Here is a 57,671-nt window from a genome sequence, read left to right as displayed (position 1 = left end):
ATTGAACAGCAGCGCCGCCGCGACGATGCCTTATTCAACGCTTCCGAGCAGCAGCGCAACAATGCCGAAGCTGCGCGCAACAATGTGGAGACCGTCCGCAGGATGCGCTGCAACCGTGAAGCAGAGCGGGCGCGCCAACGCGGGGAGCGGCCACAATGGTGCCGTTGATCTCCCGGCGACGCTTCGGCAAAGCAATCTGCGCGCTTGCTGTTATGGCGGGCACGCAGAAAACTGGTTCGGCGGCAGAAGACAAGGCGAACGTTCCTTCACCGCATCCTGATGCCAAACCGATCGTTTATCCCCAGACAAGGCGCAAAGCAGTCGTTGAGACGCAGTTCGGTGTGTCGGTGCCCGATCCTTATCGGTGGCTCGAGGGTGATCCTCGCTCCGACACGGATGTCGCTTCCTGGATCGACGCGCAGCGGCGCTTCACGACGCAACATCTTTCCCACCTTCCTGCACGCGACGTGTTCCGCCGATCGCTCGTCTCGACCTTTGACTATGAACGCGTCGGCATCCCACAGAGGAGCGGGGGCCGCTATTTCTTTACGCGGAGAGCCGGGGGCCAGAACCAGCCCCTACTGGTCATGCGTGATGATGCCGGCCAAGAGCGCATTTTGCTTGATCCCGCGACATGGTCGACGGATGGCACCGTCACGTTCGCGGAATGGAGAGCATCACGAGATGGGGCATATGTGGCCTATGCCGTTCAGGACGGTGGCAGCGACTGGCGCACCATCCGCGTCCTCGATGTGGCAAACGGCAAGGAGACGAGCGACGTTGTGCAGTGGGCTCGCATGACACAGATAGCATGGGCGAATGACGGATCGGGATTTTATTACTCGCGATACCCGGAGCCAAAGCCCGAAGTTTCGGACACCACCGGCCTTATCAACCATGCGATCTACTTCCATCGGATCGGTGCGCCCCAGGCGGACGATACGCTGTTCTTCGCAACGCCGTCGAAGCCGGGGCGGGTCAATTCCGCTGGGCTCACTCCTGACGGCCGTTACATGATCATCTATTCGACCGACGACCTGGTTCACGCGGACGTCTCGGTGGTCGACCTGGAGCAGAGGGGCCAATCACCTCGAACTCTAATCGAAAATTCGACTGATCGGTGGTCTGTCATCGGCAATGTCGGGACAAAACTTCTGCTGGCGGCCACCAAGGGTCCGGAAAGATCGAAGATCGTCAGCGTTGATCTCGCCAGTTCGGAGCCCGTCTTCATCGACGTCGTGCCTGAGCAGGATGCTCACCTGACGGGCGCATACATCGCTGGCGATCGGATACTGGCGATCTATTTCGTCGATGTAAAATTTGAGATGCGCCGGTTCCGGCTCGATGGAAATCCCGACGGTGTCGTGAAACTGCCCGGCATGGGTAGCGTGCACGCTGTTTTTGGCGAACCGGGCAATCGAGAAGCCTTCATCCTCTATGGCAGCTTTAACCAAGCCGAGACGGTCTACAAATACGACGTTGAGAGCGGACAGCTGGTTGCCTGGGTAGAGCCCGCGATCAGCGCGGATCTGGCATTGGTCACTGTCGAACAGCGCTTCTTCCGTTCAAAGGATGGCACGCGCGTGCCGATGTTCATTGCGCGCCGGAAGGACACGGTCGGCCCGGTCCCGACCCTTCTGACCGGGTACGGCGCATTTGGGCTCATGATGCCACCGGCTTATTCCGCGATGCTGACGCCATGGATATTGCAGGGCGGCGCGGTCGCTTTCGCCAACATACGTGGCGGCGGCGAATACGGCACGACGTGGCACGAGGCAGGACGCGGCCTGAAGAAACAAAACGGCTTTGACGATATGATCGCCGCAGCCGAATATCTGCACGCGAGCAAGATAGCGCCGCCAAATGGGATTGCGATCTACGGCGATTCCGCCGGCGGCTTGATGGTCGGTGCGGTCGTCAACCAGCGTCCGGACCTGTTTGGGGCGGCTCTGCCAAGCGTCGGCGTCATGGACATGCTGCGCTTCGACAAGTTCACCGGCGGTGCATTATGGCTTGGCGAATACGGCAATCCTGCCCGCGAGGAGGACTTCCGCAATCTGCTGTCGTACTCGCCGTATCACAACGTCAAGCCGGGCAGGCACTATCCGGCGATCCTGGTAACGACGGGTGAAGCGGATAATCGCGTGGTGCCGGCCCATAGCTTCAAATATATCGCCGCGCTGCAGGCCCTTGATCTCGGGCCGCGCCCACGGCTGCTGCGGGTCGACACCGGGGCGGGCCACGGCATGGGCAAGCCGACGACCAAGGTAATCGAGGAGGCGGCTGACATGCTGGCGTTTGCAGCTCATTGGACGGGTCTCAAATAAGAAGGTAAGGACTGGCCCTAATACAGCATTGATGTGTTCGCACTTACGCGCCCCGGGGTAGAGCAATCAGCTCAAGCACGGCAGCACGAGGTGGGTGTTCCTTCCTGCATCGTGTGCAAGCTGATGAGAGACCTGCGGTCCCTCGACATTTGCTTCGGGAACACGGCGGCTGACCAATTTCCGCTGACGGTCCGATACGGCTAGCGCTCAAAAGCGCTAAGTCTACTTGCCCTCAACTGCTTCCGCCGCTTGCGACCAATGCAATTTCAAACGACGGGATTTTAGCTATCAGATTCTTGCCCCGAAGGGCCCCCAGGCAATCACGCTTGGGGGCTTCCAGATCCTAAACCTGCGCTGCGCCACCGTCAGCAAAGACTTCGCCGCCTGTCATAAAGCTACTATCTTCTGAGGCCAGAAAGAGGGCGACAGCCGCAATCTCTTCGGGATTTGCGACCCGACCGAGCGGAATCTGTGCCGCTAGACCTTGAAGCAGCGCAGACTCCTCTGCAGGTGTTACCAGACCCTTCAGACCAGGTGTCTCCGTGGCGCCGGGCGATAGTACGTTGACCCGGATACCCGACCCCTTAAGATCTAAGGCCCAGCTGCGGGCAAAGTTGCGGATTGCTGCCTTTGTGGCGCTATAGACGCTGAACGCTGCAGTTCCCATGGAGCCGGTTGTCGATCCGGTTAAGATGATCGATCCGCCCCTCTGCATAAGCGGAAGTGCTTTCTGCACGGTGAACAACGTACCTTTGACGTTGACGTTGAATGTCTGATCGAAAGACGCCTCGTCAATCGCGCCGAGCGGGGCGAACGTGCCTAAACCCGCATTAGCGAAGAGGATGTCAATTCGCCCGCTCTTCTCCCGCACCGTTTCAAACAACCGATCGAGATCGTCCAGCCGCGACACATCGCCCTGTACCGCCGTCACTCTAGCGCCAATAGACTCTACCGCCCTGTCAAGTTCCTCCTGACGGCGGCCGGTGATGAAGATTTCTGCGCCCTCCGCAACGAACCGCTTCGCTGTCGCCAGACCGATCCCACTGTTTCCGCCTGTGATGACGGCAATTTTGCCTTGAAGTCTGCCCATCATAGTTACCTTTCAGAATGTCATGCGAGATCAACATAGAAACCGACTTTCTTCTTTGCTAGTATGCACCTTTTGGTAAGTAGAGGGTGCTCATGATGGCTACGTCCAATTTCGTCTGCGGGCTCGACGCCTCACTCGCTGTCATTGGCGGAAAATGGAAGCCGTTGATCCTGTTTCACCTCGCTTACGAAGCTCGACGTTACGGCGACCTCAGGCGTGCTGTCGGTAACGTCAGCGACAAGATGCTCATCCAGCAGCTTAAAGAACTAGAGGCCGACGGGATTGTCGATCGGCATGACTTCAAGGAAATCCCGCCGAAAGTGGAATACTCACTCACGCCGTTCGGCGAGACGCTTGCCGAGGCGCTGAAGCCACTTTGTGCTTGGGGAACGCAGCATATGACCGAGGTTGGAAAACTGATGTCGCGGCGAACCTGAGGTGTCGAAGACCGTCTGATGCCATTAGCCAAGCGACCAATGCGGCGCAGTTGCATTAATGACCACTATCTGCAGTTATGATTATGTAGACGGTTTTTCGGTCCCATCCCCAATCAGTCGTGCGGTGAAACCAAGCTCTTGGTTGGCAGACGAACCTCGAACTGAGAAATTTTCGTAATGACGGTGTCGCCAGTTCGATTCCGCTCACATCAGGTTTTTTGTCAACGGTTCATTTTGCTGTCGTCGCAAAGCGTCCTTTTTTAGCGGATCCATGGTCTGAGCCAATCGCTTTACCGGCTTGCTATCGAGCCTGTACAACCTCACATACGGTCGCCGCTCCAGACGGCAGCACCATTTCCCGCTTTCGCGGGCGCGGGCTCAGGAGAACGGGACCAATCTCAAGACCGGCTCTTAGCCACACGGAATCCCGGTCCGTTCACCTGGATCCGTCAGGGCTGATCACACCCCGAGGATTTGAATTCTCGTATCACGGGTACTTCCCGCCTCAGGGAGTTTTCATGATTGCACCTTCGATCACGACGCCGGAGCTCACGTATTTCCACAGTGCAACGAGCAGCTTGCGAGCCAGTGCCACAATCATCGGCTTTTTCAAACGGCCGCCGTTTTGTGCGATACGCTTCTTAAACCAGCAAGATAGCGTTGAGGTCGGCTGGTGCCGTAACCACAGTCCTGCGAGCGCGACCATGGTTGCTCTTAGACGTGGATTTCCGGCTTTTGACACGCCCTGCTCGCGATTGACGTTACCGCTTTGCCAGGGAGAGGGGCAAGGCCTGCATACGATGCGATTGGGCGCCGCCGTTTTGCTTTCTGGCGAAGCGCAGCGCAGCATTCGAACAGGCCAATTAACTCACCTCCGCCACGGTGTGGCGAGACATCTTCCCGCTACAAGGCGACAGGCTATCACCAGCCGGGTCGACTTGCTTAATTCCAGGGAGATGAAAATTGCGCCGGGCAGCAAGGCTTAACGGCGTCGACGTCATATCCCACCGGGAGCCTGAATACGCGATCCGTCGAAAAATCGCGAATATCGGTAAGGATTGGGATCGGAGATCGGTACATCGCCCGTGATGATGTCAGCCGCCAAATGGCCAGCCGCGGGCCCGAGACCGAAACCATGCCCACTCAGACCAGCCGCTATGAAGAAACCAGGCAAGGAGGGCGCTTGAGAAATCACCGGCATCGCATCGGGCATCGTGTCGATCCAGGCACCCCAAGCCTGCGTGACTTCGACATTCCCAAGCGCTGGATAAATCGCCTTTGCTTTTTCGAGGGTCAAACTGACCATCTTTTTGTTGGGGGCAGGGTCCAACACGCGTACACGTTCGAACGGGGAGATTGAATCAAAGTTCCAGCGCATCAGCGCTTCCGGGCCCTCAAAGAATGAACGGCCCAGCCGAACACGAAGGGCTTTCATATGTTTTCGGAACATGGGAACAAACTGCGTTGCATAGCGGAGGCCCTGCGGCGTGATTTCAACCGTTCCGCGTCCGCTGAGCGCCATGGTGTAACTTCCATCCAAGCGGCGTGTCAGGGTGACTTCGGGGTTGTAAAAGCCGCCCTTGACGACGTCCGCGGTGGGTTTGGTTCGAAGCGTCGTCTGGCGGACGCCAGCCTGGGGCAGGTCTATGCCGTGCCGCCGGCAGAACATTGAAGCCCAGGCGCCACCGGCACACAGGACCATGTCGGCGCGGATCAGACCTTTTTCCGTAATAACCCCCGATACTCTCCCGCCGCTGATATCAAGGCCACGTGCGGCGCAGTCTTGAAGGATAACCGCGCCATTCTTGCGAGCGCCGTGTGCCAGGATCGGGGCGGCGCGGGAGGGCTCCGCTTTGCCATCGGTCGGCGAATAAACGCCGCCAATCCAATCCCTGGTGCTGCCGGGGGTCATTTCTTTTGCCTGTTTCGCTGTAAGCATATGGGTTTCGAAGTCGAACTGGCGCGCCACGTCCCGCCATCGCTCCCATTGCTCAACGTCGGCAGAGCGGGTTGACGCATAGATCAGCCCGTTACGCCGAAAGCCCAGATCCTCGCCAATCTCTTCACCAAGACGGTCCCAAAGCTGCATCCCTTTCATCGCAAGCGGAAGCTCACGGGCGTCGCGGTTCTGTTGTCTGCACCAGCCCCAGTTGCGGCCGGACTGCTCACCACCGATCCAGCCTTTTTCGACCAGCGCAACCCTGTAGTTCCGTTTGGACAGGAAGTAGGCGGCTGCACTTCCGACAATGCCGCCGCCAATCACGACGATATCGACCCTTTCGGGAAGCTTTTCGTCACTTTGGATCCGATGGACGATAGGGCTCATGCTTGAATTCTCCAACTCATTCTCAGGTCAGGCGACATTGAGGTCTCTAGCGTCGGGACGGGCGTCCGTGGCAGTCGCGCCATTTCATTCTCCGTCTCGCTGTCGCAGCGTCCCCTGACACTCCGTTCCGACATGCCAGGCAAAAGTAGTTCAACAAAGATGTGAGGCCGGATTGCAGCCACCAGATCCTGAATGAAACAGGGCAGGGGATTTGGGCGTCGGTTACGGCTTTCATATGCCTACACTAGCGAGCTTAGCGTTCAGATGCTATTTAACGGCTTTGTATATTGCGTTAAGTTGTCCCTTCATGATTACATCAACCGACCTCGAATTTTTTCGCATCGTCAGTACCGCACCGTCACTGGCAGCAGCGGCCAGGGCGCTTGACGTGACGCCGTCTGCGGTAACGCAGCGATTACAACAACTCGAACAGCGGCTGGGCGTTCGGCTGTTGGAGCGCACCAGTCGCCGGCTGCACCTCACCGCAGAAGGTCAACTCCTTGCGCGACGCGGCGTTGAAATCCTGACTAACATAGAGATAATGACAGAGGAGCTGCTGGAGCGCCGACAGGTTGTAACGGGGAATTTGCGGGTGGCCGCGCCCTTCGGGTTTGGCAGGCTCTATATTGCACCCGCGATGGCGGCGCTGCGGCAGCAGCATCCTGAGGTAAAGCTCACCCTGTCGCTGTTCGAAGATCCGGTAAGCCTGCGCAGCGATGCCTGGAATGTGCTAATTCATGTGGGCCCTCTGACGGACTCCAGCCTTATCGTTCATCGCCTTGCCCCGAACCGCCGCATCCTTTGTGCCGCGCCATCCTATCTCGAACGTAATGGAGTGCCCGAGCGGCCTGAAGCATTGAGCAACCATGCATGCGCCGTCATTCGGGAAGATCACGCCGACGTCACCTTGTGGCGCTTCAGCCACCGAGACCAACCGCCCCTGACGCTGCGTATTCAGCCGGCGATGAGCAGTAATGACGGCGCGGTTATCAAGCACTGGGGTCTGGCCGGGCTTGGAATCATCATCCGTTCAGAATGGGACGTCGCCGACGATTTTCGCGCCGGCCGTCTCGTTCCGCTCCTGACGGACTGGCAGTTGCCGGATGCCGATGTCGTCGCCCTGCTCGATAGCCGTGACGGGCGGGTCGCGCGCACGGCCCGGTTCCTGGAAATTTTGAAGCAGCAGTTTCAACCTGTGCCCTGGCGGACTTCGCATAACGGCGCGCCCGCCAACTTGCCCGGTGACGAAGAATGACCTGACGGGTCAATGCGCCGAGGCGAAACGTCGGACACCGCGCGGCGGAAGTACCGCGCGGTGTCCGACAAGTGATTGACTTGATTTCAAAGACATCGGCGCAAATTACAGGGCCAATCAATCAAGTGATAGGGTGGGGGTGAGTGTGTAGTAGTTCAGCGGGTGGGTTCTATAGTTTTTAATCTTCGGATTGTAGGCGTCGTAGGCGGTCTCGTTAACAAGGAACACCGTCACGGCCTCGTCTTGAATGGTCTGTGCGACCTCGCGGTAGAGCGCCGCACGCGCAGATGGATCTGCCAATCTGTACATTTCTTTCAATTTGGCATCCGTCGCAGGCGAGCAATAGTGAGACATGTTGAAGCTGCCGTCACAGCTGTAGTCTGCGTTCAGGTAACTCGCCGGTTCCGCTGCATCGACAAGGTAACCGCGGGACAGGAGCATCATATCGTAATTGCCGGAAAGTACATCGCGCTCGACCGCGTTATATTCGGCGGCCTTTATTCTGATCTGAATTCCAAGAGCGCCCAGTTGCTCCTGAATAACTGCCGCGACATCCTTGAACTCGGTACGGCTGGTGTAGGCGATGAGTTCGAGCTTGAGTGTCTCAGGTTTGACGCCGGCCTCTTCAAAAAGCGCCTTGGCTTTTTCCAGGTCGTAAGGAAGACTGGTTTCTTTCAACGCCCACGGGTCGCTTGGCACGAATGGTCCGATGGCGGGTTTCACAGCACCTTCGTAAATGGCGTCGGCGATGCCCGCCGTATCGATGGCTGCCTGGATTGCCTGACGGACCTTGAGGTTGTCAAAGGGAGCCCTCTTGTTGTTCATCAACATCATGGTAATGCGCGGTGCGTTCAACGCTTCGATCTTGATGCCGGGCGTATCCTTCAGACTGCCGACAACAAGCGGTGGAACAAGACGGATAAGGTCTGCCTCACCGGTTCTGATTTGTAGTGCGCGACTGTTTGCATCGGGGATGAACTTGATTTCTGCACCATCGAGTTTGGGTTTTCCGCCCCAGTAGTCATCGTTGCGCTTGACGATCATTCCCTGCCTCGGATCGACCTCGGTGATGATAAAGGGACCGGTGCAAGTGCCCATCGGATTTACTTTGCCGTCTTTGTAACCGGCCGGCGAAAGGATCGATGTCGCCGCGCTTGCCATTTGCAAGGGAACCATCACTGACGGTTCGTGCGTTGTCACGCGAACGACATTGTCACTGACCGGTTCTACCGATTTGATCTGCTTGGGCGAAAACGCGCGAGCGGGAACGGAGGCGGTCAAGAGATTGTTGAGGGCGTTGGCCACGTTCGCAGCATTGAGCGGCTGGCCGTCCTGAAATTTGACGTTCGCTCGCAACGTAAAATCCCAGGATGTGGGGGTCGTCTGCGCCCAGGATGTCGAAAGCGACGGCTGCAACTTGTTTTCATAGTCTGTACTGGTCAGCCCCTCAAAGCAACCCGCGCGCGTGCCAAGATTGGAATCGTCGGAGGACATCAGCCAGTCCGTCCGGACATTCCAGTAATCCACGATACGGATTGTATTGGGATCGGCGCTGTTCGCGGTTCCGCCCAATGTTGTCGCTCCAAAAAGGGCGATGGCCAAGATATTGATGTACTTGTTTCGAGTTCTCATTATTTCGTTCCCTTTTTTCATTATGCTGGTGAATTCACGCGTGCGTACGAAAATGGCCGGAGCTGCACTTGCAGATCTCTGATCCGGAATGTCCCTGCGGCAGGGCAGAAAATGGATTGCGTCTGGCAATAATGTCTCGATGAGTAATCGAGAGACTTCAAACTATCTCGTCCGTCATTAAGTCGCTATTTAGCAGGGTTGCACCTTGCATTAAGCCTGATCTGGATGATCATGCCTTTGTTTTGGCTGGAGCTTTTCAATTAAGGTACTTAATGATGGCATCATGAGGCGTGTGCGCGTGCGCGACGGGTTGAAGAGTTGCTACCGCGATCGAGCGACGGGCCGGGAAAATCTGGAATGGCTATACAATCACGACAGGTCGAGGCGTTTCGCGCTGTTATGCTAACGGGCAGCATGACCGCTGCAGCCGAGATGCTCGGCATCACGCAGCCGGCCATAAGCCGCCTGATCCGGGATTTCGAAGTCCAGTTAGCGTTGCGTCTCTTTGAAAGAAAAGGATATCAGTCCGTCCCGACGCCCGATGCCATCACCCTGTTTGAAGAGGTCAAGCGGTCATTTGTCGGTCTAGCGCGCATTTCGGATATGGCCCGGGCCATAAAAGCGAATTTGGCCGGCACTCTACGTATAGCCGCCATGCCCGTGCTGATGAGCGGCGCTCTGCCGCGTTTCGTGGCCGGCTTCATGCGCGACAGGCCAAACCTTCACATTTCGCTTGCAGGTCCGCCGTCACATCTTGTGCTTGAAGCAGTAACTTCCGGACAGGCCGATCTCGGCTATGCAGAGGGTCCGTTTGATCAGCCCGGTTTTGATATCGAAATCCTGAAGGTCGGGGCGGTCGTGATTATGCCAGCGCACCACCGGCTGGCCAGCCGGACCGTGGTTGACGCAGTCGATCTTGCCGGCGAGCCCATCGTCGGCACGGGCATGCACACTCTTTATCGGTCATGGGTTGATGCCGCTCTCGCCAATGTCCCACATCGGATTGTCGTCGAGGCGTCGCTATCCCAGATCGCCTGTCTGCTTGTCAGCGAGGGGGTCGGCCTCAGCGTTGTCAGTCCTTATGCTGCAGAGGAATTTCTCGGCCGTGGTCTGGTTGCGAAGACGTTTACACCCCGCATTGAGGCCGGCTTCATCTCGGTCCGTTCCCGACAACTTCCGATGTCCGCCCTCGCCAGCGCCTTCCATGCGGAGTTTTTAGCATATGCCCGTCGATGGGGCTCCTAAGCGCCGAATTTGGACCGCAGAAATATAACACCTTGTCATAAATGCATGTGGATTCGAGCGTTGACGTTATGACTCTGGAGTGGGAGCTTCCAAGCCTTGTCGTAGCCTGGATCAGAAAATGCGTGAGCCGGATGTCTTAGTCATTGGGGGCGGCCTTGTCGGGGCATGTATCGCCTGGGGTTTGGCCAGAAGAGGCTTGCGTGTCACGGTTCTGGATGAGGGCGATATTGCCTTTCGCGCAGCACGGGCAAACTTCGGCCATGTCTGGGTTCACGGCAAAGGCATCGGCAAGCCGGAATATTCAAACTGGACCCAAGCCTCGGCTCTACTATGGCCGGAACTCTCTGACGAATTGAAGCGCGAAACGGGCGTGGATCCGGGCTTTACCCGGCCAGGAGGCTTTTACCTTTGCCTGTCGCAAACCGAATTGCAGCGTCGGGTCAATGCAATGACGATGCTACAGGAACAGCCGGGTATCGAGCTCTATCCCTACGAGATACTGGATCATCGACAAACAGAGGCTCAACTGCCCGGCATTGGGGGCGATGTGGTGGGGTCAAGCTATTGCTCTCTGGATGGCCATACCAATCCACTGCGCCTTTATCGTGCCCTGCACACAGCTTTTCGCAATCTCGGTGGGACGTATCTGCCCAATTGTCACGTTGATCGGATCATCTGCGAGAAAAATGCATTCACGGTCGTCGGTCCCTGGGGATCAATAAGCGCAGGGCGCGTCGTTCTTGCTGCCGGCCTTGGCAACACCCGCCTGGCGCCCATGGTCGCCCTTAGCGTCCCGCTTGTACCAAGCCGCGGCCAGATCATCGTGACAGAGAAAACCATTCCTTTTCTCCACTATCCGGTCGCCAATATCCGCCAAACCGATGAAGGCGGTGTGATCATCGGCGAAAGCAAGGAAGCGACCATGGATCATTTACAGCCCCGCACTGCCATCAGCGCCGTGCTGGCGGAAAGAGCGACGAGGATGTTTCCCATACTCGGCGAACTTGATGTCGTGAGAGTATGGGCAGCATTCAGGGTTATCACATCAGACGGTTTCCCGATCTATGAACAGTCGAGCCGATATCCCGGCGCCTTTGCGGTGTCATGTCATTCCGGCGTAACACTCGCCGCCGGACACGCCTATACCCTCGCGGGCCACATTGCCCTTGGCGCATTTCCCTCCGCACTCACCCTTTTTTCCTCGGAGCGCTTCGATGTTTCGGCGACTGCCTGATCAGGAAGGTGAGGCTGTCGCCTTCACCTTCGATGGACGACCGCTGACCGCCCTACGTGGCGACAGCCTCGCTGCAGCTCTCGTCGCATCCGACATCGCGCACTTTCGGACCACGCCCGTTTCGGGAGTAGAGCGCGGACCGTACTGCATGATGGGCGTTTGCTTCGAATGCCTGGTGAGTATCAATGGCAGAAGCAACCGACAGGCCTGCCTGGTCACGGTTGAGGAAGGCATGCGTGTCGAAACGCAACGGGGAAAAGCTGTGTATCCGGAAAGGAAAGATACATGAGTCTGGGCCATTTGACCCGTATTGGAAGTTTTGAGGAGGTCTATGATCTCCTGATCGTCGGCGCTGGACCGGCGGGATTGAGCGCAGCGGTTACCGCCTCTGAACTCGGTCTCAAAGTGCTCCTATGCGATGAAAATGCCAGCCCTGGCGGTCAGATTTACCGCGGCGTCACGGAAGCAAGTTCGGCACAGAAGGCCCGTCTCGGTCGGGATTATGCTGCAGGCGCAAAACTAGTCGCCCGTTTCCTCGGGTCCTCCTCCTCCTATGCACCGCGAACAGCAGTCTGGAGCGTCCTCCCCCTCGGGGCCGGTGCAAGAGAAGGAACTGGTCTGGAGGTTGGCATATCGCTTGATGGCGCCGCTCGTCTGATCATGGTCCGAAATGTTATTCTGGCGACCGGGGCTCTTGAACGTCCGTTTCCGATTCCGGGCTGGACGCTGCCTGGCGTTATGACAGCGGGCGCGGCTCAGATCGCGCTCAAAACCTCAGGGCTTGTGCCAAACGGACGGACCATCCTCGCCGGAACGGGTCCGCTTCTTTATCTTCTTGCTTCCCAGTTGATCGATGCAGGGGCACCCATTGCCACGTTGATCGATACCACGCCAGCAGGCAATCGCAGACATGCCCTTTCATATGTCATCGATTTCGCGAGATCACCCTATGGCATGAAGGGCTTGAGGCTTTTCTCAAAGGTTCATCGACATGTTCGTGTCATTCATGACGCGCATACACTCGCGGCGCATGGACGCGACCGTCTGGATGAGGTGGTGATCACTCATCCAGGAGGGACGGAACGCCTTGCGGCTGATCTTCTCCTGTTGCACCAAGGCGTTGTTCCCAATCTCAATCTGTCGCTGGCGACAGGCTGCAATTATGGCTGGGATGAAACGCCGGCGACGTTTACCCCGGATATTGACGAATGGCGCATGACATCGATTCCGGGAGTTTTCATTGCCGGGGATGCAGGCGGGATTGTTGGTGCCGTGGCCTCGGCGTCACAGGGTGAAATAGCGGGGCTGTCGGTCGCTACGCGCATGGGCCGCCTCACAGAGGCACAGCGTGATGCACTTGCAGTGCCTGTAAGAGCAAGGCTTAAGAATGCACTTCGCGGCCGTGCGTTCATCGACACGCTTTTCAGGCCCGCCAAAGCTTTTCGCATTCCGGTGCATTCTGACACAATCGTGTGTCGGTGCGAAGAAGTCACGGCCGGCGGTATCCGTAACGCTGCATCCCTGGGCGTGGTAGGCCCCAATCAGATGAAGGCGTTCCTGCGCTGCGGAATGGGACCCTGTCAGGGCCGTCTCTGTGGTTTGACTGTTACGGAAATCCTTGCCGAGGAGCACGGAATTTCTCCGGCCGATGTGGGTTACTACAGGCTGCGGGCTCCTGTTAAGCCTGTAGCTCTGAAGGAACTGGCGGCGCTGCCCAAGACGGACGCCGCGGTGATGGCAGTGACGGGGTTCTTGGAAAAACAGGAGTGAACGCCATTGCTGAGCCCAACTGCGAGCACCCTCCGGCGTTCCTGTATGCGATCTCCATCTCTCATTAAATGACTGAGAGCCTCTACGGATAAAAACCCAGGATCGACTTGATCTCCAGATAATCTTCCATGCCTTCTATGCCATACTCCCGACCGTTCCCGGATTGTTTGTACCCTCCGAACGGCGCGTTGGGATCCCACGCCGGATAGTTGAGGTGCACCTGCCCGGATCGGATTTGGGCCGCCACAGTTCGCACGGTATCGGGATCCGATCCTTGTACATGGGCTCCGAGGCCATAAACGGTGTTGTTCGCAATTTCGATCGCCTCATCAATCGTGTCGTAAGGAATGATGGACAGGACCGGCCCGAAAATTTCCTGTTGGGCTATCTCCATTTCAGGATTCACATCCGAAAAAATCGTGGGTCTGACATAATAGCCGACTTCTAACCCATCGGGCCGCCCAGTCCCTCCTGCCACCAGTTTGGCACCTTCTGCAATGCCGGCGGATATCATGTGCTGAACTCGATCAAACTGGGGACGATTGGCGACGGGGCCATGTGTGCTCCGTTCCGACATCGGGTCGCCAACAACAATTTCAAGAGCTGCCGTGGATGCTAGTTTTTCGATATGCTCCTGCTGTGACCTCGGCACGATCATGCGTGTGGGCGCGCTGCATGACTGTCCCAGGTTTCTAAAGGCTGCAGCAACTCCAAGTGCGACGGCACGAGGCATCTCAGCGTCCGGGAGGATGATGTTCGGCGATTTCCCACCGAGTTCCTGCGCCACCCGTTTGACTGTCGGCGCAGCCGCCTGGGCAACAAGTACCCCCGCCCGCGTCGATCCCGTGATGGAAATCATATCGACGTCGCGATGTGCCGACAGACTGGCGCCAACGACGGGGCCAATGCCGTTGACCAGATTAAAGACGCCAGGCGGGAAACCCGAATCCTCAATCATTTCCGCAAACAGCAGGGCGCTCAACGGGGAGAGTTCACTTGGCTTCAGAACCACCGTGCATCCCGCTGCCAAGGCCGGGCCGACCTTGGCTGTTATCTGGTACAACGGCCAGTTCCAAGGCGTGATCAGGCCACAGACCCCGATAGGTTCGCGGACAATCGCCGTGCTGCCCCGCTGAGATGTAAACGGGTAGGTCCTCGCATTGTCGCGGGCCACGCGGATATGTTCAGCGGCAAGCGGCACCTGCGTGTTTCGCGCATAATTGATCGCGGCGCCCATCTCCATCGTCAACGCATGCGCTATCAAGTCCAATCGCTGATGGATCAGGACGTAGAGGTTGTCCAGAAGCGTCGCCCGGTCTGCCGGGCTGGTCCGCGCCCAACCCGGAAAGGCACGTCTCGCCGCTGATACTGCGTGTTCCACGTCCTCCTCGTTACCAAGTGGGATGTCGGCGAACTCACGTTCTGTCGCGGGATTGACGATGGCTGCCCTGTCTCGGCCACGGGGATCGATCCATCTCCCGTCGATGTAGAACTCGTGCAGCCGTCCGGATTGCTTCAGGTGGGCTAGAGGTGAGTTCACGGCGTGTTCCTTTCTGGAGACCGGGAGGCATGCGTGTCTCCGCCCCGTTTTGCGAGCAGGTGGCGTGCGATGTAGAGGTCCTGCAACGACAAGCCGGAACTGTCGAAAATGGTGATCGCATCTGACGAAGCGCGCCCTGGGCGTCGGCCGAGGAGGACATCACCCAGCGCCGTGATGTCCAGACCTGGAGCCGCATGCTGAAACTCACCAACGCTCCGAGCCTGTTCCGGCAGATCGCAGAACAGGGCGCTCCGCGCGAGCAGCGCGGGCGGCAACTCCTGTTTGCCGCGGGCATCCGATCCCATGCTGGAGATATGTGTTCCCGGACGGACCCAATCCGCCTCGAACAGCGGTGTCCGAGACGGGGTCGCGGTGACAATAATATCTGCTGCCTCACAGGCCTTTTGAGGAGACGCGATCTCGGCGTTCAGGCCCTCTTGACGCAACGTGGTTCGCATATCTTCGGCTTGTTCGTTGTTTCGTGCAGCGATTATGACACGACGGAGCGCTCGTACTCGTGCCAATGCCCTGCATTCATAGCGCGCTTGATGGCCCGCGCCGAAGATCGCAAGTGTTTCTGCATTCGGCCGCGCCAGCAAATCCACAGCAACAGCATCGGCGGCGGCGGTGCGGTAAGCGTTCACTGTACCTGCCTCCATCGCCACCTCGATCCGTCCGGTGTTCTGGTCGAACAACAGGATGAGCGAATTGTGCCGCGCAAGACCATTGTCTCTGTTGCCGGGCCAGTAAGAGCCGACTTTCAACCCGGCCAATTCGGAGGTTGCCGATGCCTTGACCGAAAAACGGTTCTGGGGCGAAGACCCGTGGCCGAGAACAACCGGAAAAGTCACGGTGCCTTCCTCACAGGCGGCGATAAGGGCTTCTTTTGCGGCATCAAAAGCCAAATCATGTGTGACGAGATTTGCGGATTCCATTTCGGAAATAATCAGCATGACTTCCTCCTCACCATCCGCTGAAACGCGGCCAATAGGCAAGCGGTGCAGCGCTATCGACCGGCAACACTTCATAGCCCCCAAATTGCGCACCGGTGGCGCAGGCATGATTGGGTAAAATGCGAAGCTGGCTCCCAAGCGCAAGATCGGGCAAACGAGCAGAACTGCCAGGCCTTAAAGCCACGATGCCGTGTTCCTGGTTCGCCGCTTTCACGATCAGGTCGTCGATTACTCGTCCCTGAACATCGCAAACGACCCCATAACCCTGGTCGACCACCTGGCTTGCAGTGCCGCGGTCACGAGACAATGCCATCCAGCCAGCATCCACGATGATCCACCCGCGCTCTTTCTGATGTCCTATCACCGTCGTCAGCACAGAAAGTGCAATGTCATCCAATGTGCACACTCCGATGCCAGCCATAACTAGATCGAAGAAGGCATAGACACCGGCCCGGACTTCGGTCACGCCTGCCAGATTACGCGCGAAATGGGCTGTCGGCGTTGACCCTACGCTCACCGTTCGGCATGGCAGCCCTGCGGCTCTCAATGCCTCCGCTGCGGTAACGGCAGCCAGTCGTTCAACCTCTGCGAAGGCCGCCAATGCATCCGCACCCACCGCGCCATAGCTTTCACCTGCATGAGTGACGACCCCTCGTAACTCGGCGCCCCCCTCGTGCAGGATGCGGCCGGTGGCGATCAATGCCGGATCATCGGGCCTTAAGCCAGAGCGATGCCCATCCGCATCTATTTCGATCAGCACTGGAATGACATCGTTCGCCTGTCGGCATGCCTCAACGACCGCCCGTGCCTGTTCGGGCGTATCCAGCACTACGGAAAGGTCGCAACCACCGGCGCGGATTGCGAGCACCCGTTCCATTTTCTGGGCCACAATACCGACGGCGTAGAGGATATCGCCGACGCCTGCAGCAGCGAAGATTTCGGCTTCTTTCAGGGTCGAGACAGTCGCGGGACCGTCTCCCCCCGACAAAATGCGCCGGGCTGCATCAACGGATTTTACGGTCTTGAGGTGGGGCCGTATCGGGACATCGAGACTATTAAGATGGCATTCTAATCTGGCGACGTTCCGCAACATACGGGCTTCGTCAACAATGAGGGCCGGGGTGGGAATCGAATTAATGCTGTCTGTCGTTCTCATGGTCTCGCAATCCTTCAACTGATGGCAGCGTAACCGATGGATCGTTCACTATCTATTTAATGAATTTACATGTTGTATTAAGGATAAGCTTATCGTTCTGTTTATCGGGCGCAGGCAGGTCGCCGGCGTCCGTCGGGGAAATCACGATATTCATCTTCCCTTCCAATCCGTAGTGTTGGTTATGGGATGGCCTTGCTGCAATACTTCTCATTGAGTTCAGCTCGCAGTTACGCAACGGCACGAAATAATCCGCTACGGTTACCTATAGGAAGTGATTTTAAAAGTGCACGGGACGGTGGCGATGGTCGCAAGTTAAGATGAAATCCTGCCCCCGCAACCAATATCAAAACCCCGTTGCACCCGCGACGGGGTTTTTTGGTATCACGTGGAATTTCGGACGATCATTTTACCGGGCAAGGTTACTGTTTCGGCTTCAATGGCGCCGGTGATCATTCCGATGATGGTCTCGACCATTTCGTGGCGCGGTTGTTCATATGTGGTGAGGCCGTATGCGGGTGAACCTCCGAGTTCATAATTGTCAAATCCGACGATGGCCATGTCTTCGGGCACCCTCAGGCCGAAGTTTCCGCGAATTTCATCCATGGCGCCGAAAGCCAGGATATCGTTCTCACACATAAGGACATCGACGCGTTCGGAAGGTGCAGTTTGCGAGAGATATTCGCGGACGGAGGCTGCTCCCGCTGCGGCGCTGTATTTATCGGCAAACAGGAGCTCGATCTCGCCAACGCCTTTTTCCGCCCAGAAATTCGTAAAGTACTGCCGGCGTCTGAGCGCCGTCGAAAGCGCCGTCGCACCGCTCATGAAGCCGGGCTTTCGATATCCCCGTTCGTATAAATGGTGGACGATGTCTCTCAGTGCCAGTTCGGCGTCACATACGACGGCAGGCACACCGTCGATCTGGCTATCCCGTGCCAGAACGAACATGGGCGGCATTCCGTGGCCAAGCTGGCGATCCGTCAGCGTTTCATCGCGAAATGCGGTGCCAAAAAGAATGATGGCGTCAACCTGACGCTGATCGGCATGCAGCAGGGCGTGCACGTGATCGAAGTGGTTATTGATGTTGATGAGCATGGCAACGAGGCCGGCGGCCTGCAGACGCTCCGTCAGTGTTTCAAGAAACGGCAGTTTCTGGGGATTGGCGAAGTCATCAACGAAGACGGCGACCTGATGGGTCAGATTGGTGGCAAGGCTCCGGGCAAGAAGATTTGGCGAGTAGTTCAGGGCGGCCGCCGATTCCAGCACGCGCCGTTTGCTCTCCTCGGTGATCGACGCACCGGGTGTGAAAGCCCGGATAACGGTCCATTTAGAGACGCCGGCTGCGGTCGCCACCTCCTTCGCCGTCGCTCTCCTGGTAGTTTCCCGCTTGCGCATAGTGCCTCCGACCAAAATAGAACGAACATTCCATTTCGGATTTCGATGAAATGAACGCTTGCTTTTAACCCATTCGCAGCTATGATGCACCTGCTTGCACCCGGTAGCAAGATATTTTGCACCCGGTAGCATTCACATTTTGCCGGCTTGAGGAGTGGCCGGTACAAGGAGGAGGAACCACATGAAATCTATTCTCAGGAAACTCGCCCATGGCGTACTCGTCGTCGGAATAGCCATGTCATGCTCTGCAACGGCCAGGGCGCAGGATCAGTTGACCATCATCGCGGTCACCCACGGTCAGGCGTCCGATCCTTTCTGGTCTATTGTCAAAAATGGCATGATGCAGGCGGGCAAGGACAGCAATGTCCGGGTCGATTATCGCGCGCCCGAGACCTTCGACATGGTCGCGATGGGTCAACTCATCAATGCGGCTGCAAACCAGACCCCGGCGGGGATAGTGATTTCCAATCCGGACCCAGATGCCCTTGGGCCAGCGATTGAAAAAGCAGTTGCCGCGGGCATTCCGGTCATCTCGATGAATTCCGGCATCTCGGCCACGGAAAAGCTCGGCATCAGGCTGCACGTCGGTCAGGATGAACTGCCTGCCGGTGTCAAGGTTGGGGAGAAACTGAAGTCTCTCGGTTTGAAGCACGTTCTTTGCGTCAACCAGGAGGTGGGCAATGCTGCTCTGGACCAGCGCTGCGCCGGAACGGAAAAGGGTTTTGAAGGCGGCAAGGTAACGGTGTTACCGACGACAGCCGACCCGGCAGAAATCGAAGCCAAGATTCAGGCGGCGCTTACCTCCGATCCCTCGGTAGATGTTGTTCTCGGTCTCTCTGCGCCGCTGGTCGGCGAACGCGCGGTTGCGGTTGTCGAAAAACTGGGTGTCGGCAACAAGGTCAAGGTTGCATCCTACGATCTGTCGGCGGGTTTTCTGAAGGCTGTCGCGGACGGGAAGGCACTCTTTGCGGTTGATCAGCAACCCTTCCTGCAAGGTTATCTACCGGTGACATTTCTTGCGTTGAACGCGCGTTACGGCACCATTCCGGCGGGCAACGTCGCCTCCGGCCCAAGCTTCGTCGAGAAGGACACGGCGGCCGCAGTCATCGAAAAATCCTCCCAGGGCATCCGCTAAGCCGGATGGAAGCGTGGCTCCCGCCAAAGCGGGAGCCGCCCCGAACGCAACCTTTGCCTCGATGCGCGACCTTTTCGGCCGAACGCCGTTGCGCGCAAAGATGACACCCAATCTGAGGAACGAACCCATGACGCTGGCCAACGAACAGAACGGGTCGTCGACCCGATCCGACGAGCGGCTAAAAAAGGTTTCGATGATAACCGCGCTCCTGCGGCGTCCGGAACTCGGCGCTGTCGCCGGGCTGGTGCTCGTCACCATCTTCTTTTTCTTCACCGCCAATCCGGCCATGTTCACGCTGGCCGGCGTGGTCAATTTCATGGCTCCGGCCGCCCAGCTCGGCATTCTTGCCATTGGCGCCGCTTTATTGATGATCGGCGGTGAATTTGATCTGTCGATCGGATCGATGGTCGCCTTTGCCGGTCTCGTGTTTGGCACGGCACTTGTGGTTCTCAATCTTCCGCTCAGTGTGGCGATCCTGATTGCGCTCGGATTTGCCGTGGTCATCGGCGTCACGAATGCCCAGCTTACGATGCGAACGGGTCTTCCCTCGTTCATCGTCACGCTTGCATTCCTCTTCATTCTGCGTGGCCTCACGCTGGTTGGCCTTAAATGGGCAAGCGGCGGAGCGACACAGCTTCGCGGCATGAAGGAAGCCGCCGCCGACAGCCCGCTTGCCCCGATTTTTTCCGGCGACGCCTTTACCGGCCTGTTCTCCTGGCTTGGCAGCCGGGGCATAATCGAGACATTTCCAAATGGAACACCGAAGGTTCCCGGTATTCCGGTGGAGATCCTGTGGTTCGTCCTGATCGCCCTGCTTGCTACCTGGGTGCTTTTGCGGACGCGTTTCGGCAACTGGATCTTTGCCGTCGGCGGTGACCCGCGTGCGGCGCGCAAGTCGGGCGTGCCAGTGGCGCGCGTGAAGACCACCCTTTTCATCATAACGGCGATGTGCGCCACGCTCGTAGCGATCCTCACCGTGCTGGATGCCGGCTCCACGGATGCCCGCCGTGGGTTTCAGAAGGAATTCGAGGCCATCATCGCGGCCGTCATCGGCGGCTGCCTTCTGACCGGCGGTTACGGTTCGGCGATCGGCGCGTTCTTCGGCGCAATTGTCTTCGGCATGGTGCTGATCGGCCTCACTTACACGTCGATAGATCAGGATTGGTACCTCGTGTTCCTCGGCGGCATGCTGCTGACGGCCGTCATTTTCAACAATGTGATCCGCAAACGCGTCACGGGAGAACGCTGATGAGCACATCTCAGACGCCAATCGTCGAGGTAAGGAATCTCGTCAAATATTTCGGCTCCATCATCGCGCTCAACGGCGTATCGCTGAGTGTCAACTCGGGCGAGGTTCTCTGCCTTCTCGGAGACAATGGGGCCGGCAAATCCACCCTCATCAATACCCTGTCCGGCGTGTTCAAGCCGACATCGGGAGAATTCCTCGTCGAAGGCCAGTCACGCATATTCGACGGTCCGCGGAATGCGCTCGATGCCGGCATCGCGACCGTCTATCAGGATCTTGCGATGATCCCCCTGATGTCGGTGACGCGGAACTTTTTCATGGGCCGCGAACCTCTGAAGGGTTTCGGTCCCTTCAAAAGCATGGACATGGATTTTGCCGACAGGGTAACGCGTGAGGAGATGCGCAAGATCGGTATCGATGTGCGCGAGCCGGATCAGGCGGTGGGCACCCTGTCGGGCGGTGAACGGCAATGCGTCGCCATCGCGCGCGCTGTCTATTTCGGGGCGAAGGTGCTCATCCTCGACGAGCCGACATCGGCGCTCGGCGTCGCGCAGACCTCTATGGTTCTCAAATATATCAACCAGGTCCGCAATAACGGACTCGGCGTCATTTTCATCACGCATAATGTCCGCCACGCCTATGCCGTCGGCAACCGGTTCACGGCGCTGAATCGCGGCAAGACCCTCGGGACCTATTCGAAGAGTGAAATTGGCATCGACGATCTGCAGAACCTGATGGCAGGCGGCAAGGAGTTGCAGTCCATCTCCGAGGAGCTGGGCGGAACCATCTGACTAGACATTCCCGAACGCATATCCGGTTCGGCGCAATCGCGCCGCGCCACGACCCCTCATATTCATCAGCAAGGTATAACCCATGAGCGCTTCTGCGAACTCCTTTCCACTGGCGGCGTGCGCCGAGATGTTGTGGCGTGACAAGCCGATCGAATGGCGCGCTTCCCGGCTCAAGGATCTGGGCTTCGGTGTCGGCCTGTGGAACTGGCCGGAACATGACATTAGCAGACTCGAAGAGACCGGCGCGACCTTCACCATCATGAACGGTTATCTCACTGGCCGGCTCACGGATGACGAAGGCGCGGAGGAGCTGCTTAGCACGGCCCGCCAGACCGCGCGGGTTGGCAAACGTCTTGGCGTTCAGCGGCTGAACCTGCATGGCACGGGCCTTGGAGATCGCGGGCTGCCGTTGCAGCCTGTCGAGGTGGTCACGGGCATCATGTGGCTCAAGGCGCGCGACACGCTTTGCCGTATCGTTGATCTGGCGGAAGAAGAGGATGTGGTTTTCACCCTGGAGAACCTCAACCTTCCCGTCGACCATCCCGGCGTACCGTTTGCGCGCGCGGAAGATACGCTGGCGCTGGTTTCCAGCATCAACCACCCGCGTCTGCGCCTCAATCTCGATCTTTACCACGCCCAGATCGGCGAAGGAAACCTCATCGAACTCTGCCGCAGGGCCCTGCCGTGGATCGGGGAGATTCAGGTCGCCGACGTGCCCGGCCGCTGTGAGCCGGGTACGGGCGAAGTCAACTGGAACGGCATTGCCCGGGCGCTGAAAGCGATGGGCTATTCCGGGCCGGTCGGCATGGAGGCCTGGGCATCCGGCGATGCGGACGCAGCGCTCTCGGCTTTCCGCGCTGCATTCACAATCTGACACCATAAACCCACAGGACGATCCCCATGCCCAAGACAAAACCCGTCAATGTCGGCCTCATCGGCGCCGGCCGCATCGGCTCTTTCCACGGTGAAACTGTCGTCCGGCGATTGGTCGATGCCGAACTCGTCGCCATTGCCGATCCCGCACCGGGTGCGGCAGCAGGTCTTGCGGAAAAACTCGGCGTCGACGCCGCCTATACCGACATTGCCGCATTGCTTGCACATCCCGGTCTCGACGCCGTCATCATCGCAACGCCGGCCCGCTTCCATACCAATGTTCTTGTTCAGGCTGCCGAGGCGAGAAAAGCGATTTTCTGCGAAAAACCGATGGCGCTGACGCTGGAAGATGCCGATCGGGCGATTGCCGCGGCACGCTCGGCCGGCGTTCCCCTTCAGGTGGGCTTCAACCGCCGGTGGGATCAGGCCTTTGCGGAAGGCAGGGCCGCGATCGACGTCGGCAAGATCGGTGCGCCGCAGCTCATCCGCTCGCTGACGCGTGATCCCGGCCCATTCGCCGCAGACCCCGGCCGTATTCCGCTCTGGACGATTTTCTATGAGACCCTCATCCACGATTTCGACACGCTGTTATGGCTGAACCCCGGCACCAGACCCGTCGAAGTCTTCGCCATGGCGGATGCACTTGTTCGCCCTGACGCAAAAGGCGAAGGCTTTCTGGATACGGCGGTGGTCAATATCCGTTTCGACAACGGCTCCATAGCCGTTGCGGAAGCCAATTTTTCGGCGCTCTACGGCTATGACATTCGCGGCGAGGTTTTTGGATCGGCCGGCATGGTGGCGATGGGCGATGTGCGTCGTTCAAGCATGACGCTGTTCGATGGGCGCGGCGTCTCGAATGAGACCTGGCGTCGCGATACCGATCACTTTGTCCATGGCTACACGGCGCAACTCGCCTCTTTCATAACCGCCGTTCGTCAGGGGGCAATGACTGAGGGGCCGACGGGCCAGGACGCACGCAACGCACTGGCGGTCGCCCTTGCCGCTATTCAATCGGTATCCCGGAAACAGCCGGTCGCCCTGAATTGAACGCTATGCGCGCTGGCTTGCCGGCGTGCTTTCCGATCGACAAGGAGCAGGCTCCATGCGTACGCGGCAGACCTTTAAAACGCCGACCAGCATTCAGGACATAAAAGGTCTGATCGTAACGGGGAGCCCGCGATTGTCGCAGCTGCAGGGCCATGTTGCGCGAACCATTTTGGCTCGTCCGCATATCGTCGCCTTTGGAACGATCGGTTCCCTTGCCAGCGAATGCGCCGTGTCTCCATCCACTGTCGTCCGTGTCGTCAACTCGCTGGGCTTTGATAGGTTCAGCCAATTCAGGCGGGTTTTTCGAACGCATGTACTGTCGGAAGGGAAGGAGCGTAACATAAAGAGTTTTCTATAGATTTTGCCCTGTGAAAGTGAAAATCGCGGGTTCTGCGCGGTAGAGAAGAAAAATGAATATTACCGAGATTTTGCCGGCGGAGGGGCCGGCTCGCCGTCAGCCCGCTTCCCTGGTCGAGTGCCGTTCTTGAGGATAGTGGAGCGGACATTGGTGTTTAAATATAAGCCTAAATCCGCATGATCGAATGCCGTTTTGCTCGTCTAGTCCTCTGACGGCCCTGTTCAAGAGGTTCCGATTCAACTTTAAGGGCCGGCGGCTCCACGCTTTCCGGGCCAGGCTGTCAGCGCGACGTCGACCAAAGCCTTTAACCTGGCCGTACATGCGCCGTCGCAAGCCTGCGCAGACATGCCCTGAATGATGGCGCCGTAAAAGCGGGCGAGCGTATCCGTGTCGGTTTGCGTGGGTAGTTCGCCCTCGCTGACGGCGCGGTCGAACCGCGTCTTGAGAATCTGTATTGCCGCCTCGCGCAACCCCGCCGTTGTGCGGGCGACAGAGGCGTTTGCTTCCGAATGCTGGAGAACGGCGGTGGAAACGATGCATCCGCGCGGCTTGTCGGGCTGGGTATGTCCTTCAGCAATATCGTAAAGGTAAGAGGCGAGCGCCTCATAGGCGGGTATTTGCGCCTGCAGCACCTCGGCGCGGCGTTCGCTTTGCTGCGCAATGCTATGATCGAGCGCCAGCCGGAATAATTCTTCCTTTGAACCGAAGGTCGCGTAGAGGGACGGCGGGGTGATGCCCATCGCCTGGGTGAGGTCCGCTATCGAGGTTCCCTCATAGCCGTGTTCCCAGAACAGCCGGGCCGCGACATCGAGCCCGGCATTCCGATCAAGCAGGCGCGGTCTACCGCGTTGTTTTCGCGTCGTTTCAGACATTTTTATATCGATCACTATAAAAATATTGACAGATCATGGCCGGATTTTATTATAACGATCACTAGTTAAATCGCAACGGAGTGATCCATGTCTCAGAAACTATCGAACAAAGTCGCCCTGATAACGGGCAGTTCCCGCGGTATCGGCCGCGCGGCGGCCCTGGCGTTTGCGAAAGAGGGTGCTGGTCTTATCGGCGTTCATTATGGCGCGAACCCCGAGGCGGCACAGGCAACGATCCGCGAGATCGAGTCTCTCGGTTCGAAGGCGGTCGCTCTCAATGCCGATCTGCGGGCCGGTAAAGCGGCGACGGACAGCTTGTGGGAGCAGTTCAGGGAAGCCGCTGTCGCTTTCACCGGCTCGCCATCGCTTGATATTCTCGTCAATAATGCGGGCATTGCCCCGGCGACATCGTTGAAAGAAACAACGGAAGCCGCGTTCGACGCGTTGATGACGATCAACTTCAAGGCGCCATTCTTTCTCATTCAAGCCGTTGCCGATCATCTCCGCGACAATGGCCGCATCATCAATGTCTCGACCGGTTTCACGCGCATCGCGGCTCCGACGCACCCCGCCTATGCGGCGTCCAAGGGTGCGCTTGAGACATTGACGCTGGCGCTCGCCCCGGAATTCGGCCGGCGCGGAATTACGGTCAACTCGGTGCTGCCGGGTGTCACTGAAACCGACATGAACGCCGAATGGCTGGCAGCGCCGGAGGCCCGTGCCGGTGCGGAAGCCCTGTCTGTCTTCTCACGCGTCGGACGCACCGACGATATTGCGGACGTCATCACATTCCTTGCCTCGAACGATGCCCGCTGGACGACTGGACAGATGATTGATGCGACAGGCGGTGCGCGGATTTGATCCAGGCATAGCAAATATCCCTGGGCGAGCGGCGTCGGGCGGTTTCGCCTGACGCCTGCCGACACTAGCCGTGCTTGCGCGCCCACCGCAGATTCTGGGTTTGCCCGCCATAACCATAGGCATCGCCATCGACGGCGTGAACCAGCACATAGCTCGCCTCGTGCACGGGGCCCAGCAGAGCGTTCATATCGTTATAGACCCGCTGGACCCATTCGGTCGTCTCGTCCTTTATGTTGGTGTGTTCCGTAATCGAAACCTCGACATAGAAGCTTCCGACCTTCTGGTCGGCGACGCTCGATCCGGCGATGATCCAGTCATCGGGATCGGCGCTCTCGACGAGAACCGCGGTGACAGCCGGGTCCTTGTGCAGGATTTCCGCCGTGAGGCGAGAAAGAAGAGCCGCGACTTCCAGCTTTGGGTCGCGTCCGTTCCGGGGTTTGGTGTAGCGCGCTTTGATCATGGGCATGGTCTTGTCTCCTTGTTGCCGAGACACCTTGCGCAAATTTCTTCATAATGAGAATATGGTGTTGGATATTCCATGCATAGCGATTTTATATGATTGACCTCGAAAGCGTTCGCCTGTTCATTTTCTCTGTCGAACTCGGCAGCCTGACAAAGGCGGCGGAGGCGGCAGGAACCGTGCAACCGGTCGTCAGCCAAAAATTGAAGATGCTGGAGCAGCGTGTCGGCAGGCGGCTGATCGACCGTTCACCGCGGCATCTGCGGCTAACGGAGGATGGCCAGGTGTTTCTGCCAAAGGCCCGCGAACTGCTCGCCAAACATGAGGAAGCACTGACCTTCGGTCATGAATCGCCGCTGCACTTTAGCCTGGCCGCCAGTGACCATGCGATCGGGAGCCGCCTTTCGACGGCCATACGGGCGATGCGGGCGGCACTCCCCGCCAATGCGGTGATTGACATCAATATCGGCTTTTCCCTTCACGTGAAGGAAAGTTTCGCGTCCGGACAGGCCGACGCCGCCATTATCCGGCGTAACGGCGGTGGCTCAGACGGCGAAATCCTGCGTACCGACAGGCTGGGATGGCGGGTCGCCCCGGGCTGGCGGCCACGCTCCAAGGGCGCCATTCCGCTGGTGTCGCTGGGGCCCGGGTGTGGTGTCCGGGAAATTGCGGTGTCGGAGCTTAGAAGAGCCGGCGTGGAGTGGCGCGATGCTTTCACCGCCGGAAGCTGTTCAGTACTCCATGAAGGAATTCTTGCAGGTGCGGGTGTCGCGCCGATGGGCGATATTAGCGCCCGTGGCCTGCCCGACAGGGGTGTGGAACTGGGGCTGCCTTCGTTGCCGCCTTCCGATATCGTTCTTCTTTCCCGCGCAAGAACGCCCGCACATGCATCGGCGATCAGAGCCTTGGCCGCAGCGGTATCGGGCACCGGCGACTAGGTGAAGTAGCGGTTCCCCGCTGTTCATTCGGTGTGCCGCCCCAGCCCATCAACAAGTTCGCCACGTCACGCGCGTGAATGATGACGTCAGCCCGCATTGCTTAAATCCATGTAAGCGGGTTCAAATTCGTGGCCATCGGGATCTGTGAAGGTGCGGAGATACATGAAACCCAGATCCTGCGGTTCCCGGACATCCGCTTGCCCGCCCGCTTTTGCCGCGGCGCTAACCATGGCGTCGACCTCTTCGCGGCTGTCGCGCGAAAGGGCGATCAGCATGCCGTTTGTCGTATGGGCATCGGCGATCGGTTTGGCGGTGAAGGTCTTGTAATAATCGTGCCGCAGAAGCTGAAAGGTGATGGTCTCCGACCACACCATCGAGCTTGCGTCTTCGTTGGAAAACTCGTCGTTCTTCACGCAGCCGATCGCCTCATAGAAGGCGGTCGAAACGGTCAGGTCTTTCACCGGCAGGTTCAGGAAAATCATTTTGGCCATTGTCTTTCTCCTCATGGTGGAACGGGGTTACAGAAAAGTCTGCTGAAAGGTCTCGCTCGGATGGATGCAGATGATCTCCAGCCGGTCAGTACCGATATTTTCGAAGCGATGGGGGACATTGGCAGGCCCAACGACGATGTCTCCCGACAAGCCGCGCGCCCGCTGATCGCCGATTGTGAACTCGGCCTCGCCTTTGCGCACCACCCAGGTTTCGGCATAGGGATGAACATGCAGATCAGGGCCGCGACCCGGATCGGCATTGACGAGAAAGATGGATACGGCGCTTCCGTATTCGCATCCTTCATAACGCACCGTCCGGCTCTGGCCGGGGTTCGGTTCCTGATGACGGCGGATGGAAAACATCTGGTCTCCTCCCTGAGACAAAACTATCTTCGCGAGAAGATATATGTGCAATTTATCTTCCTGTCAAGATATCTATCTTCTCGCAAAGATATATTCACGAAGCAGGCAAAGCCGTATATGGTTTTCGACGTGGCAATGGGGTGATGAGATGAAGCAGGCGATGCCGGAGACAACGACCGATCGGACGATGGAAGCTGACAGGGAAGATCATGTCGACCGTCTCCGTGGCCAGTGGGCGCGGGAACTGCCTGATATCGATACGGAACCGATGGCCATCTTCGGGCGCGCCAAGCGGCTCAGCAACCTTCTGGTGCCATCAATTGAGGAGACATTTGCCGGTTTCGGTCTCGACCGCGGCGAGTTCGATGTCATCGCAACATTGCGCCGGTCGGGACCGCCCTACCAGCTGACGCCGACGGAAATGTATACGACGCTGATGCTCTCCTCAGGCGGCCTGACGCACCGGCTTGATCGACTGGAAAAGGCCGGGCTTATCGAGCGCAGAAAATCGAAGCTCGATGGGCGCAGTGTCGTTGTCTGCCTCATGCCGGCGGGCATCGAGCTGGCGGAAAAGGCGTTTCGTAAGGACATGAAAAGCGAACTGAGTTTCCTGCAAGGGCTCACTCCGGAGGAGCGCGATACCCTCGCGGCGCTGCTGAAAAAGCTGGTGCTGGATATCGAGGCCCGTGGGTAGGCTCCGGCGCAGGTTTTTTTCATTCGAGCGAACCTGCAGGTGTGAGCTGCTTACTGAGCATCTGCGGCTTGCGCCGCTGCCGGCCGTAGCAGGCCCATCTTTTTCGCGCGATCACTGCGTTTTCCAGGTCTCGAGCAGCATCCGCACAAATTTTTCGGCGGCTGGGGAAAGAGCGCTGCTTCGCCTTTGCACGATTCCTATCGTACGGGAGACCACCGGGTTGACGATTGGCCGGGTGATAAGGAATGGGTGATCGTCCTGCGGCGTTGCCAGCCGCGGCAGGACGGAAATGCCAAGTCCGGCTTCGACGAGACCGAGCGACGTGTTGAGATGCGTCACCTCATAAAACCAGTTCAATTTTAGATTGTGTCGCGCAAGCGCACTGTCGAGAAGCGTCCTGTTGCCGCTCGAACGGTCCACGACGACCAGCGGATAGGCCTCCAGCTGGTTCCACTCGATTGTCTCGAAGGTTGCCAGAGGGTGGTCTTTCCTCATTGCCAGCACGAAGGGGTCATCGATGAGCGGCTCGAATGAAAGCTCGGGATCGGAATTGCCCATCAGGTTGATGCCGAATTCCACCTCGCCTCTGGCGACCGCCTGCAGACCCTCATTGGCTGTCAGATCCCTGATCCGCAGCCTTATATGGGGATATTGCTGGCTAAAGGTCTTGATGACGGTGGGAAGAAAGTAAAAAGCGGCGGTGGGAACGCAGGCCATGGTGATAAGCCCGCGCCGTTGCGCGCCGTCCTTCATGGCAAAAAGCGATCCGTCAAATTCCTCGAGCATGCGCCGAACGAGCGGCATGACTTCCTGTCCCATGGCGGTGGGGGCAACGTGGCGCGTCGTTCTTTCCAGAAGTGGCGCGCCGATGGCCTGCTCCAGCTTCTGGATACGGCGGGTAAGCGCCGGTTGAGAGATATGCAGCGCCTCGGCGGCCCTGTGGAAACTGGCTAGTTCAACCACCGCTTGAAATGCCCGCAAATCCAGAATTTCACAATTGATGCTCATAACGCAATAAAACTCCAAAACATTGCATTTAACAGATTAGACTCTTTTGCTCATATTGCAACAACACGGCGCATTGATCCGCCAAATGCAATATTGAGGCAACCCATGAATGATCTGCTGAAGATACCCTGTGTGCTGATGCGCGGTGGAACGTCGCGTGGACCGTTCTTTCTCGCATCCGATCTTCCCCGTGATCGGGCAGACCGGGACGCGGCCCTTCTTTCCATCATGGGGTCTGGCCATCCGTTGCAGATCGACGGCATTGGCGGGGGCAATCCGGTCACGTCCAAAGTTGCGATTATCGGCCCTTCCACCGTCAGGGGCGCTGACATCGACTATTTGTTTGCGCAGGTTCGGACCGACAGGCAGTATGTCGACTATTCGCCAAACTGCGGAAACATGCTGGCCGCCGTCGGGCCCTTTGCCATCGAAGCGGGGCTTGTCGAAGCGCAGGGCAAGGATACTCTTGTGCGAATCCATAACGTGAATACCGGCAAGCTGATCGAGGCGAAGGTTCCGACACGCGGCCGCGAGGTTATTTATCTCGGCGACGCCTCGATCGACGGAGTTCCGGGTCTGGCGGCGCCCATTGCATTGACATTCATGGATGCGGCCGGTGCGAAAACCGGCAAGCTTCTGCCCACCGGAAAGCCGGTCGATCTGATCGATGGCGTCAATGTGACGGCCATAGACTGCGCCATCCCGATGGTTCTCATCCGCGCAGCCGATCTCGGCGTGACGGGGTACGAGGATCCGCAAACCCTGAGCGCTAACAGGGATCTCATCGCACGGATGACCCGCATCCGCATCGAGGCCGGAAAGTTGATGGGAATGGGTGATGTGAAAGACATGGTCATTCCGAAACCGGTGCTCATTGCACCGGCCCGCAGAGGCGGCACTCTTTCGGTACGGTATTTCATGCCCAACGAGTGTCATCCTGCACTGGCGACGACCGGTGCCGTTGGCATCGCAACCGCGGCTGTCACCAAAGGCTCCATCGCTTATGATGCGGTCGGAGGCCTTTCGGTGCCGACCCAGATCCGTATCGAACATCCCGCCGGCCGCCTCGACGTGCAGCTGGAGATGCGAAACGGTGCAATAACGGCCGGACTCGTAAGAACGGCGCGCAGGCTTTTTGAAGGCTTTGCCTTCGCCAAACCAACCGCTGCGATTGAAGACGCAGCCTAGACGCGGCCATAGTGGCGCAAAACATAGTCAAACCGGGAGGAGACCCTTATGCGTAAATATCTGCTTGCAACCGCGGCGCTCTGTGCGCTGGCGGCATCTGCCAATGCCGAATCCGTCAGGATGAGCGTTGGTTCGTACAACCTCAACAACCTGCCTTTCCCCGTGGCGGCGAGTCTTGGCTTCTACAAGGAGGAGGGCCTTGATGTAACGACCGAGAACTTTGCCCAGGGCGGATCGAAGGTTCTGCAGGCGCTTGTCGCGGGTTCCACGGACGTTGCCGTGGGCTTCTACGATCATACGATCCAGATGCAGTCGCAGAACAAGCACGTGGTAGGCTTTGTGCAGCTTGCCCGCAACTCGGGCCTGGTTCTCGCCGGCAAGAACGACACGGACTTCGATCCGGCCAAGCCCGAGACGATTAAGGGCAAGAAGGTCGGCATCACGTCGCCCGGCTCCTCTTCGGACTTCTTCATTCGCTATTACATGAAGCAGCATAATCTCAGCGACAACGACATCTCCATCATCGGCGTCGGTTCGGGCGCTGCGGCCGTTGCAGCCCTGCAGCAGGGCAAGATCGATCTGCTCGTCAATTACGACCCTGCCGCAACCATCGTCGTGGAGCGCGGGCTGGGCAAGATCCTCATCGATGCCCGTAGCGATCAGGGCGCAAGGGATGTCTATGGCGGCATCTATCCCACCTCGGTCCTTTACGCCACGCAGGACTATATCAACGCCAATCCGGAAGTGATCCAGAAGGTCACCAATGCGACAGTTCGGGCGCTGCACTGGATGAAGCAGCATTCTGCGGAGGAAATCGTCGCAAAGCTTCCCGATGATTTCGTGTCCGGCGACAAGCAGACCTACATCAAGGCCGTTGAAGCGGCCAAGGCGATCTTCTCCGAAGATGGCAAGTTTGAGCCTGCGGATCTCGAAACACCGCTGGCCGTTCTGAAAAGCTTCAATGATGCGGTCGCCAAGGCGACGATCGATCTCAACACCACCTACACCAACAAGTTCGTCGAGGCTGCGGCCTCGAAGGCCGCAAACTGAGAGGCCGCCATGTCTTCGCCAGCCAGAAAGCTAGAACCCGTGACGCAACTCGAACCCCAGCCGATGGTGGCAATCGACGACGTGACCATGGCGTTCGGTTCGTTTGTTGCGGTTCAAAACGTAAATCTCAAGGTCGGCGATGGCGAGTTTCTCTCCATCGTTGGGCCGACGGGATGCGGAAAATCCACCATCCTCAACGCCATCGCAGGCCTGTTGAAGCCAGCCCAGGGCAAGGTTTCCATCGACGGTTCGCTCGTTAAGGGCGTACAGAACAACATCGGATATCTGTTCCAGCAGGACGCGCTTCTTCCCTGGAAGACAGCGTTTCAGAATGTCGAGCTTGGCTTGATGTTCCGGGGCGTTCCCGAAAATGAGCGGCGCGCCAAGGTTCAGGCCTGGCTTGAAAAGGTCGGCCTCAAGGGCTTCGGAGACCGCTTTCCGCATCAGCTCTCCGGCGGACAGCGCAAACGCGTGCAGATGGCGCAGGCGCTCATCACCGAGCCGAAGGTCATCCTGATGGATGAACCCTTCTCCGCATTGGATATCCACACCCGCCACCTCATGCAGAACGAGTTACTGCGCCTGTGGCAGGAGGACCGCCGTGCGGTGGTCATGATCACCCATGATCTGGAAGAGGCGATTGCGCTCGGAGACCGGGTTGTCGTTCTCGCTGCAGGCCCGAAGAGCCGTGTCATCGAGAGCTTCCCTGTCGATCTCGAGCGGCCCCGCAACGTCGCGGAAATCAAACTCGATCCAAAATTCATGACGCTCTATCGCGATATTTGGGCGTCCCTGCGTGGCGAAGTGGAGAAAAGCTATGCAAGCCGTTAATGTTCGTATCATCCAGATCGCTCTTCTGGTCGTGCTTTTGGGCGGGTGGCAGCTCGGTGTGACCTCGGGCGCCATCGACCGCTTCTTCTTTCCGGCACCCTATGACATCGTCAAACAGGTGATTGACTGGGTTGCCGATGCCGGTTTTTACAAGCATGTCGGCATCACGCTGAGCGAAACGGTGCTGGGCTATCTCATCGGTACAGGTCTCGGTGTCGGCGCCGGCGTCTGGCTGGGTCTCAGCCCCTTCGTCGCGCGGGTGCTCGATCCGTTCATCAAGGCCGTGAATGCCATTCCGCGTGTCGTTCTGGCTCCGATCTTCGTGCTATGGCTCGGTCTTGGCCTGTGGTCCAAGGTTGCGCTTGCGGTTACGCTCGTCTTCTTCGTCACCTTCTTCAACGCCATGCAGGGCGTGCGTGAAGTGAACCCGGTCGTGCTTTCCAATACCCGCATTCTGGGCGCCAAGCGTTCGGATCTGCTGCGTCATGTCTATTTCCCGGCGGCGGCGAGCTGGATTCTGTCGTCGCTGCGCACCTCCGTCGGATTTGCAGTGGTCGGCGCAATCATCGGTGAATATCTGGGAGCTTCCGCTGGTCTCGGCTACCTGATCGCCCGCTCGGAAGGCAACTTCGATGCGGTCGGCGTCTTCGCAGGCATCATCATTCTGGCGGTCTTCGTTCTTGTTATTGACCTCATTCTGGATTTTGCGGAGAAGAGGTTGATTACCTGGCGACCCAATGCAGGCGAGGAGCGTCCCGCGTAAGCGGACTGCAACAAGATCATTTCTGTGGGGGCGGTCCGTGATCGCCCCTTTTTAAATAGCTGAGCCTTGCAAGCGAAATGGGGACGTCCAAATCCTTCCATCCGCTGGACAAATTGGACATGCTGGACATCTACTACGCTGATTTCGACACCACCGTCATACCCTCGGACCCGAGCTGCCTCGAACTCGCCGGCTCCATCGATCTTGAGGCGCACCGTTCGCTTGCAGCCCTGTTCGACAAGGCCCGGCAGGCCGGCGTCGATGGAAGGCGGCGTGGATATCCTGTCGCCTCTTTTGCTTGTGTTGCTGGTGCTTCTTGCCTGGCCGGCGCTGTCATGGGTCTTTTACGGGCTGATGGTCCTGCGAGCCTATGCGGCAGTACCGCCTCCGCTGGTTTCGGATGGAATATTGCTGGAGGCCGACAAGGTTCCCTTACCGAAGAGCTTGAACGGCTGCGGCGCGGCTGCATCTTCGTTTTATCGGGCCGAACTAAAGTCCCGGCCCATCGCAGCCACGATAGCCTGATTGCCCGACCGGGCACCGCCGTTGTCGCGTAGATTACGGGTTTCCGGATAACGGCACCGGCTGCTGCCGGGCTTGAAAACGATGCTCGAACCGGTCTGCAGCGTGGCGAATTGTCAGCACTTGCCTATCCCGGGTAACACTTCATTTAGTGATTTTGTGAAATCTAAAATACGCAGGTTCCAAGGTTTCATCGGCGGAGCCGGTAGAACAAGCGGACCCATGACGACCCGCCCGGCGGCGGCTCGAAAAAGGCATCCGCTTGTCGCCCTATGAGGAGGGGCAACAGCTACCCGCGATGTTTCATTATATATTCCCCGGCCTCCTGAGAGGGCGGCTGGAGGAGTGCTTGCCTTGAGGCCATTCATGTCTTTCCTGAACAATACCAAGATAAAAACGAAGGTCGTTTTTGTCATCTCGTTGATGAGCCTGATGTCGCTTTCCGGAATAAGCTACGTCAGCCTGCAATATAAAGGCACCGACAGCGTCTATAGCGATTTCATCGGCCATGAGGCCCTTGCTGCGGTTCTGAACGCCAGAACCAGCGGGAACCTCAATGCACTTGGCATGCAGATGCTTCGCGCCAGCCTTAACGACCCGGCCAGCGCTGATTTCGAAGCTGCCGTCAAAACCTTCCGAGCCGACCGTAAGCAGCTCGAGGAACGCCAGAACAAGATCATGGAACTGGTGCCGGCGCGCACGGATGCCGCCCGCGATATCCTCAAGGGTGTCGTCGAAGTCGAGGAGATCGGCAATCAGGTCATCGCCCTCATGCAGGCAGGGCAACGCGCCGAAGCGCAGCAGATGGCGCTCAACGTGCTTCGGAAAATTGCCGAAGTCTCGCCAAAGATCAGCGCCGGCAATGAGCAGCTCATCCAGGTGATGAATGAGGGAAGAGAACGCCTTACAGCCAGCACCAATACGACGATCTGGACGGGCCTGATTACGCTCGCGCTCGTTTCGCTGGCTGTGATCGCACTTGGCCTGCTCATTTCCTCCCGGGGCATCACCACCCCGATTGCGCGGCTTCGCGCGCGTATGGAATCGCTCGCGGCCGGTGATACGGCAAGCGAAATTTCCGGAATGGATCGCAGGGATGAAGTGGGCCAGATGGCCGCTGCGGTTCAGGCGTTTCGCGAAAGCGCAATCGAACGCCTCCGGCTTGAGAATGAAACGGAGGCCAACCGGTCGACTTCGGAAAAGGACCGGATCGAGCGCGAGAAACAGAAGGCCAGGGAAGCTGCCGACGTGCAGTTTGCCGTCGACAATCTTGCCACGGCCCTTTCGAAGATCGCCCAGGGCGACGTTACTTACCGGATCGTTCAGCCGTTCGTTTCCGGTCTTGACGGTATCCGCGGCGATTTCAACCGGGCTGCGGAACAGTTGCAGTCGACCTTGAGCCAGGTGGCGCAGAACGCGCGCGGCATCGACGCCGGCGCCAATGAGATAAGGTCTGCGGCGGACGATCTGGCGAGACGCACGGAGCAGCAGGCTGCCGCCGTTGAGGAGACTGCGGCTGCGCTGGAGGAGATCACCACGACGGTGAAGGACGCCACGAAGCGGGCGCAGGAAGCGGGTCACCTCGTCGGCCGTGCAAAAGTCGGCGCTGAAAAATCCGGAGAGGTGGTGCAGCAGGCCGTCGCTGCAATGGAGCAGATCGCGACATCCGCCAATGAGATTTCCAACATCATCGGCGTGATCGACGAGATCGCGTTCCAGACCAACCTTCTGGCGCTGAATGCGGGCGTTGAAGCTGCCCGTGCGGGTGAGGCGGGCAAGGGCTTTGCCGTTGTCGCGCAGGAGGTTCGCGAACTGGCGCAACGCTCCGCCGGTGCGGCCAAGGAGATCAAGAACCTGATCACGACATCCAACGGTCAGGTTCAGCAGGGCGTGCAGCTGGTTGGTGAAACCGGCAAGGCGCTGGAACTGATCGTGACGGAGGTGCAGGAAATCAACCGGCACGTCGCCGCCATCGCGGAATCGGCACAGGAGCAATCCTCCGGTCTTCAGCAGATCAATACGGCCGTGAACCAGATGGATCAGGACACCCAGAAGAACGCCGCCATGGTGGAGGAAAGCACCGCCGCAAGCCACGGGCTTGCACGCGAGGCGTCTTCGCTGAACGGGCTGATCGCGCAGTTCAAACTGTCCGAAGGCGGTTATGGTGAGGCCTCTGCGCCCGTACGCACGGCATCGGTCGCCGACAGGCCTGCAGCGTCTCCCGCGCGTGCGCTTGGCGGCAGGATAAGGGCGGCGTTTTCAGGCAATGCCGCGTTGAATACCGCCCCCGACAACTGGGAGGAGTTTTGATCCTTGCCCTGCCTTTACGGCGCGCTAGGTTGAGGCGCTGAAAGCATCGCTCTAGATATTGACACCGGGGATCGGAGATCCCCGGTGTCCTGCTTTTGGGCGATATCCGCCCGTTGAGGGTATGAGCGGCTTTCCGCTCCGGCGCTTGCAGCGACCGCGTTGCCCTGCGTGAAACAGTCGCGCTTCGGCCCATATACGCGAAAGCATTTCTCAAAATATGCGGCTTTTGGAACGAGCGTCTTTGATAGCCTATTAAAAACATAGAAAATACACACAAAAGAAGGGCGAACGGATATGAAGATCCTTGGCATTTCCGGTAGTGTGAAGCGGCCTTCCCGCACGGCGCATGTCGTTGAACGAATTGTTGCCGCGATCGGGCGGACGGCGAAGGTTGAAACCGACCTCATCGATCTCGCCGATGCCGCCCCGGTTCTATTTCGGGCATTGCGCGCAGATGAGCTCGACGAGGCCGGGCGTGCGATTGTCGATGCCGTGGAGGCTGCCGATGTACTCGTCGTCGGTTCGCCGGTCTATCGCGCGTCCTATACGGGCGCGCTCAAGCATTTATTCGATCTCGTCGATTTTCGTGCCCTGCAGGGTCGACGCGTGATCCTTGCCGCGACCGGCGGCTCGCCGCTGCATGGCCTGATGCTGGAACACCAGTTCCGTCCGCTGTTCGGCTTCTTCGGCGCTGTTACCGTGCCGACCACGGTTTATGCCGTCGAGGCGGATTTTACCGGACACACGCTTTCAAACCCGGCTGTCGAAGCGCGCATTGAGCGCGCCGTCGCCGATCTGTTCGAGCTTTTACCCGCCAAAGCGCTTGGCGGCGGCGATCACCATCCGACCCTTTCCGTCGTTTCACGCGAAGCGGCTGCCGACTGAGATTGTAAGAGAGGAATTTATCATGACCGCACGCACCGCCGAGCCCGTTAAATTCGCCTATTGGGTGCCGAATGTTTCCGGTGGCCTCGTCATCTCCAACATTGAACAACGCACCAGCTGGACCATCGACTATAACCGCAAGCTCGCGCAGATCGCGGAAGCGAGCGGTTTTGACTATGCGCTGAGCCAGATTCGGTTCACGGCCGGTTACGGCGCCGAGTTCCAGCATGAATCCGTGTCTTTCAGCCATTCCCTGCTGGAGTCGACAAAGACGCTGAAGGTCATCGCCGCCATTCTGCCGGGGCCGTGGAACCCGGCGCTCGCTGCAAAACAGATCGCCACGATTAACCACCTCACCAATGGCCGCGTTGCGGTCAATATTGTCAGCGGCTGGTTTCGCGGCGAGTTCCATGCAATCGGCGAACCGTGGCTCGACCACGACGAGCGCTATCGCCGCTCGGAGGAGTTCATCCGTGCATTGCGCGGCATCTGGACGGAAGACAGCTTCACCTTCCGCGGCGATTTCTATCGATTCAACAATTATTCCCTGAAGCCGAAACCGGTTGATCCGCAGCCTGAAATCTTTCAGGGCGGTTCTTCGCGCGCAGCCCGCGATATGGCGGCCCGCGTTTCCGACTGGTATTTCACCAACGGTAACACCCCGGAAGAAATCGCAAGGCAGGTCGATGACATCCGTGCCAAGGCGGCTGAGAACAATCATTCGGTGAAGGTCGGCGTAAATGCCTTCGCCATCGTGCGTGAGACGGAGGAAGAGGCAAAGGCCGTGCTTGCCGAAATCATCGAGAAGGCCAATCCGGAAGCGGTCAATGCTTTTGGCCATGAGGTGAAGAATGCCGGTAAGGCCTCCCCGGAAGGAGAGGGCAACTGGGCGAAATCCAGCTTCGAGGATCTCGTTCAGTACAATGACGGTTTCCGCTCTAACCTCATCGGCACCCCCCAACAGGTGGCGGAGCGCATCGTGCGCCTGAAGCGCGCCGGCGCCGACCTCATCCTGCTCGGTTTCCTGCATTTCCAGGAGGAGGTCGAGTATTTCGGCAAGCACGTCATTCCGCTGGTGCGCGCACTCGAAGAGGCCGAGGAGAGCGCGGCGATTGCAGCCGAATAACGCAGGCAGAAAAGGTGGAGCGGCGGCCTTCGCCGCTGATCCGCCGAAAGTGCCGTACCCGAACCGGACGGGACGCATGCGTTCGAACTTGCGCGGCCTGACACGTATCGCTGTGAATTTTTCATCCCGGCTGCTAAAATTGGACGTTATTCGGTCCGTGAGCCGCCGAGATCGCGTGAGTTGAAATGTCAGTGAGCCGGAAGAATGCCATTGTCGCCATCATAGGCGGTGGATTTAGTGGGGCAGCGATTGCCCTTCATCTCCATCGAGCCGCTGGGGCGTTCGAAAATGTGCGGATCGTGGTGTTCGAACCGAGAGCGGCATTGGGCGCGGGGCTTGCCTATTCCACGCCGGAGCCGGCCAACCGGATCAACGTACCGGCCGGGCGCATGACGCTTTATCCTGATGATCCGGATAATTTCCTCCATTATCTCGACAGGTCGAACGCGCTTGCGGGCGATGCAGCAGCAGTTTTGCCCGATGGGCAGGCCTATCCGCAACGCAGGGTCTTCGGCGCCTATGTCGCGGCCGAGATCGCGCCTTTGCTGGATGCGGGCGTTGTTGAGCACAGGCGCAGCACGGTGGAACATGTGGCCCGCCATGCGGATGGTTGGGAGCTGCAAACCGCAGACGGCGACAGCCACTTCGCGGACATCGTGGTGGTTGCGACAAGCCATCCGCCGCCGGCGCTTCCGCAGGTGTTGAAACCGCTTGCCGGCCATCCGAAACTGGTGGCGGATTTGAATGCGGACGCTGCGCTGGAAAATATCGCCGCGGGTGACCGCATTCTGATCGTCGGCAATGGCTTGACCGCGGCTGATGCCTTTGCCGCGCTCCACCGGCGCGGCCATCATGCGCGGGTCGTTTCGCTGTCGCGCCGCGGTTTGCGGTCGCGTGGCCATCCGGCCTTGCCGCAGGAACCCTACGGCGATTTTGTCGATCCGCCGTCCAAAAGCGCGTCGGAACTATTGCGGCGGATTCGAGAGGCTGTGCGAGTGTCGCAAGCGGGCGGTGCGAGCTGGCATGGCGTTCTGGACGCCGTTCGCCTGCAGGGACGCGACATATGGCGGAACCTTCCGCTGATCGAAAAGCGCAGGGTGGTGCGGTGGCTGCGGCCCTTCTGGGACGCGCACCGGTTCAGGATCGCGCCGCAGGTGGAGAAACTTCTGGATGAGGCCATAATTTCGGGCCAGCTACAGATCGTCCCCGGGTCGCTTGTGTCCGCAAAGGCTGGCGAAGACGGTTCGTTGCATGTCGATCTGCGGTTTCGCGGCAAAAGGGACATCGCGCGGCTCGATGTCGATGCTATCGTCGTGACGACCGGTCCCGCCCATGGTGGAATTCTGAAATCGCAGGCTTTTCTTTCCGGTCTGGAGCAGGCGGGTCTTCTGACCTTTTGCCCGACGGGGCTGGGCATCCACTGCGACGAGCGATCCCGCGCCATCGACAGCCGCGGCCAGGCCATTGAAACGCTGCTGATCGGCGGTCCGCTGGCGCGCGGAACCTTCGGTGAGCTGATGGGCCTGCCCCAGGTTACCGAGCACGCGATCTTCGTTGCCGGAGAGATCGCACGGAACCTTGCGCCAGCGACGAGCAGCCCGGCCCCGGTCTGATCGCAACCTGACGCGGGGTTGGTGAGCCGGCGAAATGGCGGCTGCCATCAGGCAATGGCAGCTATCCCGGCCTGGTTATTTTCCTGTTCGCAGGCTAAAATCAGACGTCCAGATAAGACAAAATGGTTGCAGCGACGTCAGACGTCTCCTGCGTTTCACTCGAAGCCGCCACTGAGGTGCTGGTCGCGCTGTCCTCGGTCGAAGTCGTCTCGTTGGTGGTTGAGATCAGGGAGGCGATATCCTGGACAGAGCTGTTGGTGGTCTTGGCGCTGTTCAAGGCCGTAACCTGCGCCGATGTCATGGCGGCGATCTGGCCTGGTGTGAAGGCTGCCGCCTGGGATGCCGTCAGGGCAGCGAGTGTACCGGTGCCCAATCCGGAGATCGCGCTCGAACTCAGGCTGATGATCTGCTCGGTGGAAAATGCCGTCAGGTCGTCGCCGACAAGCGCGGCTGCCTGCAGCGCGTTGAGGACGCTGACCTGTGACAGTGACAGCGCTCCGATTTGCGCAGACCCCATTGCCGCGACCTGACCGTAGCTCAGCGCAGCCACCTGGCCCGTCGTCAAAGCGGCGATCTCCTGAGAAGACAGGGAGGCCACGACGGTGGCGGACAGTCCCTTTATCGCCGTCGAACTGATGGCGGCAAGTTCGCCGGTCGAGAATGTATCCAGATCATCCGCCGTCAATCCCGCAAGTCCGGCCGAACTCAATGCGGCGATCTGGCTGGTGGAGAGTGCTTCGATCTGGTCCTTGCCGAGGGCATTGATCTGATCGCCGGTCAATCCGGCGACGCCAGCCGTGCTCAGGGCTGCAACCTCGGCGGTGGAAAGAGCGGCGATAAAGTCCGTGGACAGTCCCTTTATCGCGCTTGAGCCGATAGCCGCGAGTTCCTCCGTCGAGAAGGTTTCCAGCATCTCCGCAGACAGGCCCTTGAGCGCATCCGAATTCAGCGATGCTATCTGCCGGGTGGATAATGTCTGGACCTGTTCAATGCTCAACGCGCCGGTCTGTGCGCTGCCAAGGCCCGCAATCGCCTTGGCGTCCAGAGCCGCTATCTGGCTGGCGGAAAGGGAGGCGATGTCGGCCGTATTCAGGGCCGCAACCTGTTTGGAGGTGAGGGCGCCGATCTGGGCATTGGTCAGCGCGCTTACCTGACCGGTGCCGAGAGCCGCGATCTGATCCGTGGTCAGGCCCGGTATTGCCGCCGCGCCGAGTGCGGCGATCTGAGCGGTCGTCAACGAGGCGATCGTGGCTGTCGACAGGCCCGAGACTGCATTCGAACTGATGGCGGCCAGCTCGGCGGCAGTGAATGTATCGAGATCGCCAGCGCTGAGAGCCGCGATCTGTTTCGAACTGAGAGTGCCGATCTGACCACTGGTCAGGGCCTCGACCTGAACGGTGTCGAGCGCCGTGATCTGATCGGTGGTCAGGCCCGCCGTGCCCGCAGTGCTGAGGGCGGCTATCTGGGCTGCCGAGAGCGAGGCGATGCTGGCCACGCTCAGAGCCGCAACCTGCCTGGAGGTGAGGGCGGCGATCTGGGCGCTGGTGAGGGCATCCACCTGACCGGTGCCGAGGGCCGCGATCTGGGCGGTGGTCAGGCCGGGTACTGCCGCCGCGCCGAGGGCTGCGATCTGCGCCGTCGTCAGCGAAGCGATTGCCGCTGTCGACAGGCCCGAGATCGCACTTGAGCTGATGACAGCCAGTTCGGCGGCGGTGAATGTATCAAGGCCACCGGCGCTGAGGGCCGCAATCTGTTTTGCGCTGAGGACGCTGATCTGAGCACTGGTGAGGGCCTCGACCTGAGCGGTGTTGAGAGCGGCGATCTGATCGGTGGTCAGGCCCGCTATGCCCATCGTGCTGAGAGCGGCTATCTGGGTTGCCGAAAGCGAGGCGATGCTGGCCACGCTGAGGGCGGCAACCTGCCTGGAGGTGAGGGCGCCGACCTGGATACTGATCAGGGCGTCGACTTGATCGCTCGTCAGGACGGCGACCTGTCCGGTGTTCAGTCCCCCAACGCCAGCAGCACTCAAGGCTGCGACCTGGGCCGTGGTCAGCGACGCTATGGTCTCCGTTGACAAGCCCGGGATGGCATTTGAACTGATCGCGGCAATGTCCTTGGTCGAGAACGTTGCCATGTCGTCCGTACCCAAGACCGCAATCTGTTTCGAGCTGAGAGCACCGACCTGGGTCTCGGTCAAAGCCTCGACCTGCGCGGTGTCGAGTGCTGCGATCTGGTCAGTGGTCAGGCCCGTTATGCCCGCCGTGCTGAGGGCGGCTATCTGGGCTGCTGACAGCGAGGCGATGTCAGCCACGCTCAAGGCCGCAACCTGTTTGGAGGTGAGTGCCGCGATTTGGGTACTGGTCAGGGCGTCCACCTGATCGCCAGTAAGCGCTGCGACCTGTCCGGTGCTCAACCCGCCAATGCCAGCCGTACTCAGCGCTGCGATCTGCGCTGTCGTCAGCGACGCTATGGTTTGGGTGGACAGGCCCGGGATTGCATTCGAACTGAGGGCGGCAATGTCCTTGGTCGAGAACGTCGCCATATCCTCCGCGCTCAGGGCCGCTACCTGCGTCGAGCTCAGAGCGCTTACCTGAGCGCTGGTCAAGGCCTCGACCTGCGCGGTGCTGAGGGCGGCGATCTGCGCGGTGTTCAACGCACCGATGCTTTGCACGCTCAGGGCGGCAATCTGGGCTGTCGTCAGGGAGGCGATGGTCTCTGCCGACAATCCGGAGATCGCACTGGAACTGATCGCGGCGATATCCTTGGTCGAGAATGTCGCAATGTTATCCGCGCTCAAGGCGGCGATCTGTTTCGGGCTGAGAGCGCCGACCTGGGCGGTGGTCAAGGCCTCGACCTGGGCGATACTCAAGGCGCCGATCTGCGCGGTGCTCAACGCACCGATGCTTTGTACATTCAGGGCGGCAATCTGGACTGTCGTCAGGGAAGCAAGGGTTTCTGCCGTCAGTCCTGCGATTGCGCTGGACGTGATCGCGGCGATGTCCTTGGTCGTGAATTTCGCCAGATCGTCCGTGCCCAGCTGCGAAATCTGTGTGGAGCCGAGATTGACGATCTGCGCGCTCGTCAAGGCTTCGGCCTGGCTGGTGGTGAGGGTCGCCAGCTGTTGCGCGCTTAGTCCCGTAATGCCCGCAGCGCTCAGGGAGGCGATCTGGGCCGTTGAAAGAGCGGCGATGTCGTCTGTGCCGAGGGTGGCAATTTGTGCCGCGCTCAATCGCGCCATCTGCTTGGTCGACAGCCTGGAAACCTGATCGGTGCTGAGGGCGGCGATCTGGCTGGTCGAAAGTCCGAGGATGCCGGAGGTGCTCATTGCCGCAAGCTGGGCCACGGAGAGCGATGCTATATTGTCCGTGCTCAATGCCGCAATCTGCCCCGAGCCGAAAGCCGCGATCTGGGCCGTGGTCAGGGCCGCGAACTGATCGATGCTGAGGGCCGCAACCTGATCGCTGGTCAGACCCTTGATGCCCGATGTGCTCAACACGGCCGTTTGGCTGGTGGACAGGGCGGCCACATCGTTGCCCAGGGCGGCGACCTGAACCGAACTCAACGCCTTGATCTGCGCGGTGGATAGAAGGCTGACCTGATTGCCGCTCAGGGCTTCGATCTGATCGGAGGTGAGGCCGGTAATGGCGCTGGTGGTGAGGGCGCCGATCTGAGCCGTGGTGAAGGCCGCGATAACATCGGTGTTCAAGCCCGACATGGCTTTATTCGTGATCGCTGCGATATCGGCGGTCGAGAATGTCGCCAGATCCTCGACGCTCAGGGCTGCAAGCTGCGCTGAACTCAGGGACTTCACCTGCGTCGGAGACAGCGCCTCGACCTGCTCGGTGCTTAGAACTTCGATCTGATCGGCCGTCAGGCCGGCAATGGCGCTGGTGGTCAGGGCGGCGATCTGGGCGGTGGATAGCACCGCGATTGCGTCCGCGCTCAGGCCGGACATGGCTTTGCCGGTGATTGCCGCGATATCGGCGATCGAGAATGTTGCTATATCCTCCGCGCTCAGGGCCGCAAGCTGGATCGAGCTCAGCAATTTCACCTGAGCCGAGGACAGGGCCTCGACCTGCTGGGTGCTGAAGGCTTCGATCTGGTCGGCTATCAGGTTTGCGACCACGCCGGTGCTGAGGGCGGCAATCTGAGCGGTTGACAGGGCCTCGATCTGAGCCGCGCTCAAGGCCTGGAACTGCGCTACGCCGAGGGCGTTCATCTGGGCCGTTGTCAGTGCGGCGATCTGCTCTCTGGTCAGCGTGCTGATCGTCTCCGTGCCCAGACGGGGCATGGCTTTGCCGGTGATCTCCGCTATATCGGCGGTTGAGAATGTCGCGATGTCCTCCGCGCTGAGAGCCACGAATTGTGCCGCGCTCAGCGACCTCACCTGTTGCGGCGACAGGGCTTCGACCTGGCTGGTGCTTAAGGCGGCAATGTGCGTCGTCTTGAGTGCGGCAATCTGGGCCGTCGTCAGTGCGGCGATCTGGGCGGTGCTCAGGGTTTCTATCTGGTCGATCGTCAGACCGGCAATCGTGCTTGCGCTGAGGGCGGCGATCCGATCCGGGGTAAACGCTGCGATTGCCTCGGTGCTGAGGCCCGGCATGGCCTTGACGGTAATCGCCGCGATGTCGGCAGTCGAGAATGTCGCTATATCGTCTGTGCCGAGGGCAGCGAGTTGCATCGAGCTCAGCACTTTGACCTGCGCCGGCGACAGGGCTTCGGCCTGATCCGGGCTCAGGACCGCGATCTGGTCGGTCGTCAGGCTTGCAACGGCGCTCGTGCTCAGGGCCGCGATCTGATCCGGGGTCAGCCCTGCGATCACCTCGGTGCTCAAGCCCGGCATGGCTTTGCTTGTGATTGCGGCGATGTCGGCGGTTGAGAATGTTGCTATATCTTCCGCGCTCAGGGCGGCAATTTGCGTCGCATTGAGGGCGCGCACCTGAGATGAGGTCAAAGCCTCCGCCTGTTCCGTCGTCAGGGCATGGAGCTGGGTGGTGGTGAGCGCAGAAATCTGGCTCGAATTCAGGCTTTTGATGGCGTATTGATCGAGAATGTTGAGCTGATCCAGCGTCAGGCCAACGATGGCGCCCTGCGAAATGGCGCTCAACTGTTGTGAGTTGAGGACTTTGACATCCTCCACATCCAGTGCCGCGATCTGATCCGAGGAGAGCGCCTTGATCTGCGTTGTGGAAAGCGACGCGACGTCCTCAGTTGTCCAGGCAGCGACCGCCTCTGTCGAGAGATATCTGATCTGATTGACGTTCAGGGAAGAAATGATCGACGTCATGTCTGAAAATCCTAAAGTCCAGGCCCAACAGGTGGATTTTCCGCCCGAGCCCCCGGAGGGGCATCGGTCACTGAGATCCACCATTTTTCAGATGTTGAGTACGCAATCGGGCTTGCCTGAACCTGAAGTTGCTACGCTTCAGCCGCCGTCACCTCAAAGGGGTGAATGCAGAAATGCCGGCATGGGAGCGCCCTCCGATCGCCGGGCGAGATAGAGGCGGGCGGTGTCGAGCGCCTCGCGAATGGTCGCATCCATGTCGAGATAACGATAGGTCCCGAGCCGCCCGACAAAGGTTACCGACGCTTCCCGTTCGGCGCGCGCCACATATTCGGCGAGCTGTTCTTTGTCCTCGACCAGCCGGATGGGATAATAGGGAATGTCCTGCGGGCCGCATTCATGGGAGAACTCCCTGTAGCAGACGGAGCCGGCATGGTCTTCCCACGGAGAAAAGTGCTTGTGTTCGGTGATGCGGGTAAAGGGCACCGAGACGTCGCCATAATTCATCACCGCGCAGCCCTGATAGTCGCCGTCATAGGTGAAGCGCTCGAAATTGAGCGTCCGGTACGCCAGACGGCCGAATTCGAAGTCGAAATAGCCGTCGAGCGGACCGGAATAGAAGACGTGTGCGGAGGCCGGCGCTTCGGCGCGCTGGAAATGTGTGCCAAGTTTGACGCTGATATTCGGATGATCGAGGATGCGTTCGATCATGTCCGTATAGCCGGTTTCCGGCATGCCCTGATATTTGTGGAAGAAGTAGTTGTCGTCATAGTTGAAGCGCACGGGCAGGCGTTTCAGGATCGAGGCCGGCAGTTCCGTCGGCGAGCAACCCCATTGTTTCTCGGTGTATCCCTTGAAGAAGGCCTCATAGAGATCGCGGCCGACGAAGCGCAACGCCTGCTCCTCGAAGGTCTGTGGATCGGTAATCGACTTGTCGGCCTTTTCCTCGATGAAGGCTCTGGCTTCATCGGGCCGGAAATTCTTACCGAAGAACTGGTTGATCGTGTGCAGGTTGACCGGCAGCGAATAGACGCGCTCGCCGCTCGTCGTTTTGACCCGGTTCTTGTAAGGCATGAATGTCTGAAAGCCGTTCACATAGTCCCAGACTTCCTTGTCGTCGGTATGGAAAATATGCGGACCGTAAACATGCACCATAACGCCGGTCTCACCGTCGCGTTCGGTGTGGCAATTGCCGGCAATGTGATCGCGGGCATCGACGATATCGACCCTGTGGCCCGCCAGTGCAAGCTCGCGGCCAATGACCGCGCCGGAAAGCCCGGCACCCACAATGACAATTCTTTCGTCCGCGATCATTGCTAAGTCAGTCCTGTTCATCCATCGCCTTGCGGGCGGTCAAGATTTGCCGGGAGTCGCCGCACGGCGCTTGTCCTCGCCGGTGTCGTTCGATCCCCGCTCAATTGTCCGGTTTCTGCCAGAGGCGGCGGTCATAGGGGATCGGCGCATAATCGTGCCATTGCCTCAGCTTCTTCAGGTAGCGCTCGCGATAACTCTGTTCGTCCTCGAACTCGATGTTTTCCTGCAGCGCTTCTGCACCTGCTTCGTAATAAATATCGAGATTGCTGAGGTCGGGCACCGGGGTCTCGCCACGCTCGCATTCACCCTGCATTTGCCAGAAGAGTTCTTCGAGACGCCGCGCCAGGGCGGGAATATCGCGCAGCACGCTGGTGTCGCGCTGCCGGGCGATCGATTCCCTGACCTCCAGAAGGCTTTTGCGGTCGCGTTCGAAACCGATGGCGCGGGCGACATAATCTTCCGGTGAGGAGCAGATCATCTCCGACACGCCTGCTGCGGTGACGATGCTGCCGCAGAAGCGTGCGGCAAAGGTCTTGCCCGACATGGTGAGAACCGGCAGGCCTGAGGTTATCGCATCCGACGCCGTGGAATGCGCGCCATAGGGGAACGTGTCGAGGAACAGATCGGCAAGGCCGATGCGCGCAATATGCTGCGGGTTCTGGGCCTTCGGTGCGAAGATGAGCCTGTCGGACGCGACGCCGCTCTTTTCCGCAAGGTCTCGCAGGCGTTGATTGACGTCGTCATCACCCGCCAGCAGCCACAACAGGCTGCCGGGCGTCTCCGACAGAATAGTCATCCAGCGTGCGAAGCAGTTTTCCGTGATCTTCTGCATGCCGTTGAAGCTGGCATAAACGAATGCATCCTCCGGCAGTCCGACCTCTGCCCGGGTCGGCCGGGGGGCGATGGACCGCTTCCGGTCGAGGGGCTGGTCGCAGGCGATGCGGAGCACCTTCTCGGAATAATAGATCTCGTTCTCCGGCGGGATCATGTAACCATCTGAGATCAGATATTGATGGAACGGACTTCCCATTGATCCGGGATAACCGCAGAAGCTGACGATGACAGGCGCGGGACGATAGGCGAAGATTTTCGTACGGGCATCCTTGGTGTAGCCATTCACGTCGATCAATATATCGATCTCGTCGGCAATGATCTGAGATGCCGCAGTGGCGTCATCCATGCCGTGAATATCACGCCAGCAGTGAACCGCGGCCTTGATGCGTGCCTGCGTGCTGTCAGTGCCGCGGACATTGCCGCAATAATAGGCGAAGACCTCGATGCTGTCCTTGTCATGCAGTTCCAGAACTTCGCAGAGGGCGAAGCCGACGGCATGATCGCGAAGATCCGACGAAAGATAGCCGACGCGCAGACGCTGGCCGGTGCCGGATTTCTGCTTCGGTGACCTGCGCGGGAACCGGCTGAGGTCCGGACGTGCACCGACCAGCATCTTGCTGAGGCGATATGCCTTGGCGAGCTGGAACATCGGGTCGTCGGCGTAACAGCTCAGCGTCAGCGACGACATCGCATCGAGCATCTTGCGCACGGGAATATGGCTCGAAGGGGCAAGTATGGGCCATTTGCACTGGCGCTGCCGCAACGATGCCCAGTGCTGGCCGGCCTCCGGCAGTTCCGGCCGCAGTTCGAACGCCTGCAGCAAGGCGGTCTCGGCCTCTTCGAGCTTTCCGGCGCCTTCGAGAACCCGGCCCATATTCTGCAGGGTCATATGCCGATGGCCGATTGTCTCGGCGTCGACGCTTTTCGTCGCTTCGGCATAATGCGACCATTGCTCTACCGCATGGCCGATCAGCCCGGCATCTTCAAGCGCGCGGCCGAGATTGATGTGGCCGGGCGCGAAATCCGGGTTGGCCTTCAGGCAGGCGCGAAACGCCTGTACAGCGCCGGCCCGATCGCCCAGCTGGTTGAGCATGACGGCATAGTTGAAATAGGCGAGATGGATCGTCGGGTTGTTGTCGTTGAATGCGACCCAGGTCTTGTAAAGTTCCGCCGCCGCCGCCTGTTGCCCGGCGGCATTGAGCGCCTCTGATATGCTCAGCAGATCCATGAGGCTCAGCCGCTGGTTCCGCGCAAGATCGAGTGCGCTCGGAGCGGTGTCGTCATTTGATGGGGAGACTTGGTTGGCGGTCATGACATCCTGCGGCAAGGCGACAAAGGGTCGAAGATAAGAACAGCCTGTTGATGGGCCGTCCTTAGCTATCGCAGGTAACTTGCCTGTGGCTGGATGTATTGAGAACCGGGTTGCTTGCGCTGATCAGCCGCGGGCTTTGAGGAGCGAAATGTCCTTCCAGTCGAACGGTCGCCTGGGAGGCAACGGATCAGTCAGGCCAAGGGACCAATTGCTGATATTTTCTCCCGGCGAGAATGCCTCAGCCTATTGTTCTATCGCGCGACGAAAGCATTGTTTCGATAAACGATGCAGACGAATTTTTCAGAAATCTTTCGAAGTATTCTGCGACGAAAAGCCCAAATGTGCCACGACGCGGCTTCGGGCCGCGTCGTGGATTGTCTCGTTTCTTAAATTTTATACACCCTTGTAAGCCTTGATGACCGCTTCAACCTGTGCGTCGTTCATGACTTTCAGCTGCTGGGCCGAAAGAGCTCCAGCCTGGGCGGTGCTGAGGCCGCCGATAGCCGCGGTGGAAAGACCGGCGACGGCATTGGCGCTGATAGCCTTGATCTCGTCTGTCGAGAACAGCGCCAGCTCGGTGCTGTTGAGCGTAGCGACCTGAGCAGAATTCAGACCAGACACCTGTTCGGAGGTCAGTGCCGCGATCTGATCGGTCGAGAGGGCTGCGAACTGCGTCGAGGACAGTGCTGCGGCCTGAGCCTTGCTGAGTGCGGCGATATTGCCGGTGCTGAGCTTGGTGGCGTCGAGACCGCCGAGAGCCTTGGCGGTGATCGACTTGACTTCGTCCGCCGTGAAGGTGGCAAGGTTCGCGGAGTTGAAGGCGTTGAGCTGCGTCGAAGACAGGCCCGCAATCTGGGTCTTGGTCAGTGCTGCGGCGTTGTCGGTGGTAAGCGACGTAATAGCCGCAGTCGTCAGACCGGAGACGGCAGTGGCGGCGATGGCCTTGATCTCATCGGTGGAGAAGAGGGCCAGTTCGTCGCTGCTGAGCGTCGCGACCTGAGCGGAGCTGAGACCGGACACTTGATCGGAGGTCAGCGCCTTGATCTGGTCGGTCGACATGGCGGCAAACTGTGCCGTGGAGAGGGCCGAAACCTGTGCCTTGCTGAGTGCGGCGATATTGCCGGTGCTGAGCTTGGAGACATCAAGGCCAGCGAGCGCCTTGGTAGTGATTGCCTTGACTTCGTCTGCCGCGAAGGTGGCGAGGCTACCCGAGGTCAGCGCGTTGAGCTGCGTGGACGAGAGGCCCGCAATCTGGGTCTTCGTCAGTGCCCCTGCATTATCGGTGCTGAGAGCGGCCAGGGCAGCGGTAGAAAGACCGGCAACGGCGTTGGCGGCGATAGCCTTGATCTCATCGGTGGAGAAGAGGGCCAGTTCGTCGCTGCTCAGTGTGCCGACCTGAGCGGAGCTGAGGCCAGAGACCTGATCGGAGGTGAGAGCCTTGATCTGGTCGGTCGAGAGCGCCGCGAACTGCGTCGAGGAAAGCGACGTTACCTGAGCCTTGGTCAGTGCGGCGATGTTGCCGGTGCTGAGCTTGGTCACATCGAGACCGGAGAGCGCCTTGGTGGTGATCGCCTTGATCTCGTCTGCCGTAAAGGTGGCGAGGTTTGCGGAGGTCAGTGCGTTGAGCTGCGTGGACGAAAGGCCGGCAATCTGGGTCTTCGTCAGGGCAGATGCATTGTCGGTCGTAAGGGCAGCGAGGGCTGCGGACGAAAGGCCGGCAACGGCGTTGGCGCCGATGGCCTTGATCTCATCGGTAGAGAAGAGAGCCAGTTCGTCGCTGCTGAGCGTCGCGACCTGAGCGGAGCTGAGGCCGGAAACCTGATCGGAGGTCAGCGCCTTGATCTGATCAGTCGACATGGCGGTAAACTGTGCCGTTGAGAGGGCCGAAACCTGTGCCTTGCTGAGTGCGGCGATATTGCCCGTGCTGAGCTTGGAGACATCAAGGCCAGCGAGCGCCTTGGTTGTGATTGCCTTGACTTCGTCTGCCGTGAAGGTGGCGAGGCTAGCCGAGGTCAGGGCGTTGAGCTGCGTGGACGAGAGGCCCGCAATCTGGGTCTTCGTCAGGGCCGTGGCATTGTCGGTCGTAAGGGCAGCCAGAGCCGCCGTGGAAAGGCCAGCGACCGCATTGGCGCTCAAGGCACCGATCTCTGCCGTGGAGAAGAGGGTCAGCGCGGCGATGTTGCCGGTGCTGAGCTTGGTCACATCGAGACCGGAGAGCGCCTTGGTGGTGATCGCCTTGATCTCGTCTGCCGTAAAGGTGGCGAGGTTTGCGGAGGTCAGTGCGTTGAGCTGCGTGGACGAAAGGCCGGCAATCTGCGTCTTCGTCAGGGCAGATGCATTGTCGGTCGTAAGGGCAGCGAGGGCTGCGGACGAAAGGCCGGCAACGGCGTTGGCGGCGATCGCCTTGATCTCGTCTGTCGAAAAGAGAGCCAGTTCGTCGCTGCTGAGCGTCGCGACCTGAGCAGAGCTGAGGCCAGAGACCTGCTCGGAGGTCAGCGCCTTGATCTGATCAGTCGACATGGCCGCAAACTGCGCCGTGGAGAGCGCCGAAACCTGCGCCTTGCTGAGTGCGGCGATATTGCCGGTGCTGAGCTTGGTCACATCGAGACCAGCAAGGATCTTGGTGCTGATCGCCTTGACTTCGTCTGCCGAGAAGGTTGCAAGGCTGCCGGAGCTGAGCGCATTGAACTGCGTGGAAGACAAGGCGGCGATCTGCGTCTTTGTCAGCGCGGCTGCATTGTCGGTGCTCAGAGCGGCGATGGCTGCTGTGGAAAGACCAGCGATGGCAGTGGCGCTGATCGCCTTGATCTCGTCGGTGGAGAAGAGGGCCAGTTCGTCGCTGCTCAGTGTTGCAACCTGAGCGGAGCTGAGGCCTGCGACCTGAGACGAGTTGAGTGCCTTGATCTGGTCGGTCGAAAGGGCGTCAATCTGGCTGGCATAAAGGGCGGTAACCTGAGAAGACGACAGGCTGCTGACCTGAGCGGAGCTCAGTTTCGCCATCTGGGTGAGGGTCAGACCCTTGACTGCCGTCACGGAAATGGCGCGCAGGTCCTCAGAGCTGAAAAGAGCAAGGTTATCTGTGCTCAAAGACGCGATCTGAGATGACGAAAGAGCCTTGATTTTGGTGCTATCAAGAGCATTCACGTCTTCCGACGTCAGGCTGGCAATGGTGGACGTCGAAAGCTTGGAAATCTGCACAGCAGACAATGAGGAGAGGATCGAAGTCATGAACGTGTCCTTTACCGAATGGCGGATGGTCACGCCTATCTGCTGCCAGACACTGCCCGTTATGACAGCGGTCCGACATCCGCAAATAAAGCGAAATTGTGGAGAACATGGCTCATGTGAACCTGCGCTGGAAACGCATCATGCAATTCGAGCCGGAGAAGGGGGCCCGGATTTTCCACGCTAGCTTGTGCGAATGCCGCTCAATAATTTCTGCCGCTTAAGATTTTCGCGACGTGCGTGTCATATCAGGCCAACATTTAAAGCCTAGTTAATATTTGGAGGCGGCGCATTTTATTCTTGATGTTTGCGTATCTTAGAGTCTTATAGAGTATAAAATTACAAAGCTAACTATCGATTCGATCAGCTTCCACTGCGGGCAATCAGACGTGGCTGCTCTCGGATAAGTAGTGTCCGTTTGGAGGGGCGAGAGCGCAAGGGTTTGACCGTTATTTTCGTCTAAAACTGTCCTGCGATTCTTGCCGGGCGCTGACCCACCTATGTAACGGCTGCCAGAATCGGACAATGCTTTGCTTTGTCGCCTTTATTTCGGGTGCCGTGTAGTTGGTTTTTTAAAGCGGAAGCTGTTATCTCCGGTTTCCGGGCCACGGCAATGCTTCGGACGGGCGGGCAGGGGCCTTTGGCCGCTCTTGTCATCAGCGGTCCCTTTGGTGCGGTGAAGGAACAGTCGTCCGGCCTTTATGCACAGACCATGGCGGAGCGCGGATTTGCCGCGCTGGCGTTCGATTCGTCCTATACCGGAGAAAGCGGCGGTGAGCCCCGGAACGTCGCGTCACCGGATATCAACACCGAGGACTTCAGTGCCGCGGTCGACTATATCGGGCTGCAATCCTACGTGGATCGCGAGCGCATCGGCGTCATCGGCATTTGCGGCTGGGGCGGCATGGCGCTGAATGCCGTGGCGGTGGACAAGCGCGTGAAGGCAGTCGTGGCCAGTACCATGTATGACATGACGCGGGTGATGTCCAAAGGTTACAACGACAGCGTTACCCTCGAACAGCGCACGCAGGCGCTGGAGCAAATGAGCCGGCAGCGCTGGCAGGATGCGGAAAAGGGAAGCCCCGCCTATCAACCGCCTTATAACGATCTCAACGGTGGCGAAGCGCAGTTCCTGGTTGACTATCACGACTATTACCGGACGCCGCGCGGTTACCATGCGCGTGCCGTCAACTCCGGCAATGCCTGGACGCAGACGACACCCCTGTCGTTCATGAATATGCCGATCCTGACCTATATTGCCGAAATATCGCCGCGCCCGGTGATGTTCATCCATGGGGAAAAAGCGCATTCCCGCTATTTCAGCGAGACCGCTTTCGCGGCGGCTGCCGAACCGAAAGAACTCGTGATCATTCCGGACGCCAACCATACGGACCTGTATGACCGCGCCGACAAGATCCCGTTCGACCGGATCGCCGCCTTCTTCAACCAGCATCTGGCGTAGAAGCCGACTATAAAAATGTCACGGCAGCCTTGGGCCATCGCCAGCTCTTGCTGCCGCTACATTTACGTTACGCAGCATGCCGGCGCGCTCGTGCGAGTCGGCGTCGTTGCGGTTTGTAGGCTCTAGTCCAGCATTACCATATGCGCCGGTAGCTGCTCTTCGAAGAATTTCGAGAAGGTCGCAATGCGGGGCGGCAGTTTCTGATAGGGCGGATAATAGAGCGTCAACCAGAGTTCCTGCGGCGCCCAGCCGGGCAGGACATGAACGAGCCGGCCGCTGCGGATGTGTTCGGCGATATGGAATCCCGGCAACATGGTCACACCTGCACCCCCCGCCGCCATATCGGCCAGAACCTCGCCATTATTGGCGCTGAAGGCGCGTCCCGCCGCAATTGTGAAGGTGGAACCGCCATCCGACAGGACCCAGTTCTCCCTCCGGCTTTCGCCGCTATAGGCAAGGCAATCGTCAGGGGTCAGTTCGCCCGGATGTTCCATCTGCGTAAACCGGCTGCCCGGGGCCGCCACCAATATTCTCGGCACGGCCCTGATTTTGCGCCAGATTGTGAATTTGTCCGATGGGGCCGACGAAATGCGGATCGCCAGATCGTAGTCATCATCCACGATATTAATCAGGCCGTCCGAGAGCGAAATCTCGAAGCACATTTTCGGATAGAGCTCCCGGAAGCCGGACAGGATCGGCGGCAGCACGGTTTTGCCGAGCCATGTCGGCGCGCTGATCCTCAGGCGCCCCTCATCCGCCTTATGGGCGTTGCGGACATCGCGCCGGGCATTCTCCAGCGCCTCGACCGCGGGCTGGATCTGTGCGGCGAAGATCGCCCCGTCCGTCGTCAAGGAAACCTGCCGGGTGGTGCGGACGAATAATTGCACACCGAGATCGTCTTCAAGCGCGGCAATCGCGCGGGTGACGGCGGCTGCCGTCATGCCCAGTTCGCGGGCGACCTGCGCGAAGTTGCGCTTTTCGGCCGCCATCAGAAAGGTTTTGAGAGCTTTATGATCGTTCATCGCCATTATTTCAAAAATCGCAATTCATTCGAGAAAAATATTGCAATTCCGCGATGCAATCAAGCGGGTTACATCTTTGTCCATCGAAACGGACACACCAAAGATGAAAGGCGCCGACGATGATCAAGGATATCAAGGGCCTGCACCACGTTACCTCCATGGCGTCGGATGCGCGGCAGAACAACAGCTTCTTCACTGATACGCTCGGCCTGCGCCGGGTGAAGAAAACCGTCAACTTCGACGAACCCAGCGTCTATCACCTTTATTACGGCGACGAAAAGGGAACGCCCGGCACGGTCATGACCTATTTTCCCTTCGCCAACATGATGGCCGGCCGTCCCGGCGTCGGCGAGGTGGGCGAGACGCAGTTTTCCATTCCGAAGGGTTCGCTGGGTTTCTGGAAAGAGCGTCTCCTTGCCAAAGGCGCCGCCGGCATTAAGGCCGACACGGTCTTCGGCGCCAATCGCCTGCGCTTCACCGGTCCCGATGGCGATGGCCTTGCTCTGATCGAAACAGGCGACGACGCCCGTGCCGCCTGGCTGGCCGAGGGAATTTCCGAAGACAACGCCATACGCGGTTTCACCGGCGCACGGTTTAATTTGCATGACACTGCCGCAACCGAAGAACTGCTGCGTTTCATGGGTTATGAGCGGACTGACGTTGAAGGCAATGTGACGCGTTTCGTCATTCCCGGCGGCAACGGGGCAGATACGATCGATCTTGCGGCCCTGCCCAAGACACCCTTTGCCCGGTCGGGAGCAGGCTCGGTCCACCATATCGCCTTCGCAGTCGAAAACCGCGAAAAGCAGCTGGAAGTGCGCAAGGCGCTGATGGATACGGGTTATCAGGTCACCCCCGTCATTGACCGCGATTATTTCTGGGCGATCTATTTCCGCACGCCGGGCGGCATCCTGTTCGAGATTGCGACCAATGAACCCGGTTTCGACCGCGACGAGGATACCGCGCATCTGGGCGAAGCGCTCAAGCTGCCGAACCGCTACGAGCCTTTCCGCAATCAGATCGAGGCGAATCTCGCTCCGCTTGCGGCATAAAGCGGGTCCCTGATCCGCATCCACTGACCAAGACAGATCCTCGCTTTTCAAGACGGCTGCCCCTGCCGGGCGGCCGGCCGGCGAAGCCTTCTCAATTTCCACCGCCGCAGATCGGCAACCACCACCTGAACGGAGAACTGAAAATGTCCAAGCTCGAAGTCCTTACCCCCGCCAACAGCCAGCTCATCTTCATCGACCAGCAGCCGCAGATGGCTTTCGGTGTGCAGTCGATCGACCGGCAGACCCTGAAGAACAATGTCGTCGGCCTCGCCAAGGCGGCAAAGATCTTCAATATCCCGACGACCATCACCACGGTCGAAACGGAAAGCTTCTCCGGCAACACCTTTCCAGAACTGCTTGCGGTCTTCCCGGAAAACGACATTCTCGAGCGCACCTCTATGAATTCCTGGGATGACCAGAATGTCCGCGATGCGCTGGCAAAAAACGCCGCCGGTGGCCGCAAGAAGATCGTCGTCTCCGGCCTGTGGACGGAAGTGTGCAACACCACCTTTGCGCTCTCCGCGCTCCACGATGTCGCAGATTACGAGATCTACATGGTGGCGGACGCCTCCGGCGGCACCTCCGTAGATGCGCACAAATATGCCATGGACCGCATGGTGCAGGCCGGCATCATTCCCGTCACCTGGCAGCAGGTGCTGCTGGAATGGCAGCGCGACTGGGCACGCAAGGAAACCTATGACGCCGTCACCTCGCTGGTGAAGGAACATTCCGGCGCCTACGGCATGGGCATCGACTATGCCGTCACCCATGTCCATGGCGGTGAAGAACGCGTCAAGCACGGCAAGCGCATCGGCCCCAACCCGGCCAAGAAATAAGCTTTCAACCACGCCGCGCCGGCAGGATCGTCATCCAGCCCGGTGCGGCTTTCACCCATCAGGAGGTTCCCATGAAAGTCTATCTTCTGTCCCTTGGCGCCGGCCTGCTGGTCGGTATCGTTTACAGCCTGCTCAATGTGCGTTCTCCCGCACCGCCCGTCATCGCTCTCGTCGGCCTGCTCGGCATCCTGGTTGGAGAGCAGATCATTCCTTTCGCAAAGACGATTGCCGGCAAGGAACCGGCCGTCGTTTCGTGGATCAACCAGATCAAGCCGCACATGTTCGGCCATATGCCGAAGGGTGGCGCTGAAACCACGGGTTTCGCCGAAGTTAAACAGCCGACCGAGCGGGAGAGAAGCTGATGCCGACACGACGCACCTTTCTTGGCGCGGCCTCGAGCCTTGCCTTTCCGAATCTGTTTTCAACGGCTAAGGCCGCTGATCCCCTCAAGACCGGAGGTTCTTCCATGCATCCAGATACGATCCTTCACAATGGCCGCGTCACGACGCTTGATCGCGGCAATCCCAATGCAACGGCAGTCGCCATCAAGGATGGCCTGTTCCTGGAAGTCGGAAGCGATGCCGAGGTCATGGCCCTTGCCGGGCCGGACACAAAGATCGTCGACCTGAAGGGCAAGCGGGTTATGCCCGGCCTGATCGACAACCACACCCACGTCGTGCGCGGTGGCCTGAACTTCAACATGGAACTGCGCTGGGACGGCGTGCGCTCGCTTGCCGATGCCATGGACATGCTGAAGCGTCAGGTGGCGATTACGCCTGCCCCGCAATGGGTGCGGGTCGTGGGCGGTTTCACCGAGCATCAATTCGTTGAAAAGCGCCTGCCGACCATCGAGGAAATCAATGCGGTGGCGCCGGATACGCCGGTCTTCTTGCTGCATCTTTACGACCGGGCACTGCTGAACGGAGCTGCGCTTCGCGCCGTCGGTTACACCAAGGATACGCCGAACCCGCCCGGCGGCGAGATCACCCGCGATGCGAACGGCAATCCGACTGGCCTGCTGCTCGCCAAGCCGAATGCCGGCATCCTCTATTCGACGCTTGCCAAGGGGCCGAAGCTGCCGCTCGATTATCAGGTCAATTCTACCCGCCACTTCATGCGGGAGCTGAACCGGCTGGGCGTGACGGGCGTGATCGATGCCGGCGGCGGTTTCCAGAATTATCCTGATGATTACGAGGTGATTCAGAAGCTGTCGGATGAGAACCAGATGACGGTCCGTCTGGCCTACAACCTCTTCACGCAGAAGCCTAAACAGGAGAAGGAAGATTTCCTCAACTGGACGTCATCGGTCAAATACAAGCAGGGCAACGACTATTTCCGGCACAATGGCGCAGGCGAAATGCTGGTCTTTTCCGCTGCCGATTTCGAGGATTTCCGCCAGCCGCGCCCGGACATGCCGCCGGAAATGGAAGGCGAGCTCGAAGACGTCGTCCGCATTCTGGCGGAAAACCGCTGGCCGTGGCGTCTGCACGCCACCTATGACGAGACGATTTCGCGGGCGCTGGATGTCTTCGAAAAGGTCAACCGGGA

At 59.1% G+C, this 57,671-nt stretch carries 47 protein-coding genes and 2 pseudogenes (2 of these 49 running past the window's edge); 31 read left to right on the top strand and 18 right to left on the bottom strand.

The genetic code is table 11. The annotated features are described in order from the left end of the window. Together F3H58_RS19935 and F3H58_RS19930 are read left to right on the top strand one after the other, a co-directional pair. A protein-coding gene (locus F3H58_RS19935) for a hypothetical protein (RefSeq protein WP_149743440.1) crosses the window boundary here: on the top strand, nt 1-168 show its 3' portion. 147 nt of this gene lie to the left of the window's left edge; 168 of the gene's 315 nt are visible here — the last part of the coding sequence; the start codon falls outside the window, past its left edge; it ends in the stop codon at nt 166-168. Further along, entirely contained in the window at nt 156-2,327 is a 2,172-nt protein-coding gene (locus tag F3H58_RS19930; RefSeq protein ID WP_149743439.1) for a prolyl oligopeptidase family serine peptidase, read from the top strand. The genes F3H58_RS19935 and F3H58_RS19930 overlap by 13 nt, the downstream gene beginning before the upstream one ends. A gap of 343 nt (nt 2,328-2,670) precedes the next feature. Here F3H58_RS19930 and F3H58_RS19925 read toward each other — a convergent pair whose 3' ends face one another. Next, the gene (locus F3H58_RS19925) at nt 2,671-3,420 is read right to left on the bottom strand and encodes an SDR family NAD(P)-dependent oxidoreductase (protein WP_210246920.1); all 750 of its coding nucleotides are present in this window, start codon (nt 3,418-3,420) and stop codon (nt 2,671-2,673) included. 92 nt (nt 3,421-3,512) lie between these two features. Between F3H58_RS19925 and F3H58_RS19920 the strand changes: the two genes are divergently transcribed. Then, on the top strand, nt 3,513-3,854 hold the full coding sequence (locus F3H58_RS19920; RefSeq protein WP_149743456.1) for a winged helix-turn-helix transcriptional regulator: 342 nt from the start codon (nt 3,513-3,515) through the stop codon (nt 3,852-3,854). 505 nt (nt 3,855-4,359) lie between these two features. Here F3H58_RS19920 and F3H58_RS19915 read toward each other — a convergent pair. Together F3H58_RS19915 and F3H58_RS19910 are read right to left on the bottom strand one after the other, a co-directional pair. Continuing rightward, nucleotides 4,360-4,670 (bottom strand): annotated as a pseudogene (locus F3H58_RS19915) (transposase); the annotation flags it as partial. 181 nt (nt 4,671-4,851) lie between these two features. Continuing rightward, the gene (locus F3H58_RS19910; protein ID WP_149743438.1) at nt 4,852-6,180 is read right to left on the bottom strand and encodes an NAD(P)/FAD-dependent oxidoreductase; all 1,329 of its coding nucleotides are present in this window, start codon (nt 6,178-6,180) and stop codon (nt 4,852-4,854) included. A 307-nt stretch (nt 6,181-6,487) separates the two neighbouring features. Here F3H58_RS19910 and F3H58_RS19905 point away from each other — a divergent pair, with 307 nt between their 5' ends. Continuing rightward, nucleotides 6,488-7,435 (top strand): LysR family transcriptional regulator, encoded by a 948-nt coding sequence (locus tag F3H58_RS19905; protein WP_149743437.1) that lies wholly within the window; start codon nt 6,488-6,490, stop codon nt 7,433-7,435. 117 nt (nt 7,436-7,552) lie between these two features. Here F3H58_RS19905 and F3H58_RS19900 read toward each other — a convergent pair whose 3' ends face one another. After that, the gene (locus F3H58_RS19900) at nt 7,553-9,067 is read right to left on the bottom strand and encodes an ABC transporter substrate-binding protein (protein ID WP_149743436.1); all 1,515 of its coding nucleotides are present in this window, start codon (nt 9,065-9,067) and stop codon (nt 7,553-7,555) included. Between the two features lie 357 nt (nt 9,068-9,424). Between F3H58_RS19900 and F3H58_RS19895 the strand changes: the two genes are divergently transcribed. The 4 genes from F3H58_RS19895 (at nt 9,425) to F3H58_RS19880 (ending at nt 13,316) form a co-directional block, all read left to right on the top strand. After that, nucleotides 9,425-10,312 (top strand): LysR family transcriptional regulator, encoded by an 888-nt coding sequence (locus F3H58_RS19895; protein ID WP_286169824.1) that lies wholly within the window; start codon nt 9,425-9,427, stop codon nt 10,310-10,312. Nucleotides 10,313-10,430: 118 nt separating this feature from the next. Continuing rightward, nucleotides 10,431-11,546: an NAD(P)/FAD-dependent oxidoreductase gene (locus tag F3H58_RS19890; RefSeq protein ID WP_149743435.1), complete on the top strand. Its 1,116-nt coding sequence runs from the start codon at nt 10,431-10,433 to the stop codon at nt 11,544-11,546. Beyond that, nucleotides 11,527-11,835: a (2Fe-2S)-binding protein gene (locus tag F3H58_RS19885; RefSeq protein ID WP_063947505.1), complete on the top strand. Its 309-nt coding sequence runs from the start codon at nt 11,527-11,529 to the stop codon at nt 11,833-11,835. The genes F3H58_RS19890 and F3H58_RS19885 overlap by 20 nt, the downstream gene beginning before the upstream one ends. After that, nucleotides 11,832-13,316: an NAD(P)/FAD-dependent oxidoreductase gene (locus F3H58_RS19880; RefSeq protein ID WP_149743434.1), complete on the top strand. Its 1,485-nt coding sequence runs from the start codon at nt 11,832-11,834 to the stop codon at nt 13,314-13,316. The genes F3H58_RS19885 and F3H58_RS19880 overlap by 4 nt, the downstream gene beginning before the upstream one ends. 82 nt (nt 13,317-13,398) lie before the next feature. On the opposite strand, the gene F3H58_RS19875 is transcribed toward F3H58_RS19880, so the two are convergent. The 4 genes from F3H58_RS19875 to F3H58_RS19860 all read right to left on the bottom strand — a co-directional run bounded on the left by F3H58_RS19875 (nt 13,399) and on the right by F3H58_RS19860 (nt 18,357). Continuing rightward, the gene (locus F3H58_RS19875; protein WP_149743433.1) at nt 13,399-14,856 is read right to left on the bottom strand and encodes an aldehyde dehydrogenase family protein; all 1,458 of its coding nucleotides are present in this window, start codon (nt 14,854-14,856) and stop codon (nt 13,399-13,401) included. After that, on the bottom strand, nt 14,853-15,809 hold the full coding sequence (locus F3H58_RS19870; protein ID WP_149743432.1) for an ornithine cyclodeaminase family protein: 957 nt from the start codon (nt 15,807-15,809) through the stop codon (nt 14,853-14,855). Before F3H58_RS19870 ends, F3H58_RS19875 begins: the two co-directional genes overlap by 4 nt. A 10-nt stretch (nt 15,810-15,819) precedes the next feature. After that, nucleotides 15,820-16,965 carry a DSD1 family PLP-dependent enzyme gene (locus tag F3H58_RS19865; protein ID WP_149743431.1) on the bottom strand — a complete coding sequence of 382 codons (1,146 nt, stop codon included), beginning with the start codon at nt 16,963-16,965 and terminating at the stop codon, nt 15,820-15,822. 381 nt (nt 16,966-17,346) lie between these two features. Continuing rightward, entirely contained in the window at nt 17,347-18,357 is a 1,011-nt protein-coding gene (locus tag F3H58_RS19860; protein ID WP_188128994.1) for a LacI family DNA-binding transcriptional regulator, read from the bottom strand. A 181-nt stretch (nt 18,358-18,538) separates the two neighbouring features. On the opposite strand from F3H58_RS19860, the gene F3H58_RS19855 reads away from it, so the two are divergent. The 6 genes from F3H58_RS19855 to F3H58_RS19830 all read left to right on the top strand — a co-directional run bounded on the left by F3H58_RS19855 (nt 18,539) and on the right by F3H58_RS19830 (nt 23,807). Beyond that, nucleotides 18,539-19,492 (top strand): sugar ABC transporter substrate-binding protein, encoded by a 954-nt coding sequence (locus F3H58_RS19855; RefSeq protein WP_149743430.1) that lies wholly within the window; start codon nt 18,539-18,541, stop codon nt 19,490-19,492. Between the two features lie 127 nt (nt 19,493-19,619). Beyond that, nucleotides 19,620-20,741 (top strand): ABC transporter permease, encoded by a 1,122-nt coding sequence (locus tag F3H58_RS19850; protein WP_149743429.1) that lies wholly within the window; start codon nt 19,620-19,622, stop codon nt 20,739-20,741. Beyond that, entirely contained in the window at nt 20,741-21,529 is a 789-nt protein-coding gene (locus F3H58_RS19845) for an ATP-binding cassette domain-containing protein (protein WP_149743428.1), read from the top strand. The genes F3H58_RS19850 and F3H58_RS19845 overlap by 1 nt, the downstream gene beginning before the upstream one ends. A gap of 82 nt (nt 21,530-21,611) precedes the next feature. Further along, nucleotides 21,612-22,403, top strand: coding sequence for a TIM barrel protein (locus tag F3H58_RS19840; protein WP_149743427.1), 792 nt, complete (start codon nt 21,612-21,614; stop codon nt 22,401-22,403). A gap of 26 nt (nt 22,404-22,429) precedes the next feature. Continuing rightward, on the top strand, nt 22,430-23,449 hold the full coding sequence (locus F3H58_RS19835) for a Gfo/Idh/MocA family oxidoreductase (protein ID WP_149743426.1): 1,020 nt from the start codon (nt 22,430-22,432) through the stop codon (nt 23,447-23,449). A gap of 55 nt (nt 23,450-23,504) precedes the next feature. Then, entirely contained in the window at nt 23,505-23,807 is a 303-nt protein-coding gene (locus F3H58_RS19830; RefSeq protein ID WP_149743425.1) for a MurR/RpiR family transcriptional regulator, read from the top strand. A 242-nt stretch (nt 23,808-24,049) separates the two neighbouring features. Here F3H58_RS19830 and F3H58_RS19825 read toward each other — a convergent pair whose 3' ends face one another. Beyond that, nucleotides 24,050-24,679: a TetR/AcrR family transcriptional regulator gene (locus tag F3H58_RS19825; protein WP_078053732.1), complete on the bottom strand. Its 630-nt coding sequence runs from the start codon at nt 24,677-24,679 to the stop codon at nt 24,050-24,052. A gap of 87 nt (nt 24,680-24,766) precedes the next feature. Here F3H58_RS19825 and F3H58_RS19820 point away from each other — a divergent pair, with 87 nt between their 5' ends. Continuing rightward, nucleotides 24,767-25,540, top strand: a complete 774-nt coding sequence (locus tag F3H58_RS19820) for an SDR family NAD(P)-dependent oxidoreductase (protein ID WP_149743424.1) — start codon at nt 24,767-24,769, stop codon at nt 25,538-25,540. Between the two features lie 64 nt (nt 25,541-25,604). Here the strand turns inward: F3H58_RS19820 and F3H58_RS19815 are convergent, their stop codons facing one another. Beyond that, on the bottom strand, nt 25,605-26,006 hold the full coding sequence (locus F3H58_RS19815; protein WP_149743423.1) for a tautomerase family protein: 402 nt from the start codon (nt 26,004-26,006) through the stop codon (nt 25,605-25,607). An 89-nt stretch (nt 26,007-26,095) separates the two neighbouring features. On the opposite strand from F3H58_RS19815, the gene F3H58_RS19810 reads away from it, so the two are divergent. Beyond that, a complete protein-coding gene (locus F3H58_RS19810; RefSeq protein ID WP_149743422.1) occupies nt 26,096-26,938 on the top strand; it encodes a LysR family transcriptional regulator in 843 nt (280 codons plus the stop codon). Nucleotides 26,939-27,024: 86 nt separating this feature from the next. Here the strand turns inward: F3H58_RS19810 and F3H58_RS19805 are convergent, their stop codons facing one another. Together F3H58_RS19805 and F3H58_RS19800 are read right to left on the bottom strand one after the other, a co-directional pair. After that, nucleotides 27,025-27,429 (bottom strand): VOC family protein, encoded by a 405-nt coding sequence (locus F3H58_RS19805; protein WP_188128992.1) that lies wholly within the window; start codon nt 27,427-27,429, stop codon nt 27,025-27,027. Between the two features lie 27 nt (nt 27,430-27,456). Further along, nucleotides 27,457-27,792, bottom strand: coding sequence for a cupin domain-containing protein (locus tag F3H58_RS19800; protein ID WP_149743421.1), 336 nt, complete (start codon nt 27,790-27,792; stop codon nt 27,457-27,459). Nucleotides 27,793-27,940: 148 nt separating this feature from the next. Here F3H58_RS19800 and F3H58_RS19795 point away from each other — a divergent pair, with 148 nt between their 5' ends. Next, nucleotides 27,941-28,486 (top strand): MarR family winged helix-turn-helix transcriptional regulator, encoded by a 546-nt coding sequence (locus F3H58_RS19795; protein ID WP_149743420.1) that lies wholly within the window; start codon nt 27,941-27,943, stop codon nt 28,484-28,486. A gap of 111 nt (nt 28,487-28,597) precedes the next feature. Here the strand turns inward: F3H58_RS19795 and F3H58_RS19790 are convergent, their stop codons facing one another. Beyond that, on the bottom strand, nt 28,598-29,494 hold the full coding sequence (locus F3H58_RS19790) for a LysR family transcriptional regulator (protein ID WP_149743419.1): 897 nt from the start codon (nt 29,492-29,494) through the stop codon (nt 28,598-28,600). Between the two features lie 105 nt (nt 29,495-29,599). On the opposite strand from F3H58_RS19790, the gene F3H58_RS19785 reads away from it, so the two are divergent. The 9 genes from F3H58_RS19785 (at nt 29,600) to F3H58_RS19745 (ending at nt 39,782) form a co-directional block, all read left to right on the top strand. After that, nucleotides 29,600-30,682, top strand: a complete 1,083-nt coding sequence (locus F3H58_RS19785; protein ID WP_149743418.1) for a 4-oxalomesaconate tautomerase — start codon at nt 29,600-29,602, stop codon at nt 30,680-30,682. Between the two features lie 48 nt (nt 30,683-30,730). After that, the gene (locus F3H58_RS19780; protein ID WP_003523942.1) at nt 30,731-31,732 is read left to right on the top strand and encodes an ABC transporter substrate-binding protein; all 1,002 of its coding nucleotides are present in this window, start codon (nt 30,731-30,733) and stop codon (nt 31,730-31,732) included. A gap of 9 nt (nt 31,733-31,741) precedes the next feature. Continuing rightward, nucleotides 31,742-32,563, top strand: coding sequence for an ABC transporter ATP-binding protein (locus F3H58_RS19775; RefSeq protein ID WP_125146117.1), 822 nt, complete (start codon nt 31,742-31,744; stop codon nt 32,561-32,563). Continuing rightward, nucleotides 32,550-33,326: an ABC transporter permease gene (locus tag F3H58_RS19770; protein WP_003523941.1), complete on the top strand. Its 777-nt coding sequence runs from the start codon at nt 32,550-32,552 to the stop codon at nt 33,324-33,326. Before F3H58_RS19775 ends, F3H58_RS19770 begins: the two co-directional genes overlap by 14 nt. Nucleotides 33,327-33,445: 119 nt before the next feature. Continuing rightward, nucleotides 33,446-33,883 (top strand): hypothetical protein, encoded by a 438-nt coding sequence (locus F3H58_RS19765; protein ID WP_149743417.1) that lies wholly within the window; start codon nt 33,446-33,448, stop codon nt 33,881-33,883. Between the two features lie 331 nt (nt 33,884-34,214). Further along, on the top strand, nt 34,215-36,158 hold the full coding sequence (locus tag F3H58_RS19760; RefSeq protein ID WP_149743416.1) for a methyl-accepting chemotaxis protein: 1,944 nt from the start codon (nt 34,215-34,217) through the stop codon (nt 36,156-36,158). A 294-nt stretch (nt 36,159-36,452) separates the two neighbouring features. After that, nucleotides 36,453-37,043: an FMN reductase gene (msuE, locus tag F3H58_RS19755; protein ID WP_149743415.1), complete on the top strand. Its 591-nt coding sequence runs from the start codon at nt 36,453-36,455 to the stop codon at nt 37,041-37,043. 22 nt (nt 37,044-37,065) lie between these two features. After that, nucleotides 37,066-38,169 carry a dimethylsulfone monooxygenase SfnG gene (gene sfnG, locus F3H58_RS19750; RefSeq protein ID WP_003523935.1) on the top strand — a complete coding sequence of 368 codons (1,104 nt, stop codon included), beginning with the start codon at nt 37,066-37,068 and terminating at the stop codon, nt 38,167-38,169. Nucleotides 38,170-38,354: 185 nt separating this feature from the next. Further along, a complete protein-coding gene (locus F3H58_RS19745; protein WP_149743414.1) occupies nt 38,355-39,782 on the top strand; it encodes an FAD/NAD(P)-binding protein in 1,428 nt (475 codons plus the stop codon). A gap of 100 nt (nt 39,783-39,882) precedes the next feature. On the opposite strand, the gene F3H58_RS19740 is transcribed toward F3H58_RS19745, so the two are convergent. The 4 genes from F3H58_RS19740 to F3H58_RS19725 form a co-directional block, all read right to left on the bottom strand. Then, entirely contained in the window at nt 39,883-45,069 is a 5,187-nt protein-coding gene (locus tag F3H58_RS19740) for a beta strand repeat-containing protein (RefSeq protein ID WP_149743413.1), read from the bottom strand. A gap of 153 nt (nt 45,070-45,222) precedes the next feature. After that, the gene (gene glf, locus F3H58_RS19735; protein WP_149743412.1) at nt 45,223-46,380 is read right to left on the bottom strand and encodes a UDP-galactopyranose mutase; all 1,158 of its coding nucleotides are present in this window, start codon (nt 46,378-46,380) and stop codon (nt 45,223-45,225) included. Nucleotides 46,381-46,480: 100 nt separating this feature from the next. Next, nucleotides 46,481-48,526, bottom strand: a complete 2,046-nt coding sequence (locus F3H58_RS19730) for an O-linked N-acetylglucosamine transferase, SPINDLY family protein (protein WP_149743411.1) — start codon at nt 48,524-48,526, stop codon at nt 46,481-46,483. A 393-nt stretch (nt 48,527-48,919) separates the two neighbouring features. Further along, nucleotides 48,920-51,754: a beta strand repeat-containing protein gene (locus F3H58_RS19725; RefSeq protein WP_149743410.1), complete on the bottom strand. Its 2,835-nt coding sequence runs from the start codon at nt 51,752-51,754 to the stop codon at nt 48,920-48,922. Between the two features lie 625 nt (nt 51,755-52,379). On the opposite strand from F3H58_RS19725, the pseudogene F3H58_RS19720 reads away from it, so the two are divergent. Next, nucleotides 52,380-53,213 (top strand): annotated as a pseudogene (locus tag F3H58_RS19720) (alpha/beta hydrolase); the annotation flags it as partial. Between the two features lie 122 nt (nt 53,214-53,335). Here F3H58_RS19720 and F3H58_RS19715 read toward each other — a convergent pair. Next, nucleotides 53,336-54,235, bottom strand: a complete 900-nt coding sequence (locus F3H58_RS19715) for a LysR family transcriptional regulator (RefSeq protein WP_149743409.1) — start codon at nt 54,233-54,235, stop codon at nt 53,336-53,338. A gap of 119 nt (nt 54,236-54,354) precedes the next feature. Here F3H58_RS19715 and F3H58_RS19710 point away from each other — a divergent pair, with 119 nt between their 5' ends. The 4 genes from F3H58_RS19710 to F3H58_RS19695 form a co-directional block, all read left to right on the top strand. Beyond that, nucleotides 54,355-55,287, top strand: coding sequence for a VOC family protein (locus F3H58_RS19710; protein WP_149743408.1), 933 nt, complete (start codon nt 54,355-54,357; stop codon nt 55,285-55,287). Between the two features lie 143 nt (nt 55,288-55,430). Beyond that, nucleotides 55,431-56,123, top strand: coding sequence for a hydrolase (locus F3H58_RS19705; protein ID WP_065657452.1), 693 nt, complete (start codon nt 55,431-55,433; stop codon nt 56,121-56,123). A 71-nt stretch (nt 56,124-56,194) separates the two neighbouring features. Beyond that, nucleotides 56,195-56,485 carry a XapX domain-containing protein gene (locus F3H58_RS19700; RefSeq protein ID WP_149743407.1) on the top strand — a complete coding sequence of 97 codons (291 nt, stop codon included), beginning with the start codon at nt 56,195-56,197 and terminating at the stop codon, nt 56,483-56,485. Next, nucleotides 56,485-57,671 carry the 5' portion of an amidohydrolase gene (locus F3H58_RS19695; RefSeq protein WP_149743406.1) on the top strand. 796 nt of this gene lie beyond the right edge of the window, so only the first 1,187 of its 1,983 coding nucleotides appear in the window; the start codon lies at nt 56,485-56,487; its stop codon lies beyond the right edge, outside the window. The genes F3H58_RS19700 and F3H58_RS19695 overlap by 1 nt, the downstream gene beginning before the upstream one ends.

The sequence above is a fragment of the Rhizobium sp. NFACC06-2 genome (genome assembly GCF_900101425.1).
Lineage (GTDB): Bacteria > Pseudomonadota > Alphaproteobacteria > Rhizobiales > Rhizobiaceae > Agrobacterium > Agrobacterium leguminum.
The sequence above is the reverse complement of the archived record's forward strand: the minus strand, read 5'-3'. Positions and strand labels throughout refer to the sequence as shown.

Bases quoted from the DNA above. Each gene is read 5' to 3' on its own strand.
- F3H58_RS19920 (WP_149743456.1), top strand. From the start codon at position 3,513: ATGGCTACGTCCAATTTCGTCTGCGGGCTCGACGCCTCACTCGCTGTC.
- F3H58_RS19815 (WP_149743423.1), bottom strand. From the start codon at position 26,006: ATGCCCATGATCAAAGCGCGCTACACCAAACCCCGGAACGGACGCGAC.
- F3H58_RS19930 (WP_149743439.1), top strand. From the start codon at position 156: ATGGTGCCGTTGATCTCCCGGCGACGCTTCGGCAAAGCAATCTGCGCG.
- F3H58_RS19820 (WP_149743424.1), top strand. From the start codon at position 24,767: ATGTCTCAGAAACTATCGAACAAAGTCGCCCTGATAACGGGCAGTTCC.
- msuE (WP_149743415.1), top strand. From the start codon at position 36,453: ATGAAGATCCTTGGCATTTCCGGTAGTGTGAAGCGGCCTTCCCGCACG.
- F3H58_RS19885 (WP_063947505.1), top strand. From the start codon at position 11,527: ATGTTTCGGCGACTGCCTGATCAGGAAGGTGAGGCTGTCGCCTTCACC.
- F3H58_RS19890 (WP_149743435.1), top strand. From the start codon at position 10,431: ATGCGTGAGCCGGATGTCTTAGTCATTGGGGGCGGCCTTGTCGGGGCA.
- F3H58_RS19855 (WP_149743430.1), top strand. From the start codon at position 18,539: ATGAAATCTATTCTCAGGAAACTCGCCCATGGCGTACTCGTCGTCGGA.
- F3H58_RS19725 (WP_149743410.1), bottom strand. From the start codon at position 51,754: ATGACTTCGATCCTCTCCTCATTGTCTGCTGTGCAGATTTCCAAGCTT.
- F3H58_RS19710 (WP_149743408.1), top strand. From the start codon at position 54,355: ATGATCAAGGATATCAAGGGCCTGCACCACGTTACCTCCATGGCGTCG.
- F3H58_RS19850 (WP_149743429.1), top strand. From the start codon at position 19,620: ATGACGCTGGCCAACGAACAGAACGGGTCGTCGACCCGATCCGACGAG.
- F3H58_RS19910 (WP_149743438.1), bottom strand. From the start codon at position 6,180: ATGAGCCCTATCGTCCATCGGATCCAAAGTGACGAAAAGCTTCCCGAA.
- F3H58_RS19775 (WP_125146117.1), top strand. From the start codon at position 31,742: ATGTCTTCGCCAGCCAGAAAGCTAGAACCCGTGACGCAACTCGAACCC.
- F3H58_RS19840 (WP_149743427.1), top strand. From the start codon at position 21,612: ATGAGCGCTTCTGCGAACTCCTTTCCACTGGCGGCGTGCGCCGAGATG.
- F3H58_RS19800 (WP_149743421.1), bottom strand. From the start codon at position 27,792: ATGTTTTCCATCCGCCGTCATCAGGAACCGAACCCCGGCCAGAGCCGG.
- glf (WP_149743412.1), bottom strand. From the start codon at position 46,380: ATGATCGCGGACGAAAGAATTGTCATTGTGGGTGCCGGGCTTTCCGGC.
- F3H58_RS19705 (WP_065657452.1), top strand. From the start codon at position 55,431: ATGTCCAAGCTCGAAGTCCTTACCCCCGCCAACAGCCAGCTCATCTTC.
- F3H58_RS19860 (WP_188128994.1), bottom strand. From the start codon at position 18,357: ATGCGCAAGCGGGAAACTACCAGGAGAGCGACGGCGAAGGAGGTGGCG.
- F3H58_RS19880 (WP_149743434.1), top strand. From the start codon at position 11,832: ATGAGTCTGGGCCATTTGACCCGTATTGGAAGTTTTGAGGAGGTCTAT.
- F3H58_RS19795 (WP_149743420.1), top strand. From the start codon at position 27,941: ATGAAGCAGGCGATGCCGGAGACAACGACCGATCGGACGATGGAAGCT.
- F3H58_RS19765 (WP_149743417.1), top strand. From the start codon at position 33,446: ATGCTGGACATCTACTACGCTGATTTCGACACCACCGTCATACCCTCG.
- F3H58_RS19780 (WP_003523942.1), top strand. From the start codon at position 30,731: ATGCGTAAATATCTGCTTGCAACCGCGGCGCTCTGTGCGCTGGCGGCA.
- F3H58_RS19825 (WP_078053732.1), bottom strand. From the start codon at position 24,679: ATGTCTGAAACGACGCGAAAACAACGCGGTAGACCGCGCCTGCTTGAT.
- F3H58_RS19760 (WP_149743416.1), top strand. From the start codon at position 34,215: ATGTCTTTCCTGAACAATACCAAGATAAAAACGAAGGTCGTTTTTGTC.
- F3H58_RS19715 (WP_149743409.1), bottom strand. From the start codon at position 54,235: ATGAACGATCATAAAGCTCTCAAAACCTTTCTGATGGCGGCCGAAAAG.
- F3H58_RS19870 (WP_149743432.1), bottom strand. From the start codon at position 15,809: ATGCTGATTATTTCCGAAATGGAATCCGCAAATCTCGTCACACATGAT.
- F3H58_RS19830 (WP_149743425.1), top strand. From the start codon at position 23,505: ATGCGTACGCGGCAGACCTTTAAAACGCCGACCAGCATTCAGGACATA.
- F3H58_RS19790 (WP_149743419.1), bottom strand. From the start codon at position 29,494: ATGAGCATCAATTGTGAAATTCTGGATTTGCGGGCATTTCAAGCGGTG.
- F3H58_RS19900 (WP_149743436.1), bottom strand. From the start codon at position 9,067: ATGAGAACTCGAAACAAGTACATCAATATCTTGGCCATCGCCCTTTTT.
- sfnG (WP_003523935.1), top strand. From the start codon at position 37,066: ATGACCGCACGCACCGCCGAGCCCGTTAAATTCGCCTATTGGGTGCCG.
- F3H58_RS19895 (WP_286169824.1), top strand. From the start codon at position 9,425: ATGGCTATACAATCACGACAGGTCGAGGCGTTTCGCGCTGTTATGCTA.
- F3H58_RS19845 (WP_149743428.1), top strand. From the start codon at position 20,741: ATGAGCACATCTCAGACGCCAATCGTCGAGGTAAGGAATCTCGTCAAA.
- F3H58_RS19865 (WP_149743431.1), bottom strand. From the start codon at position 16,965: ATGAGAACGACAGACAGCATTAATTCGATTCCCACCCCGGCCCTCATT.
- F3H58_RS19810 (WP_149743422.1), top strand. From the start codon at position 26,096: ATGATTGACCTCGAAAGCGTTCGCCTGTTCATTTTCTCTGTCGAACTC.
- F3H58_RS19785 (WP_149743418.1), top strand. From the start codon at position 29,600: ATGAATGATCTGCTGAAGATACCCTGTGTGCTGATGCGCGGTGGAACG.
- F3H58_RS19745 (WP_149743414.1), top strand. From the start codon at position 38,355: ATGTCAGTGAGCCGGAAGAATGCCATTGTCGCCATCATAGGCGGTGGA.
- F3H58_RS19835 (WP_149743426.1), top strand. From the start codon at position 22,430: ATGCCCAAGACAAAACCCGTCAATGTCGGCCTCATCGGCGCCGGCCGC.
- F3H58_RS19700 (WP_149743407.1), top strand. From the start codon at position 56,195: ATGAAAGTCTATCTTCTGTCCCTTGGCGCCGGCCTGCTGGTCGGTATC.
- F3H58_RS19740 (WP_149743413.1), bottom strand. From the start codon at position 45,069: ATGACGTCGATCATTTCTTCCCTGAACGTCAATCAGATCAGATATCTC.
- F3H58_RS19925 (WP_210246920.1), bottom strand. From the start codon at position 3,420: ATGATGGGCAGACTTCAAGGCAAAATTGCCGTCATCACAGGCGGAAAC.
- F3H58_RS19905 (WP_149743437.1), top strand. From the start codon at position 6,488: ATGATTACATCAACCGACCTCGAATTTTTTCGCATCGTCAGTACCGCA.
- F3H58_RS19730 (WP_149743411.1), bottom strand. From the start codon at position 48,526: ATGACCGCCAACCAAGTCTCCCCATCAAATGACGACACCGCTCCGAGC.
- F3H58_RS19770 (WP_003523941.1), top strand. From the start codon at position 32,550: ATGCAAGCCGTTAATGTTCGTATCATCCAGATCGCTCTTCTGGTCGTG.
- F3H58_RS19805 (WP_188128992.1), bottom strand. From the start codon at position 27,429: ATGGCCAAAATGATTTTCCTGAACCTGCCGGTGAAAGACCTGACCGTT.